Source organism: Nostoc sp., from assembly GCF_036917935.1.
In the GTDB taxonomy this organism is placed as follows: domain Bacteria; phylum Cyanobacteriota; class Cyanobacteriia; order Cyanobacteriales; family Nostocaceae; genus Nostoc.
The window spans coordinates 1-57,671 of record NZ_JBALEL010000059.1; the positions used below are offsets into that span (position 1 = coordinate 1).

The following is a 57,671-nucleotide window of genomic DNA, read 5'->3' on the forward strand; positions in this document are numbered from 1 at the left end:
GATATCGGGAAAACAGAAAATGTTAACACTATAATAATCTCTCAATCTCTTGTAAAAATTAATGCTAAAGCTATTTTAGATATTTAATTATTCGCTAAGATTAATACCGCTTGATGTTGGGTTACGGCGCAATATAAATTGTTCATTTTTTGCCAAGATACTAACTTGCGCCTCCACCCAACCTACAAATAGATCGCTCTCTCCTGTAGGTTGGGTGGAACGTAGTGGAACCCAACACACGATATCGGGAAAACAGAAAATGTTAACACTATAATAATCTCTCAATCTCTTGTAAAAATTAATGCTAAATCTATTTTAGATATTTAATTATTCGCTAAGATTAATACCGCTTGATGTTGGGTTACGGCGCAATATAAATTGTTCATTTGTCGCCAAGATACTAACTTGCGCCTCCACCCAACCTACAAATAGATTATTCATTTCCTACATCTTCGGGAAATTGTATCTCTATCCCTGAACCCCAATCTATATCGTAAATTCCTTTGTTTACATACAAAATGAAACTTGAATAATTCCAATCTTTAGGTGCTTTAACTTATCCATGCTTGACAGGATTATAATGAATATAATCAACATGACGAATGAAATCAATTTCGTCTTGAATTTGATGTTCCCAAAATCTGCGTTGCTAAACAGCTTTTTCACCTTTCTTTCGACGTGATACAGAGATTTTACCTTGATATTGAATATCGCAATGATGGGTAAAATAATTTTTTATTAATCGCCAACGATCCGAAAAATCACTGTCTCCTGGTGGTAACGTCCAAATACAGTGTATGTGGTTTGGTAATATGACAATGGCATCTACAATAAATAGAGATTTGCTCATTACTTCTCTGAATGCTTGTCTTAACAGCAGAATATTCTCTGCATTACAAAGAAATTCCCGGCGGTTATGAGTAACAACGGTAAAGAAAAATGTACCTCCTTCTATCTTGGCTCTGCGATATTCCATAATGCCTATAAACAACTTACAATCCTGAGATAATTCATGCAAGCTTACCCCATTTATTTTCCCGTTTAGCAGTTTCAATACAAAATTATGGAGTTATTTTATGGCTTTAATCAATCAAAGAATAGATGTTCCTGTGATCGTTGATGAATCAAAATGTTTAGAAAAATGCACAGCCTGTATTGAAGTTTGTCCTTTGGATGTATTGGCAAAAAATTCAGAAACAGGCAAAGCCTACATCAAATATGATGAGTGTTGGTTTTGCCTGCCTTGTGAAAAAGAATGTCCAACCAATGCAATTACAGTACAAATTCCATTTTTGTTACGTTAACTATCTGTGGTAAAAATTAATGAATGATGACCTCAAGCATTGGCTAGAAATGTTGCGATCGCCTGACGTGAATGATCGTATAGTAGCTGTCAAAACCTTGCAACATCTAGGCGATGACGAAACAATCGATGCTTTACCTGTCGTAGGGGCGCAGAGAGTAGGAGTTTGAGACAAGTTTTTGCTATTTATGCGGGGTAAAAGACCAATGTTCGTAGTTCGATGCTTTCTCGTGGGGGAGCGTTGGCTGGGCTACTTGGATCTTCAAAGGCTGTATGGGCTGCAAAACGTGCGTGTCCGTCTTCTGCGGAGTCGAAACACTTGATAAATAGTGCCTCGTCTCTGTGCATTTGCGGGAAGTAGAACCATTTATGTTTGGAGTTATATGTAACTCCGTATGTTTCACCAACGCGATCGCGGTACACTAAATCACCAGCTACAAGGTCTGTTATTGCAATGCTTTGTGCGTCACACACTGCTAATGGTGACTCTTGAATTGGTGTTGCCATCGCTCGCCAAACATTGATGATGGCAAATCGTTGTTTTAGTAGCGCATCAATATCATCTATCCCCCGCGCTGCTAGTTCCAAATGGGCGCGAGTATAGCCGGATTTGGCGGTAAAGTCGTTGTGTACACGCTTGGCGGGTTCTTTAATATTATTCTCACCTGGCTTTGACTGATCGGCGTTACGCAGGGTGTGATCGAATATCACTACCTTCGTTGCACCTGTTACTTCTTTTAACAATTGCTCCGCTTCTGGATAGTAGACGCGGTGTACTTCGTCTTCATCGTAAAAGTTGCGGACATTAGTATTATGTCCAGTAAAGGCGAATCCTTCTCGATCTAACGAGATGTTCTCTGAGATAGAACGAGCATTGTAAATTGGCAGTTTGTGCGTCTGATAAGTTGCATTCGTGCGAGGAATCCCGGCCGGTGGTTCGTAAATATAGTTAACAGGCTTTTCTGCCATTGGGATCAGGTAACTGAGGTTAGCCTCTACGTATGGCAGTTCTGCGGAAATCAGTTTGTCTAGAACTTGGTTATTTAAGCTCATAGGTTATCCTATTTTGAATTTTGGTTAATTTCTGTCAATTCATACGTCCTATTTTTGAACTGCACCAAGGGGAACAGGTTCACCAAGAACTTTGGCGAATCTTTCCAAATAGAAGTCTACAGGGTTTGCTACTGCTTGAATTGAGGAGCGATCTTGTACCAGATTCCACCATGTCTGCAAACGAGGTGTTTCTGCTGGTAATCTGAATTTGCGGAAGTGTTCTAAGAGTGGTAAACGCTCAAACCAAGGATAGAAGCTGATATCAACTAGGCTAAACTGATCTCCTAATAAGTAATCACCTTTGCCTAATCCTTCTTGTTCAATATATAGAAGTGCTTCTGTGAACTCTCTTCGTCCTTGTTCCTGTTCTTGGCCATCTTTACCGCGCAGCAATTTGTTAAAAGCTGGGACAAGGCGAGTATTGGCGTAGTCTATCCAAATCCGAGCGATCGCTTTAGCTGCGGGATCGCGGGGTAACAAAGGTGGTTCTGGAAAAACTTCATCTAGATATTCATTGATAATAGCGGATTCATAAATTTCAACATCCCCATGTTTGATAGCTGGAACTTTACCATAGCGCGAAATCTGCGTGTACCCATCGAGTTTGTTCTGTAAGTCAATTTCTATCGGGGTGAAGTCAATGCCTTTTTCCAGTAAGACTACACGAGTCCGTTGAGAGAAAGTAGAGGCTTTGGCGAAGTATAGTTGTATGTTGCTCATGAAATCTTTTCCTTATAATCATCGTGACATGCAGACTATTAGATTGCACAACTCAACCTAAAGCAATAAAACAGAAGCTGTTCATGAGCGATCGCCCACTATGGATGAAATAAACCATTCTGTTTTCTGATTAGTGCAGTTAAATAATTGACTGGCAGGTATCTACGTCAGTTATTATATGATATACTACAGATTGTCAATCGGTTTAATGTATTTTGAATATTATACAGTCTTTCTGAAAATATGCATACCTAATTATTAAGTAGGTAGGCACAAATAAACCTAACTATGTAACGAAAAGTAAAAGCGGTGAAAACCTTGCGATTGCTTGTCTACGACACGCTACGCGAACACTCCACTCCGTTGCGTACCCTGCGGGAACGCCAAGGGCGAACGCAATGACATAGTTATAAATTTTCCCGCCCACTTACTTAGTGCAACTAAATAAATAGCTAGACATACAGCAACTTTGTGAAGTACAGAGGTTGGGGCACAACATTTTGTGCCCCAACCTCTGTACTTCATTTACCTGAAATACGTTTTAATCAGGCGTTTGTGCTTTGGGATTCTTTTTGTTGGCTGTGGCGTTTATTGCTCATTTCAGTGTACGGAAGAGAAAATCTCAAGCAGAGAATACGACGCTGTGCCCCTGTTCCTCTAGGGCTTTCACGCTCTTGCTAAGTTTATTGTAAAGACCTCTTGATTTTTATCACCGATTGTGAGAAAGTCTGATTTAATATCTATAAAACACGGTAAACCGATAAATTTACAGTATATTATAGCTTGACTGGAAGCAAGCCGTGAGTCCCTTAACAGAAATAAAGATGTTTATTGTAAATTAGCCTAAGTTTAGAGTTAACAGTTTCTGATAGTATCAAAGATTGAAAAATTTCTGAAGATTTATTGTTAGGAAATACAGATTTTTCGACAATAAATAATGTAATGCGATAAATAGATTACCGAAAAATACAACGAAAATGGGGATTGTTTATCTCAAATTAAAAATGATATAAGTTTTAAAAAAAGTTGAGTTTTATTCATGGACTATATGCATTCAATTAGAAATAGCAAAAGTGAGAATATTAGGTATGGAAAAAAATATTGCTTTCTCACACTAATATTTATTCAAGGAATAGCGATCGCACTCTTATTGATCAATACAACCGCATTGGCAGCCACAGTCAATCCCTGTCCCCAAGGTATGGCGATGATTTCAGGAGGAACGTTCAAAATGGGGTCTGATAATTCCAGTTTTGTGGAGGAGCGATCGCCTAAAGATGTAACTGTGACTAACTTCTGTATTGATAAATATGAGGTAGTGAATTCACAGTTTGGTGAATTTGTCAAGGCAACAGGATATGTGACAGTTGCAGAGCGTCCCTTATCTCAAGAACAGTTTCCCGATTTACCCGATGAGCAGCGATTACCGGGTTCTTTAGTGTTTGAGATGGCAAAACCAGGTGTCAAGCAAGTTTCCTTTCTGAGTTGGTGGCATTGGACTACTGGTGCGAATTGGCAACATCCCTTTGGGACAGACAGTGCGATTGCTAGTAAATCCAACTATCCAGTTGTTCACATAGCTTACGAAGATGCCCTAGCCTACGCCAAATGGTCAGGAAAATCCCTACCTACCGAAGCTCAATGGGAATACGCCGCCCGTGGTGGCTTGGATGGTGCAACATACACTTGGGGAAATGAATATTCTGAACATAGAGCCAACACTTGGCAAGGAATTTTTCCCTTTTTCAACACCAAAGCCGATGGTCACTTGGGCATTGCTCCCGTCGGTTCTTTTGCACCCAATGGTTATGGACTCTATGATATGACCGGCAATGTGTGGGAATGGACTACTGATTTCTTTCAAGTCGGACACGATCGCAAATCCCATCAAATTAATCCTATTGCCTTAAATCAAAGCTTTGATCCCAAAAAGCCCGATGAATCAGAGTTACACGTAATCAAGGGGGGATCATATCTCTGCGCTCCCAATTACTGTAGCCGCTTCCGTCCGGCGGCGCGGGAGTCAGAATCACCGGATACGGGAACGACTCATATCGGGTTTCGGCTAGTTAAAAATTTGGCTTCCAGCACACTACCTTTGATGAGGAACAATAATGGCATCACTGACCAAATGGCACTAAGAAAAGCTATAAGCTTTGCCCTAACTGGTTAAGAGCCTGGAGGCTCTTAACCCATTCTCGGAGGCTCCGCCTCCAGTGGCTTGACCAGAGGCAGAGCCTCTTGGAATACATTCCCAGTCTTCAGACTGGGAACGAGGTGACACAAGCCTTTCGCCTTTTCTTAGTGCCATTCGTACAAGCCCCCAGATTTATCTGTGAAATAAATCCAAAATCCAAAATCTAAAATCCAAAATTGTATGACTGATCCTCACAAGAGAGATTCTTTGTATGTATCTCTCAAGTTAACTTCTGGCGCGATCGCCTTTTTGACAGCCCTGACGCTAATATTTTCTAGTCTCTTACCTCTACCTGCTTGGGCGGACTATGGCGACAAATTGCCATTACCCCAACCATCTTTTAAAGGCAAAATTGGCATTACTTACAAAGAATCCCAGCCAGACTTCCCCAAACCCATTAAGGCTCCAGAAAATGCACCAAACGTGTTGCTGGTGTTGCTTGATGATGTCGGTTTTGGACAAACCAGCACCTTTGGCGGTCTGATCGATACGCCTAATTTAGACCGTCTAGCAGAAAGGGGATTGCGCTATAACCAATTCCACACCACAGCACTCTGCTCTCCTACTAGAGCCGCATTGCTCACGGGACGCAACCATCATTCTGTGAGTACGGGCGTGATTACGGAATTAGCCACAGGCTATCCAGGTTATACGGCAATTCTGCCCAGAAGTGCGGCGACGATCGCCGAAGTATTGCGAAACTATGGATATAACACGGCGGCCTTTGGCAAATGGCACAATACCCCAGACTATGAAACCAGTGCCGCCGGCCCATTCGATCGCTGGCCGACAGGTTTAGGTTTTGAATACTTCTATGGATTTCTAGGTGGTGATACCAATCAATGGAGTCCAGCCTTGGTAGAAAATACCCAACATATTCAGAAACCAAATCGCCCTGATTATCACCTCACCCCCGATCTAGCAGATCATGCAATTAAGTGGATTCGCACCCAACAAGCGATCGCTCCAGATAAACCCTTCTTTACCTACTTTGCCACTGGCGCAACCCATGCGCCTCACCATGCGCCCAAAGAATGGATCGACAAGTACAAGGGTAAATTTGCTCAAGGTTGGGATAAATTACGCGAAGATATCTTTGCTCGTCAGCTAGCCTTGGGTGTGATTCCCGCCGATACTAAGCTCACTCCTCGACCGGTGGAACTCCCAGCTTGGGATTTCCTCACTCCCACCGAGCAGAAAGTTTATGCGCGTCAGGCGGAAGTATTTGCAGGTTTCCTCAGCCATACCGATGCACAAATTGGTAGAGTCATTGACGCGATTGATCAACTTGGTGAATTGGATAACACCTTAGTCTTTTTCATCGCCGGGGATAATGGTGCGAGTGCTGAAGGCGGCTTAACAGGTAGTGTTAATGAATTAAAAGTCTTTAATGACGTAGCAGAAAGTCCTCAAGAAGTCCTCGCAGCTTTAGATGATTTAGGTGGGCCAAAAACCTTCAATCATTTTCATGCAGCTTGGGCTTGGGCAGTGGATAGCCCCTTCCAATGGACAAAACAAATTGCTTCTCACTTCGGCGGAACTCGCAATGGTTTAGTTGTGGCTTGGGGCGATCGCATCAAAAATCGTGGTGGACTGCGGAGCCAATTCCATCATGTAATTGATATTGCGCCTACCATTCTGGAAGCTGTGGGGATTGAAGAACCAGAGGTAGTCAACGGTGTAAAACAACAACCCATCGAAGGTACTAGCCTTGTCTATAGCTTTGATGATCCTGCTGTACCATCCCATCATAAAACCCAGTATTTTGAGATGTTTGGCAATCGTGGCATTTACGATCAAGGTTGGGTAGCCGCCGCCCGTCATGGACGCTTACCTTGGGAGCGTGTCTCCAAAACCACCTTCGATGAAGATAATTGGGAACTATACGATATTACCAAAGACTTCAGTGAAGCCAACGATTTAGCCAAGCAGAACCCCGCCAAGTTAGGGCAACTACAAAATCTATTTCTGAAAGAAGCAAAGAAATACAAAGTTCTCCCCTTGGACGATCGCTTACTTCAACGATTTGATGTCAAAACTCGTTCCAATCTAAGTACAGAACGTAATAGCTTTACTTATTACACATCAGTTGCAGGGATTCCCGAAGGCAGCGCTCCCAATATTAAGAATCGCTCCTTTAGCATCACTGCCGATGTGGACGTTGCGAAAGATAGTACTGAAGGCGTTTTAGTCACCCAAGGCGGACGTTTTGCGGGTTGGAGTTTCTTCTTGGAAGAGGGTAAACCCACCTTTGCTTACAACTTCTTAAATAGCGATAGCACAATCATTCAATCTTCCCAACCAATTGCGATCGGCAAATCCCAAATCAAATTTGACTTTACTTATGATGGTGGCGCTCCGGGAGCAGGTGGTACTGGTAAGCTCTTGATTAATGAGCAGCAGGTTGCAGAAGGCCGCATTGATAAAACTGTAGGCTACCGATTTGGTTTAGATGAAACCTTTGATGTTGGTCAAGATACTGGCACACCTGTGGTAGATACTTACCAAACACCCTTTGCATTCACCGGCAACTTACAGCAAGTCACCCTGGAATTGAAGTAATAGGGACTGGGGATTGGGCATTGGGCATTGGTTATTCTCCTCTGCTCCTTTGCCCCTTTGCGCCTTTGCGTCTCTGCGTGAGAAAAAAATCATGAATGAAATCTTGTCACTAATCGATAAACTCGCACTTTTCACATTTATCGTGTTCACGATGCTGGGTGCAGGGTTAAGTCTCACCGTACAACAGATATGGGAACCACTCCGCAACCTTCGCTTAGTCATATCATCGCTGCTGACAAATTTTGTGCTGGTGCCGCTTTTTGTATATTTATTATTGCAAGTAGTACATTTAAGTGAACCACTCAGAGATGGCTTACTGATCATGGCAGTAGCATCAGGGCCTCCAGCACTACCTAAACTTGCCCACATAGTCAAAGGCAATATAGCTTTCTCGGTGGGATTAATGATGTTGCTAATGCTGGGCACAATTTTTTATATGCCGATTGTATTGCCCTTAGTGGTGGAAGGTGTGCAAATTAACTCCTGGGACATTGCCAAACCCTTATTGTTAATGATGGTCAGCCCATTGATCATTGGGTTATTCATCAAAGCAAAATTGAGTGCGATCGCCCCCATTATCCAACCGATTTTGTTCAAATTATCTAATGCTGGATTGCTTTTAGGTTTGGTTGTCAGGCTGATAGTTCACACTAACGATATCATTGGCTTATTACAAACAGGTGCAATTTTAGTTTGTGCTGTTTTCATAGTCTTCTCCTTTACCGTGGGTTATCTTTTGGGCGGCCCTGGTATCGATACTCAACGAGTGCTAGGAGTCGGAACAGCTCAACGTAATTTTGCCGCAGCATTATTAGTAGCTACAAGTAATTTTGAAGATCCCAGCGTAGTCAGCATCATCATGGTGACGAGTATTTTAATGATGATCGTAGTTCTGATCGCCGGGCCAAAGTTCATAGAACTAGACCAAGGAACGGGTGTAGAGATAGAGCAGGTAGAGGGTTGAAACTCTCCCTAAGAACTGTGCTTGGCAAATACGCTAAGTCAATAGTTTTACCGTATTATGTATTAGATACACAAATATTAGATCAGATAAACAACTATATGTGAGGTAGCAGATGGTTCAATCACAAGCAAGCTTTTTTGATGCAATTAGTCCAACAGCTTTGATGGTAGCTTATACTAGGCAGTTTACTGATATCCCTTATCCTCAGTCTGCACCGTTTGCAATGGGTAAATTTGCTTTACGGGGTTTAGCTCAAAGCATTGCCCGTGAATTGGCTCCTCAGAATATCCATGTGGCGCATTTTGTGATTGATGGAGGAATTCGTTCTGCTACCCGCATAGAACCAGATAATCAACCAGATAGTTTACTTGATCCAGATGCAATCGCTCAAACTTATCTCAACATTCTCCGCCAACCTCGCACTGCTTGGACTTGGGAAGTTGAATTGCGACCTTGGGTAGAAAAATTTTGATTTTCACTCTACTCTAAATATACATAGCAAAGTAATCATTGTAGATTTCTGTATTAGTCATGACTGTGAGTTCTATTTGTTTCTGTTCTTCATCTGTTGCCGAACTCGTAGCCTGGTCTAAGCTTTCTTGGGGGATAAAATCACCACAGTATTCATTCGCAGGTACAGCTGCATTCATCTTTTGGGGATAACTCAATTTGAGATTATTCATGATGGTAATGAATTGGCTGCGACTGCGATCGCTAAATCTGGGATTAAGCCGCTTTTCTTCGCCAATGGTGGAAACAGTACGCCCTTTATAGTCATGGGCAGGATACACCAAGGTATCATCTGGCAAGGTGAATAAGCGTTGTGTCACGACATCGTATAAAGTTCCAGGATCACCTCCCTGAAAATCTGTGCGTCCACAACCACGAATAAATAAGGCATCACCAGTTAATAGATGGGTTTTGTTCACCAAATATGCTATATGACTGGCGCTGTGACCTGGTGTGAAAATCGTTTCGATGATTACCGATCCCACCTCTAAGATTTCGCCACCGACAAGGGAGCGATCGGCTTTTGTCACAGCAGTATTCTGAGGAACGATCACCTGAGCGCCTGTTTGTTGCCTGAGTTTGCCTGCCCCTGTGATGTGATCGGCATGAAGGTGAGTTTCTAGACAGTAGCGTAGCTTTAATCCCAGTTCATCCAATGATTGCAAATCGCGGTCAACTTGCTCTAATACAGGATCAACTAGAACAGCATCTCCTGTCTGCTGATCGGCAATTAAATAAGTGTAACTACTAGTTTCAGGGTCAAAAAATTGCCGAAATAGGAAAGTTGACTGCGGTATCTCTGCACTGCGTAGGCCTAGCCCGTCGTAGACATCGCTTACGCTTAACAAAGGCATCGTCGCAATAGTCCGCATACGCACTGGTAGTGACTGCAACAACGCCTTAGATAATTCCTGCGCCTGTCCCCGTAATTCTGGTACAGCAATAGTTTCCCACAAGTCACCCTTGCGGGGAGTTCCCAAGGTATAAAGCAGCGTCGAAACGTTACCGTCTGCTGCATATAAAGCACCGTGGGTATCTGTATCTAATCCTAAACCGATGGCATTGGGGCGAATTAATTTCTGCGATCGCAAATTAGTAATCAGAGGATGAGGCGATCGCCGATAATCTGCTGCTACCCCTGTACAATTAACTACCCGACGAACGTGCAAGATATGATTAGTTTGGGTTTTGCGCTGGCATACGGTAACAGCTACACCGTCCGGCAAAGCTTGATATTCCCGAATCCGCCCGGCGGCAATGGTGAGTTGAGCAGAATCCAGCATTTGGGTGACAACATCCGCCACTCTTGGGGCAATGCGGTGACGATGCACGTCCCAATAGGGTGTCAAATGACGCAAAAAACGTTGCTGTTCCTCCGTCGGTAGTTTTTGCCAGATTTTCTGAATCATGGGACGCAGAGAATCAATTACTGCTCGCCAGTCGTAGCCTTGGGCAGCAGCAATTTCCACCTCGGCACGTAGCCGACGTAACCAGCCGCGCACACTTTTTGGTGAATTTTCTAGGGTCAAGAAGCAGGGATAAGGTTGAGCCGCTTGATGTTTTAGGGGAAATAATCCTCGTCGGGACACAGCATAAATTTTACCCCGATGTTGGCGATCGCTCAGAGATAAAACCATATCCACCATCGTCAGTCCCGTACCAATTAGCAACACAGGTGCATCAGCATCAAGGTCTGCTAAGGCATCGGCTGACCAAGCATTCCGCAGATAACTTTCATCATTACTGTTGGGGTTTTGAATGGTGGGGGGTGCAGAAGGTGAGTTCCCCAATGCCAACACAACTCTGTCTGCGGCAAAACAGCGACCACTACGCAGAGAAATCATTGCGCCTTTTTCTTCAGGCTGTACTCCTACCACTTCATCGATCAAGCGTTCTAGTCGCACATCACTAGGTGCTGTGGCTTCTGCTTCTGTCAAAACCGATTGAATGTATAAACCATAGACCTTACGAGGTATGAAGGTACTGGCATTGACTTCTTCTGAAAAAAATGCTGTTAACTCATCGCGGTTGTGCTGAAGCCAACGTAACAAATGCCCTGGATCGTGGGCAAATGCACTCATGTTGCCTGCCGATACATTCAGCAAATGACAGTTGGTATCTGTGCTGTAGGCAATTCCCTTGCCGATTTTATCGCTACGCTCAATTAGCTTAATGGTCAGAGGTTGGCTTGCAGTTTTCAATAGATGGGTAGCGACTAGAGAACCACTAAAACCTCCGCCAACAATAGCGATCGTGGTTGGAGTATGGGCAGTTAAAAAACTAGGGTTCATGGCAGTCTTAGTTATAGTCAATAGTTACGCCTATTTCATCAAGTCTATCTACCAGGATTAAACGCATTTCCAACCCAGCCAAAAGAATTAAGACTTTATTACCTCTAAAGTCTTATATTAGGGACTTCCAAAAAATAAATTATGCCATAAACAATAATGATAATCATTTTAGGGGGGTGGTGAAGGGGCAGCCCCTTCACCACCCCCTTTTCTCCCCCCGTAAAAATGATTATCATTCTGTAAAAATCCTGTGTCTTGTTTTTTTTGGAATGATTTATTATTTGGAAGTCCCTAAATAGGCTTACCACCACGACTGGTAAGGAATTCCACACCTTGTTTATCGATGTCCTTGGGAACAGTTAGGGGCATAATCCCGGCTACAGTATGGGTATCTAAAGTTATTCTGCGTTCGCTGAGATTGCCTCCATGCAGCAACCATTTGCAGGTAATCGGCAGGGTTTGCAGCCAAATTTCCCAAGCAATATTACGCTCTCGAATTACTTTGGCAGTCTCAAAACTGTTAGCCAACAAGTTGCAAGCGTGGGTTAACTCTTGGGCACTGTGACGGTAAACTAGAAATACAGGCGCACAGTGCAACGCTTTCGTGCCTTCGTAAAGTCGTCGCTGGGCTTCAAAGGATTCCTCCTGTTTGATTTCCGCTCCAACGTCCCGTCCCTGTCCTTTGGTGATGGCTAAAGTACGGGCTGTTTTGGATTGTTTTGCCTGACGCGCCAGGTTGTCTTGGATGAAGAAGTCATTGCTGCGGCTGATTTCAATCCAAGCTTCTGTATCGTGGACGTAGCTGGAAGCAAGGATTTTCCACACCCACTTTAGCTGGTCTTGGGCATTAGACCAACCAACGGGGGGATCTGCTACGACCATGACTCCACAAACCTTGCTTTTACCTGTCAGATAAACTCGGTCATTATCTCCCCGATGTTCGGGACAAGCAGAACGTCCCTGTTGTCCTTCAATCAGTAATGTACAGATGTGTTTGTTGGTGGTTAGGGTTTCTGTTAACTCCAGTCCCGTCTCAGTTTCCTTCAGTGTAATAACTTGGGGAATAGGAGGTGCTGTACCCTCATTAAATCGATTCCAAAGCCACTCCCACAAATCTGTAGCACTGCAAGGTGTTACTTCTAAGCCAATTTTGGTATTGAGCAGTAATTCCCACTGGATAAATCCTTGCTGAAACCCTTGCAGTAAGAGCTTTTTGAAAAACTCTTCTTGGTAAATGCGCTTATTTCCTGTAATTTGTTCAACTGCCCAAGAGCCGAATTTTCTACATTTTTCAATCAGTCCACCCACAAAATCCTTGTGCTGTGAACCAGCTTCATCATCGCTCGTCCAAGTACAGAAGGCGATTTGGTTCCAGATTTGGCGAGAACCTGCTTCCTTGAGTTGTTCCACCCGCAATTGCTCGTTACGCAACAGTACAGAAACTGGTTTTAGCTGGCAATCGTCTGCTAAGGCAGTAAGTGGGGTTTGGCGTTTGTGAGGTACTCCCTTTTCCTTGATATCTTCCAATCTTTCTGCACTTTTGGGCGAATCTACCTCAACCTGAAGTGCCTGAAATAGACGGTTTAGTAGCTTCCTTTGTCGTCTGCCAAATCGCTCCACATTCTCACCGTCTTTGGGCATTGATGACTGTACACGCCCAATGTTTGTTGCTACTAGCCCTACTTTATTTTGACTGCTGGCAGCAGCAATCTCTGCTAAATTTTTGTATTTGAAGTTGCCTTCCTCATCTGTAATTTCCGTATACGCCAGCTTAGGGCGTTGTTTAACTGGCTCAAATCGTCCCGGTTCACCTGCGCGGAGAGTTTCTTGAGCAATATTAGGCAGTTTACTGGTAGGGCTGACCATTAATTGGTCGCCGTCAAAATCGGCTTGGTGGTATTCCTCGGCATCCTTGGGCTGAATCCAAACTACGTTGCGAGTTTTCTTCAATTCTGGGTCGTGAATGTTACTGTAGAGGCGGATGTTGTCTGAGTTGACGATGGGGTAACGGGTGAGAATGACATCTCCTTCCGGTAGATGGGGTACACAGATTGTGCCACGAGTTAGGCGATCGCATGGCATTGCCATACCCGAATTATGGTTGTATCCTCCCTTAATTGCTAGGTCACGCCATTGATTGGCTATGTAATCGGTAGCAAACTTGCGAAATTTAGGGGTTTCAATCAATTGACCATATTTATCGCTGCGGAGTAGGGAAATCCAGCGAGATTCCTGTGCTTGATTATTAGCATTACCCTCAATTTCGTCAAAAGCTTCTTCTGACTGATCTTGCTGCGATGGCGGAACGCCCGTCACTGAAGCGAATGGCGTTACCAACTAAGTTAGTCAGTAGTCGGCGTAGTTCCAGGCGATCGCCTCTAACCCTAACTAAAGAAGCTTCAGTACCCTTTGTCAAGACAGCTTTGAGAATTAACTGTTTAACACTAGCCAAAGGCATTAGTTCTTGCACTACTTGCTGACATAATTCCCACAGGTCAACCACAAAGAAATCCAAAGTTTTTCCTCCAGCTTCATACTGCTAAACTTCTAATAAGGTATCGACCATTGACAACAAAGTTTGGTTACTCTGAGCCATTTGTTCTAAAGATTCATGCATTGCTGATAAGGTATTGCCAAAAACACCTTTTTGCAGCAACTTTAAGAATTGGTCAGCAGCTATCAACGGAGTTCGCAGGTCGTGAGTGAGGCGGGTCACAAAATCTTCCCGTCGCTGACTGAGGAATAGTTGTTCATCCATACTGTGTTTCAGTCTCAGCAAAGCCCCCACCCTGGCCAGTAATTCCTTCTTATCTACCGGCTTGCGAATAAATTCATCTGCACCTGCATCTAAACCTTTGACGACACTTGATTTTTCAGAACCTGTCACCAGCAAAATTGGGATAAAAGGTAAGTTTGAGTTGTGCTTAATTTGTCGGGTAACTTCATAGCCATCCATATCCGGCATCACTACATCAAGCAGTACCAAATCGGGAGGAGATTCGGCAACTTTTACCAATGCTTCAGCACCACTGTCGGCTATGATCACGTTGTATCCCTTCAGCTTTAAGGTGACTTGCAGCAAGCGGAGGCTGTCAGCTGAGTCATCCACCAGCAGAATTCTTTGGTTTCTTTGTTCTGAAATTATATTCCAAGATAAAGTGTTCATAAAACGCCTTTGATAAACCTAATTTCTTTTGAGCAGAGAAAAAAGTAATAAAGCTAAATTTCGTTGTCAAAAGTGTATTTTCAAGCGCCATGCTGACCACTACACCGCGATGAACATTCATCAGAATTTTCTAGAATTCAAGGCATTGGTCAATATAATTACTAATTCGTAATACTCGCCTCCAACGAGTAGCAAGCTACGTAATTGGTAATTAAGAAACTGGTTATAGTCTCCCATCTCTACAGGTCACAACCTTATGATTGAGGTCTAAATTTCCATGCATAACGTAATTACGAATTAGTAATTACGAATTGTTAATCTGGCTATGTTATGTGTAAGAGCCAAGGTTCTCGCTTAGAAATAAGCTACATCCTCCTCTAAGTGTGATGTGGACACAAGTCAGAATAAACTGTATTGGTTTCAGTTTAACTTCAGTGCTTTTATATTTTTTTATACTTTAGGAAGATTTTTTCAGAGAATTTTCAGATTAAACGATGTCCATTTTGAACACTGGAGTTTTTTCAACAGCTAGTTGAGATGTGTAGCCCTTGATATATGAACTTTTGAACCAATACTGTAAAAACTACTGGTTTCAACCTGGATGAGGTTTAATAACATTGAAATGCCGCTTTGCATCTCAATAGCCACATTTTGGCTGAATAGCTAAAATTTTTCGTCCAATGGAGTAATCCTTTCCTTGAAACCATATTCGACAGTTAAGAAAGTATAGTTACCAAGCTGCTGAGGTAAATGATGGTAGATATTCGAGTAGCAATTATTGAAGACCATAGCTTAACGCGGATTGGAATGCGTAGTTCTCTCAACGAGCAAGAAGGTATTCAAGTCGTGGGTGATGAAGCTACAGCCTCCAATGGGTTGAAACTGCTCCAAAGTACAAAACCAGACATAGCGATCGTTGATATTGGCTTGCCGGATAGAGACGGAATATGGCTGGTGCAGCAGTTTCGGGAATCTCTAGTGTCGGAAACTGCTGCACAGACTAAAGTAATAATGCTTACTTCATTTGCCAAAGAGCAGATGGTACGAACAAGCTTTGTGCAAGCGATGCCTACGGCGGGCTGCGCCTACGCACCCAAGCAGCTGTATTAGCGTTGCGGGCTGGTTTGCTCAATTGAAGTCACTGTACAGTGCTTGGTTGTTAACTTGAGAGGAGAGCAATGTCTACGACGGGGTACGCCTACGCACAGGAATTACCCAGGAGAATCGCCTGCATAACACTGACTTGTGTTGTATACAGGGATTTTCCGCTACCACTCTCTAAGTCGAAATAAGTAGCAAATCGTCGTAGTTTCCCCATCGCCAATTGCAACAAATATTCAAAAGCCTCAGCAGCAACTCGCTGGTTAATGCTCAAGGACTGGCTATTGAGCAAAGCCATTTGTTCACAGGACAAGTTGTTGTCTGCCAACTCTTCTGGTTGTGGAACCAGTAGGTCGGGTTGCTGTATGATTGGGGCCGGTAAGCGAAAGCAGCCTAAAGCCTCAAAATCATAGTCATTGGGGTTAGTAGACAGATGAGAACCTAATAGTACCTGACCACTACGCTTGGAGTTACCGCAATCTAAATGCCAAATGTGAGGGGCAGGGCGATGATTGTTATGCTGGAGTACTTGGGCAATTGACTCTCTGGCTTTGGCATTATCTACACAAGCAGTGACAACAATTAGGGTATTGTAACTGGGGACAAGCCATTCGGGATGGAAAGGTTGAGCGATCGCTGTAACTTCCATCTTCCAAGCCAGCGAGTAGCGCAGCGCCAGGATTTTGGCTTTGTTGAGTCCAATTTCTGCATCGCAGAAGCACTGGCGGAAAACGTTAGCTGACTCAACGCGATCGGCACAAGGTCAGATACAGGATAGGTTGAACGTCTGCATCTTTTGTGCAGTTTTAGAAGTTGCTGACGAACATCGTTAAAGACACGTCCAAGTGTTCCAGCACGGGATACAACACTTGTAAAAGTACAACATGATAACTTACTAAATGACCAAATTACTGAATTTAGTCATTTACCTGAAAAACCAAAACCAGATTTAGATAGTGAGGAAGTTATAAACGATAAGGTAAGCACTTCTAATCAAGAACAGCAGTTAGAGTTACCCCAGATTATCAGGCGAACAATCAGGTTAGAACAGGACATTGATACCAAGCTAGATACGTTTTGCAATGTAAATAAAATTACTAGAGATACTTTCCTTGAAGGTGCATTTATCGTCTGCTCAGAAAATGAGGAATTATTGCAAGAGGTACTAAACCAAGCTAGAAAACGTTATCAACAGCGTAAACAAGCCGGTGAACAACGCAAATTTCAGACATTGGCTAAGAAAATCAACGTTAACGATTAAGTTAACCCTAATCTATCCGTGAGAGGTTAAGGTAATCGCACTCAGCTACGCTATATCTGCCCCAATATCTGGGATATTTGCAACTTGGTGGATAATTCCTCTTAGTTAAATCCTATTGCAAACAGTGAGTTATAAAGCTTTAAGTAACTGCACTGGATCTGTAGCCTCACGGCTGTTATTCACAAAAATATCAGCAATTATTCGTAAAACTTCAGCTTGTTCTTCTGGAGGTGCTTCAGCAATCAGCGATCGCAGGCTAATTCCTGGCCTCTGACCAAATAACTCAGATAAATACCATACCCTAGCTTCTACCGGAATAGCCAAAAGTAGCGATATTAGTTTTGATGCTCCTAGATCCGCCTTCCCGCGACGAAAGCGCGATAACATTACTTCCGACACTTTAGCCTGTTCAGCAGTTTTCTTCGCTTCCAAATTGAAGCGATTCATCATCTCATCGAATAACTGCTGATAACGTCGCAAAGTCAAAATCTCGCTCTTGATACTGGCGGTGAAACGTGATTGATAAATTGCCACCCCAAAACATCGAGGCGGAAGAGGCGATTTTAGGCGGTATCATGCTTGATCCAGAAGCAATCGATAGGGTGAGCGATGCCTACGGCGGTAAACAACGCTTAATTCCCGAAGCCTTGTACATTAGCGCCCATAAAGATATCTATCAAGCCGCGCAGCGCCTTCATTGCTCTGGTAAACCCACTGATTTACTCACAGTTACAGCTTGGCTTACTGACCACGATTTACTAGTGCGTATCGGCGGGAGAAATAAATTAGCAACTCTGGTAGACCGCACAGTGTCAGCTGTCAATATTGACGCTTTAGCCGAGTTGGTAATGGACAAATTCGTGCGTAGACAGTTAATCAAGGCTGGAAATGAAATTGTATATCTGGGTTACGAGACAGAAACTGAGTTACCACAGATTCTTGACCAATCAGAACAGAAAGTTTTCCAATTATCTAATCAAACCCTATCTTCAAACACTGAACATAACAGCACGATTAACGTTGCTGCTTACGAGGATTTAAATTCAGGAAACCCCATTTACCATACACGGCTTCATGAACTCGATAATTTGATGGTGGGATTTGAAAGCGGCACACTCACCATAGTTGCGGGTAGGCCATCAATGGGGAAGTCCCAAATTGCTCTGTTTCTTGCCCTCCAAATGATACTACTCCACAATCTACCTGTGGTCATCTTCTCCTTGGAGATGACAAAGAAACAATTGGAGTACAGGCTGTGGAGCTTAATTAGTATTACCAACGCCTATAAGCATTTAGAGTTAACGCCACTAAAAAGCGATCGCATCCGCAGACATCGCTCAGGTAATAAACCCCTAGCAGACTGGGAATTTACAAGCATTGCCAAAATCGTCGGTGTTGCTTCAGAACTGCCGCTTTATATGAATGACTTAAGGGGTATTACCGTTTCACAAATTGCTTCCGAATGCCGTCAAATTAAGGCCAAAAAGTGCAAGTATATTCCAAAACGACTATTAGGGAGAATAGAGAAGCTAGAAGCGGATAAAGCGCCAGTTAGAGAGATTTTGTCAGTATTGCGAGTAAGACTATAGAAAAACCTCATCCTCAAAAAAGCCGCGCAAATCGTAAATATCGGGTAAGTTTATTACAGGCTTACAATAATGATTATGATTTTTGTTTAATAGGATGCTGTAGTTGCGTTTGTCTGTGATCCAGGATTGCAACCTATTAATAATGAAGCTGAACCTGCCCTAAGATATGCTGTCATTGCACGGCGTATTAGCTATGGTATATGGTACGCGTACCTCTGAAGGTAGTTTGGCTTACTGTTCTGTCTTGGGATTCCGTCTGAATGCAGAAATCGAACGTACACTGAGGTGTTATTGGTCGAATGTGCTCTCTAGCGATCGCCTAGCTTAAAGAAGCGCTCCAAACCTGGAAGGAAATTCAATATCCGGAGGCTGTATTCGTCGCTGCTTGTAAAGGAGGTACAAAGTCGGAGGCGGCACAAGTAAATTCTGATGTAAGCGCTTGGTTTAGCTGGGCACGGAAGCAGAGGATAGTGATTGCGATGACTAGAGAAGTAGTTTATACCTCTGAAGAGAAAGCTGTGACACTTTAGGAGATGATGCAGAAGTACCCTTTAAGGCAATGAAGTAGCAATCAGTACTGAAATTGCTGAATACGGGTTTTAATTTTGTGTTGGTAGATAAAGGAATACTAAATGCCTAAATGGAAACTAGTAACAGAATTTACATTTGATAGCGCCCATTACATTAAAGATTATGATGGACCATGTGGTAAGATGCACGGGCACAGTTACAAAGTGCGAATTGAAGCAACATCATCGAAGTTACACTCTTCACAATATTGTCCCCATCCAGTTATGGTTGCTGATTTCAAAACCTTACGCTGGGCTAAACAAGACGTTACAAAAGGCGGGCTAGATCATTGTGTTCTCAATGAGGTATTGCCTCCTGAGTATGAAACGACAGCGGAGATGATTGCCAAATACATCTATGACTTGACACTCCCCGCGATAAATCGACGGGGATTCTTAGTTCAACGAAACCACAAAACCAGTGATTCCTTGCGTCGTCTAAACCAGAGGTGGGATTCTCCCTAAGCGTTAATTCGGGTATGCCCTACCCTATTTGCATTAGTGCAAGTCCTGTTTCGTTTGAAACAAATTGTTTCAAAATGCTGATTCGTCTAGCCCCTATAAACCTTTTACCTACTGCTAGGAGGAAACTAGAATAATGCAGTAGAACCGCATAGATTCAATTATCAAGGTTCAGTGCTTTGTCTTTCGACGGCTAGGTTTTTTAAGTGGTTGATTACCTTTCCACTACAATTAGTATAGCAGCATCTTAGTACACTAATGAATTAAAAGCCGTCGTAGAACGACGGGGCTTTAAACCCAATTTTTCGGTAACTAAGAAGCAAGTGCCTTCTGATGTACAGCTATGCATGTTGCAGTATCAGAAACTCCCAATTCTTGGGTAGAGTATGAAGATGACTAAATCACCCTTAACAAAACCCTTGGTTTCAACTAGCACAATTTCACGCCTTCGCACACTAATTATTACTTCTTGTACTGGAAAAAAGCTTCATAACCCAACAAATCAGCTAACAATAGAAGATTTTAAAGACACAGAGAGATTAAGAGAACGCACACAATCACTTTCACAATTCTCTTGTCCGTCTGCCCAGATGTACACAGGGCTGCAACATCTACGGCTAATGGAGGGGGTGGATATCCTGCGTAGTTTACTGCCAAAGGCAGACGCTCTCTTACGAGACGCTAAAAGCGTAGCTTGCTTCTCTGAAAGAGTACGCGGACTCGCTCTTTGCGCGTCGCTATCGCATTTTGGAAAAGAAGCAGTAGATGTAAAAATCATTTCAGCAGGTTATGGTCTAATCTCGGAAGACAAAGCGATCGTTCCCTACTCTGTCACCTTTAATTCGATGAAGAATGATGAAGTCTATTCGTGGGGGAATTATCTCAGAATCCATGAAGATTTTCAACAAAAAATTGTCGGATATGATTTAATATTTGTCTTGCTTGGGGATAAATACCTGCGTACTTTAAAGCTACCAGTTGAGACTCATTCCCACCAAACTTTCATTTTTTTGGCTTCAAATAAAAGTATAAATTATATAGATTCAGGTAATGCCAAGCTATTAACTTTAACTCTTTCCAATAAGTCTGCATCGCGTTTTAGCTGTGCGTTAGTGGGTTTAAAGGGGCATCTGCTAAAGCTGATTGCGACTGAAGTCAGCAGAGATCCACATTTATTGGAAAGTATATATAACAATCCAGAAATATTAGAAGAACTTCTAAATAAACAACCAAATCCGTTAGAACTACCTCTTGGAATTTCATTTTCAACAGAAAAAAGCTCAAACTTCAAAAATAAAACCCATCGAAAAACTAAATATACAGAGGAAGATTTACGTTGTTTTCTAGAATTACCACCAGCAATTAATCAGCATTTACCAATGCAATACTTCATTCCCGAATGGGATGATAAAGTAGATGCTGGATATGACTTTGTACAAGATAAGTTTAGTCCTAATCGGAACGCTTATAAAGATGACATTTATGCTCATGACCAAAAAATATATGCACAACCCAACTATGACAGTATTTTAGTATCTAAGATAGTTGTTGATAAGAGAAAATCCAAAAGAAATGATATAGAAGCAGCAGGAGGTATCCAAAAATATTTAAAATTCTCAGGAGAAATTATGGGGGATTGTGGAGCTTTTGGATATATCAAGCAGCCAGAACCTCCATATAATACTATAGAAATTTTAGATTATTATCAGCGGCTAGGCTTCGATTATGGGGTAAGTATTGACCACTTAATTGTAGGGCCATTTGCACAGCCTGGAATTAGAGAAGAACGTTACGATCTTACTTTGCGAAACGCAGAGGAATTTATATCAAAACACCAAAAATTTGGATATACATTTACCCCTATTGGTGTTGCTCAAGGTTGGAGTCCTGAAACTTATGCTGAGGCAGTAAAAAAACTGGTTGAAATGGAATATGACTATATTGCTATAGGAGGAGTTGCCAGGACACCAACCATAGAAATTCTAGAAATATTGAAAGAAGTTTATCAACATTTAACACCCAAAACTAGATTACATTTATTTGGAGTAGGACGTATTGATGCTCTTCCTTATTTCCGCCATTTGGGAGTAACTAGTTTTGACTCAGCAAGTCCATTACGTAAAGCTTGGTTTGATGCAGTAGAGAATTATCATACTTTAAGTGGTAAAGCTTACGCTGCTGTGCGTATTCCTTTTGTAGATAAGCAGTCACAACGAATTAAACATTTATACGAAAGCGGTTTTACGAGTTATTGTTTTGACTACTTAAACCATGAGGGCGGTAATAAAAACACAGCACCATTAGGGTGAATTTTAATACTATTTGAGTAATTATTAAGCCACTCATTAAATATAACTGCTATCTCTGGAGATTGATTATATTTGCAATGAGTCATAGCTAAACTTTGAGTGAGATGATTGTGAGCGTTACGACCATCAAAACGACTATCTGTACCATCCAAAGTTACATAAAGCTCTACTGTCATTTCCACTCTGTTGATATAACCAACGTTAGTAATATTAGGGTTAAATACAGATGGAATAGCTATGTAAGCGCAGAATTTTGACGGTGCAAAACTTTTTGAGTATGGATCAAAAACAAAGTAAGTAATTGTGCGCTTGCCCCATAATGCCTGTCCTTGAAGAGTGTTTAAATCATTATTCCATTGTCGAAGGTTGAGCATGACATCCATCATGTCACCTGCAAAATGAATCCGACGAGATAAAGCAGTCAAAATAGTTGCTGAAATAGACATAGCACGTTCAATTTCAGGTTTGACTGCAAGACCAACGTTTATTAAGCTTTTCAAGCTCAAATGATTGAGATGCTGAATTTCTTCTCTAGCTATCTGTGGGAATAGTACCGTTTGAAAGGCATTCATACCTATATGCCGCATCAATAAAATAGTATTTGCTGCCAAATTCCGCCGCCCACGAGCCACATGAGAACTAACCATACTAATAAAGCTGTCAGTTTCTTGCTGTGGCTTGAATAAGTGAGCAGTAGCAAATTTTGCATGGTTAGCCACTGGATCTGCTCTGCTAATCTCGAACTCAATCCATAGCCGCCTTGAACCATCTTGACGTTCTAGTAGGATATCTACACGCGGAGCATAGCCTAAGAAATTTGTCAGTTCCTTGGGCAATATGGCGATCTCATGACGACATACCCATCCAGGGTAAGCTCGTCGTATAAACTCTTGCTGAAGGTAAGATGTTAGTACACCCATAATTCAAAAATTTCAACCTATTAAGAGTTATGAATGAATCGAAATCAATCGATTTTATAGAATTTCTGCTAAATGATGAAGTTGGAACATCAGTTTGGAACTGGGTAAGAAAAGACCAGCTTTCTGAGTATTATTTTATTCCAGTTGTTACAGAAAGTAACTGTCTTACTACTGATTATTCTCCAATGTTTCTATTTAAAATGAAACCTGGAGAGAGTTGGAGACTCGGTGAAAGAGTGCAAATCCAATTAAAGGCGGGAACTTTAAAATATCAGGGAGTAGTAGCAGTCTATTTGTTATTTTTATTTCCTGGTATTGACTTTATACATGAAGTTTGGATTAACCATTATACAAATTTAGAAAATACTCCATCACCTCTGTTTAAACTACAGCAAATGAAGCAGATTAGTCTTCTTTTATATGAGAGTTATGAGCAACCAGAGCGGGTTATAAAAATAGCGAATAATCTTGATTGGGCTAGATTAATTGCTGATATACAAAAGGCTTCTCCCTGGACAGATATTCAATTTGACGTGGCTAAAACAGCAGCACCTCCATCTAATTTTCTCTGGAATCTTAAAAGCTGATAAAGCATAACATTTTTAGGACTTAAACTAGATAGAAATAATAATATGCATTCATTAATGCTTGTATACAAGCTCACATATTTAATAAAATAATAACAGAGTAGTTTCACCAGAGTCAAAAGCCTTGCCACAACCAGTAAGAGTTCCAGATGAAATCTATGCAATTTTGCAGCAGATCAAGTTTTCTCTTGATCCTCAGTACATGAAAGCTGCGCCAAGCATACAAGATATGGTAAATGTTGCTTTGAAACGATTTATTGAAGACTGGGAACACCCTGATAGTCAAACTCAGCTACTAAACGAGCTTATAGAACAGCGTCAGATAGCACGATCGCGGATGGGAAACACTAAGTAAAAATTGTCCGGCGCTTACTGCTACCTGCTGGCGGATGAAGTTGGACTGGGAAAAACCATCGAAGCTGGTGCTATTCTTCGTCAATACTTATTGGATGAACCTTCTGGAGGTGCGGTAGTGCTAGTTCCGCAATATTTACTGGAACAATGGCAGCAGGAATTAGAAAATAAGTTTTACATCTCCCACTTTCCCAAACGGGTAGCAGTGCTTGCGGTTGAGGATATTCACAAAATCAACCAGAAAGCGAATATTGGCTTGCTAATTTTAGATGAAGCACACCACATTGCAGCAATGGCGACTTCTAATGATGCAGCAGTACGCCAGCGTTTTGAGACTTGCAAAAATATTGCTCATAAAAGCGATCGCCTGCTTCTATTATCGGCTACCCCAGTTCTCAACCACGAGCAAGATTTTTTAGCGATGCTGCATCTGCTCGATCCTGCAACCTATCAACTTGATGACTTAGCAGGTTTTGGCGATCGCGTAGTAAAACGCCAAGATATTGGCCGAATTCTGCTGTCATTTAAAGAAGGAGCAAACCCTTTCGTCCTGAAAACTAATCTCAAACAACTCCGCAACCTGTTTGCTCAAGATAAGTATTTACTTGAATTGGCAGACAAGCTAGAAAATAGTTTACAAGCAAATGCTGGCGATAGAGTTGAAATTGTCAGGGAAATTCGTACCCATATTAGCGATACCTACAGACTTCACCGCAGGATGCTTCGCAATCGTCGCGCTTCCGTAGAAGATGTGATATTTGACCGTAATATTACACCGAAAGCCGAGTACGATTTAGATGAGCGATCGCCTGACATCCACGAATTAATTGAAGAGTGGCGTGATGTAGCTCCCGATGACAAACCATATCACCACATTTTTTTATTGTTTTTCCGTGCTTCTGGTACTTGGCTGGGTATTTTAAAACAGGTAATTCAAGCACGTTTAAGTGGTGTGTCCACTGCGGAATTAATTCAGGAGTTTGGTGCTGATAGTGTTCGCATCCTGACTGAAACTCCTAAATTTGCTAACGGGGAAGCAAATATTTTGCAAAGCCTACTGCGAATTATAGAACAACCTTCAGAGGATGGCGATCGCCTGGAATTACTCAAGACAGTCATCCTCCATCAACTCTGCGAACCTTTAAAATTACAATCCTTACAATCTAACCTCCCTAATTTGCTTGCAGAGGTTCAACAACGTATAAAAAGACCGATACCGGGAGACAGTCTGCCCAAAATTGTTATATTTACGAGTTTTGTGCAAACTTGTGGCGAAATTGTATCTTACTTGAGCGATCGTTTTGGTGAGGGGACTGTTGTCAGTCATCAAGTTGGACAAACTCGCTCTCAAGTAGAGGAGAACTTAAATCGATTTAAAAAAGACCCCAAATGCTTTATTTTAGTTTGCGACTCCTCCGGCGAAGAAGGTCGTAACTTACAATTTACCAACTACATGATATGTTTTGACTTGCCTTGGTCGCCAAATCATCTAGAACAAAGAATTGGTAGGATAGACCGGATTGGTCGTCTATTGAAAGTTGAGTTTACAGTATTTGCTGGCGTAGACTTACCCGATAGTCTCCATGATGCATGGTATCGCTTATTGAAAGAAGGGTTTAATATCTTTGGGCAATCTATTGCCAGTCTCCAATTTTATGTTGATGAAAAGTTACCTATATTAGCAGAACTTCTCTTTAAAATTGGTGCAAATGGGTTATTAGAAAATATAGAAGTAATTCAAAAAGAAATTGAGCAAGAACAAGTAAAAATTAGCGAACAAAATGCCCTTGATGAAATTGATGCTCTAGATGATAACGCTACCCAATATTTTCAAGCTTTAGACGATTATGATGCTCGTCATCAGGAAATCCAGCAAGTAACTGAAGATTGGATTTGTGATGCGTTGAGATTTAAGCCAATTACTAATCCTAATTTTTCGGCACTAACGCGTTATAAACCTACCGAAAATACATTAATTCCAGCAAATGATTTGAACAGGAATTTTGCACGTGTTTTAGAAGAATTTGGGACTTTTAACCGTAGGGTAGCAAATCAACAGTCTGGTATGAAACTCTACCGCATTGGTGAAAAATTTGTAGAAGCACTATCATCTTATATCCATTGGGACGACCGGGGTCAAGCTTTTGCTATGTGGCGAGTTGCAGAAACTTGGGATTCTGGGGAAGGTGAAGAGTGGTATGGTTTCCGATTTAATTACGTTATTGAAACAAATTTAACGAATTACAAAAACACCACAAAAGATAAAACTTTGCAAAGACGCGTAGATGGATTATTCCCTCCAATTGTAGAAAGTGTATTTATTGATGCACGATATAAAGCAATGTGTGTTGTTGAAGATGAAACATTATTAAATATCTTGCAACGTCCTTATAAAGGCAAAGGGAGTAAATGCCCAGATTACAACTTAGCTAAAAGTCGTTTATCTATTCTTGATAACTTTATTGACTCTAGCAATTGGCAAGAATTTTGCTATCAGGCGCGTAGCACCTCTTTAGAATTGCTCAGTCAGCGTCCCGAATTTATTGCATTATGTGAAAATAGCGCCATCCGTGCTGAACAAAAGTTAGGTAAGAGACTAGACCAATTGCGCTTGCGTCTCAACCGACTTACTAACCAAGAGCGAATTTCTAATACGGTACTGGAGCAAGAACTAAATAACGAAACGGCATTAAGCCAAGTAATCATCGAAGGAATTCGTCATCCTACCATTCGTCTTGATTCTGTTGGTTTTATTATCGTTTCTGGACGACCTCCAGCTAAATCTGAGGAGGATGATTGATGATTGACTCATTTTCAGAACTTCGGGAAATTCTCAAAACAGGTAAAATCCCTGAAGATATTAGTCATTTTTTAGAACCTTGTCATCGGCGCTTGTTGGATGCGTTACAAAACTCGCCTGAGTCTGGGGATATTGCTAGTCTAGTGCGTCATGTGTTGCGGCGCGAGGATGCAAAACAAGGTGGAAGTTCTACAACAACTCTTTTAGTACCTTGCAAACCTCCTTTTCCTAATCGCAGTATTTGGGAGTCAGCTAGTACAACCGTGCTGCGCGAAGATAGAGAACACTATCTTATCAGCGCCCGTCCTTGGCAACCAGAATGGCTTGACTTTGCTGACAAATCTCCACCAGATGCACCCTTATTTAATGAAAAACCTCGACGGAATTATGAACCAGTTTCCGGCGACCCGTTTTTACAACTTGTAAAGTTAGACGCATATCGCAGTAGCGGACAGCGTGAAGCAATTCGTTCCGTTTTGACTGCTCCTGATAATTCAACTTTAATCATTAACTTACCTACAGGTGCGGGAAAAAGCCTTTGCGCTCAACTACCTGCATTGCTCAACTCCAGAAATAATAATGGTGTCAGCGTGGTAGTTGTCCCGACTACAGCATTGGCTATTGACCAAGAACGGGCATTAAAATCAAAATCTTCTGTACACCATGCCACAGCGTATTATAGCGATGATTCTGTGGATGGTAAAGAGAGAAGGGAAGGGATACGCGATCGCATTCGCGCCGGAACCCAAAGGATAATTTTTACCTCTCCTGAAAGTTTAATGGATTCTCTGGCATCTGCTCTGTATGAAGCAGCCAAGCGTGGAATATTAAGGTATTTTATTATCGATGAAGCCCACATGGTAGAGCAATGGGGTGATGATTTTCGTCCCGCATTTCAAGAAATTCCTGGTTTGCGAAGAGATTTATTGCGTCTTAGCTCTTTTAATACTTTATTATTAACAGCAACATTAACAGAATCTTGTTTAGACACACTGGAAACATTATTTGGGAAAGATTTACAAGTTATATCTGCTGTACAGTTGCGACCAGAACCTGCTTATTGGTTTAAACGATGTGAGACTGAAGAAATTAGAAAAGAAAGGCTAATTGAGGCAGTTTATCATCTTCCTCGTCCGTTAATTATTTACGGTACTAAAGTTAAAGATATCGAGGATTGGAAACGAGAATTAACCCACGCTGGTTTTAAAAGAACTGACATAATGACAGGTAAATCTACCTCTCAACAAAGGTTACAACTAATTGAAAAATTGCAGGCAGGAAAAATTGATATAGTTGTTGCTACTTCTGCTTTTGGATTAGGTATAGACCAATCAGATGTCAGAGCAGTAATTCACGTTTGTATACCCGAAACTATTGACCGTTTCTATCAAGAAGTTGGACGGGGAGGAAGGGATGGTAAAGCATGTATATCGCTAACATTATATACAACTGAAGATTTCAGTATTGCTCGTGGTTTAAACGAAAAATCGACAATTACCATTGAGAGAGGATTGCAGCGTTGGCAAAGTATGTTTGCGAAAAAAGAAGCTTTAAAAGACGGTAAATATCGCGTACCTATTGATAATCCTCCATCTTTGCTAGAAGGAGATATTGATATGCAGAGTGACCAAAACAGGGCTTGGAATATTCGTACTTTAACGTTGATGAATCGAGCCAATTTAATTGCAATTGATTCAGTCGAGCCTCCCCAGAAGAAAAACTTTGAATCAGAATCTGAAGAAGCTTATCAAGCAGCTTGGAAATATCATAGAAATTCTCGCAGTATTCGTATCCGCAATCAGCTTCATTTAGAAAAATTAACTTGGGAATCTGAAGTTGAACCGGTTCGCCATCAACGCCAAAGTTGGAGTCATAAAAACCTGCAATTGATGAAAGAAGCTTTAAAAGCTAAACGTTGTATTTCAGAAATATTTGCACAAGCGTATAGTATCCCCTCACGTCACACTCCAGAAACCAGAAGTCCGGTGATAGTTTCTCGTGCTTGTGGAGGTTGTCCTGTTTGTAGAAAAAATGGAGTTACGCCTTTTCCAGGAATTATGCCTACTTCCAGACCTGTATGGCAAGAATCCAATTTTCTTCCAGGTAAAGAAATGCAAAGAGTGCTAGGAGGTGAAAAAATCTTGCTTATTTTCTATGATTCGTTGGAACAAATAAATAACTTTCAAAGAGGTCAAAAATTGTTTAAGTGGTTAATAGAACAGGGAATAAAAAATATTGTAATTTCTCCAGAATATAGACAGTTTTTGAAAGAAAGTAGTAGAATACATAACTCATTTATTTTTTTGTTTGATAGTTATGAGCCTCTACTGATGCCACGCATACCCACTCTGATTTTTCATCCTCCAGGAATACATCTACCTCTAAAATATTTATCAAATTACAGTATATCAACCACAATACGCATCATTTTACTTCCTATAAATACACCAGACCCAGATAGAGAAGACAGACTATTAATTAATGTTTTTTCTGGCAGATATTTTAAATTTGATGTATTTTGTACGGAGATTAGTATATGAGTATTTTAAAAACGGGAAGAGCAAAATCCAGTCGTATTCAAGGAATCTTTAGGTATTTACTTAAAAACGAAGGACAAAGAGAGAAGAAAAGTATATTGGAAAATATAATTTCTCCTGATAAATTAGTTGAACATATTCCAGAAAACAAAGAGAGATTGAAAGGTAAAAAATTGTCACGTCCTATGTTTAATGATTCTCTTAGAGAAAGTATTAAGTGTGGTCTATTAGTGAAAGAAGAAGAAGAAATTGCTATTAACCCAGATTTACCAGAAGATGCTCGAAATACCCTATTAGGTAATAAGTTATTACCTGATACTCTCACTCACCTATTTTTTGCTTCTAATAACGAAGATGAAGAAGACTTCGGGCGGGTTTGCGCTTGGTATTTAGCGCAAGATATCTATGATGCACCTGGAAATGCGAAAGAAGTGGAAAATCAGGTTAGCGAACAAAAAGTAGGCGATTTTTTAAAAATGTCTAGTGACCCCTTCTTTAGCCAAATGGATGACTGGATGCGCTACCTGGGTTTTGCATGGGGTCATACTTTGGGAGAAAAATCAGTAAAGGTAACAGTTCCCGACCCAACTGCTTATATTAAACGAAATCTCAAGCTTTTGTTTAATGGACAACAAGAAATTACAATCCAATATTTTATTAATAGATTAGCAAAACAATGTCCTTTATTTGAAACTGGAAAGTTTCGAGAAGAGGTAGAATCACAAATTGGCAGACGCGAAAATAATTTTCTTTCTACCAGTACAGCTTTTGCCTTATTTCGACTTCACGACGAGGGTGAGATTCAGCTTGAGAGACAATCTGATTCAGCCTTTATGATTTTACCAAAAGCCAATAACCAAATTGATAATGATGGGCGGATTTCTCACATTATTTGGAAAGGAGAAAAATCATGACTTTTGAAAAGTTTGTCTGTTGGAATCTGGATATGATTCGTCAGGTGATGAATGTCGAAGCAACCCAAACTGCAAATCATTTGTTTCTAGCTACACATCATCCTATAGCAATGTATCGTCAGGATTCTATTAAGGCATTATCACAGAACGAATACGATGAAGCACAGTTTCTCCATGATTTTTTAGCTGAGAAAGATTTTGCCTTTGTACCTGTTTTAGGTGAAACGGGTACGGGAAAATCTCACCTGATTCGTTGGTTGCAAGCTAATATAAAATCAACGGATAGACGGAAGGTGTTACTCATTCCCAGAATTGGGACAAATTTAAAAGATATAATTGAAAAGATTTTAAATATTGCGGAATTTGAGGCAGATAAATTAGATGAGTACCGCAAACGTTTAAATCAATCGAGCCGCACTTTCACAGATAGGGCTGCAAGAGAACAATTATTAAACAATTTAGCTTTTCAAGTTGGTATTAACGGACAACATACACGCGCTAAACTTGCTGATGAAGAGACTCAGCAATATTTGATCGAAAATTTAGCTGCTTTGTTATATGATGATTTTTTTCGAGAACATTTATTAAGAGATGGAGAAATTATTCATCGCTTGGTGATTCATACACTTGGATATCAATATACTATTGAAGATATTAACGAACGTCGTGAGTTTTCTATTGAGGATTTGCCTCTTAATTTTCAAGATATCGGAAAAGCCGGATACAAGGCAAAAGAGTTTTATCGTTCATTAGTAGGTGATCCTGAGTATATACAAAAGCCAACTGTAACTTGGTTGAATGATCACTTAGATGAAGCTATCACCCAAGTTTTGAATTTTGGTCGAGAAGACTTGCAGCAATTAATGCGCGAAGTACGAGAAACATTAGCAGAAAAAAATATTGAATTAGTACTTTTAATTGAAGATTTTGCTAAATTGCAAGGTATTGATAGAGAAGTATTGGAAGCAGTTTTAGCAAGACCTCAGCAAGCTGAAAATAAGCCATTATGTGCTATGCGTACTGCCTTAGCTTGTACTACAGGTTATTTTAAAAATTTGATTGATACAGTGCAACAGCGTGTTACCTTCAGCGTCAATCTTAATATTGATACAGTTGGTGAGAAATCTTTAATTACTCAGGATGATATTCAAGTATTTGTTGCTAGATATCTGAATGCTGTTCGCTTAAAGGAACAAGACATTGAAAACTGGGCTAATTCTCAAAATAGAGATGAAATAGAAAGTGCTTGTAGCGAATGCGAACATTCCCACGCTTGTCATACAGGTTTTGGCCATGTTCAGGGAATGGGTCTTTATCCTTTCAATTCTAAAGCTTTAGAACAGATGTTTAGTAGAGTAAACCCAGATGAATTTAACCCCAGGATTTTGATTAGAGATGTATTAAAATACACTTTAGACAACTCTATTGATGATATTGAAAATGGGCGTTTCCCTTCAGTAACTTTAGGAAAACACTTTGGTAACATGAGATTGAGTGCTGAAGTTAGGTTAAATATCCAAGCTAAAGACGCGCAAAATATCAAGCGTCGTGAGGTATTTTTAGACTTGTGGGATGATAGTAATGAGCTTTGCAATTTGTCTCCAGAAGTTCATACTGCTTTTAATTTACCTCTGCTTGATGTCAAAACTAAACCGAGACAAATTCAGCAGGTTACACCCCAACCTCGTCAAGTAACACCAAGCGTTGTAGATCCTTCAGGGGAATATAAGATTGATACTTTAGTTCAAGAGATTCCAGAAACGCTGACAAAAAAGCTGGAAATCCTCGATAGTTGGAACAATCAAGAAATTTTACCAGATGCGATCGCTAAAGATATCCGTGAGTTTCTTTTCCCCGCAATCATCGAAAAAATAGAATGGGATACTGAAATGCTACTGAAAGGTAGTTTCGTTGGTAGTGGTAAGTTAATCCAGCAGCGAAATCTCATTTTCTACAACCCTAAAGTCAAGAGAGGTACTTATTCTGGGGTTGTTTTATCGCTTCCCCTTAACCCAGATGATGACAAGGAATTTACAGAAATTGCATACGTATTTCAAGGTATTTTAAAATACAACTACTATAAGAACTGGAAGTTTACCAATGGCGATCGCTATTTTCGCATATACGCAAAGTATTTGGAACGTTGGAGTCAGTATGTCGTCGAAAAAATTCGCCTTTATCCCCGCGAATCTGGTGAACCTTGGAACCCCGTACCTGCGGCGGTAGAATTGCTAGCGATTAGCGCCACAATGGCAGGGTATCCTACTAATACACTCGAAAATCTGATTAATTCTTTGTTTCTCGACTTAGATAAAAGCGATGATACAACTCGTGCATCTAGTTGGAAAAAGCTGTTTGATACCTTTAGTCTCAAAAGAAACCGAGAAGCATTATTAGATATTGTTAAAAGTCGAATTGCTTGTACAAAAGGCAGTAATTCAACGTTTCAAATTATTGATGCAATTCAAATTATTGAACCTCTAGAAAAAGTGCGTAAATCTTGGCAACCTCAACAGCAAATTCCTGAAGATGTCCGCGATAAGTTTCCAGAATTGCAAAAGGTACGTCAACAAGTCGATGAACTGCTAGAGAAAGCTATCCAAGAAGAGTACGAACGACAGTTAGATATCTATCAGCGTCTAATATCCGAATTAGGAGAAGACATTAAGAAAAAGGATATTGTTGATGCTCTCAAAGCTGCAATGGAAGCAGCACAAGATGCAGCTGTATTTCGTGGTAAAAAAGACTTTGATGGAATGACAACTGTGTTAGATCAATTCAGGCGTACACCAATTAACCCTTACAGAGATACAATGAAGCGCGTACAAACTGAAAAAGAAAACCCAGAAAACAACGTCGGTAAATTACTTCAAGACTTGAGCAAAGATTATCCAAAAGTTATTACTGATTCTTCAGAATTCCTCGATAACACTAATAATTTTCTGGATGCTTCGATTCTTGAAGCCAAAAGTCGTATTGCAGAGTTAGAGCAATCTGATGGTGCAACAGTAGAATCTAGTTACGAAGAAATTTGTGAGGGGTTAGCTAACTTACGGAATCTAATGAATGAAATTAAAGGTGACACAAAATGCTCTTAGAAAAATCACAAGAACTAATTGATTTATCTCAACGTAGAAAATCTCTGCAAAACTTTGTAGGTAATCTTAAAACTATTCAAACTAGGCAAAAGCAAATTGCTGATGCACTTGCAACTATTCAGCCACTTGTGGAAGCATTAAAAGCTTTTCGCCAAAGGGGTATTGACAATATTGATTTAACTCATAAGGCAGAGTCTATCTTAAGTTTCGTTATGAATGCTGAGGAAAATTTGCAAAATAATTCTGAGTGGATTCTTGACAATAAAAACTTTAAAGGTAATATTTTAAATTCCCATATTGAAAACCTAAAAGCTACGCTAGAACAGCAATTGAGCGAAGTATGGAAAAGCTACCGCGATCAACAAATGCCTAGCACTAACAATGAAATCCTTAATTTGCTGGCTAAAGTAGAAGCTTTTAAACAAACAGTTTTGCAAATTCAGATTATAGATAAGAAGATAAAAAACGTTATCTATCCTAAAAATAATGCTGATTTTACAATATGTGAGCGTGAAATTGAACAATTAAAATATTATTGGAATAGTCTTAGCTCTGATGAAGTTCCCCAAGCTGTATTGCATTTTCTTCGAGCAGCAGCAAATCAAGGAGCGCCTTTAAATCTTTTAACTGAAGAAGTTCAAGATTGGATTAATCAACATGGGATTTCTGATTCCTTAAAAATTCGCTTGATTTAAACTAAAGTAAGGGCAGAGCAAGGGTGACTACCAACTGGGATAAAATAATTAGAGAATTTTTAGATAAGTTGGAACGCCAGGAAGTCCAACTTTTGACGTGGGGAATTGTTGATGGTGGATTTTCTGAAGATGAAATAGAAGAACTTGCAGAAGATTTTCTGAATAATTGCGAGATTGATGAGGATGTTTCGGATTTTATAGCCCAAATCATCGATCGCAAATTGTTGTTTGAGTTCAACCTCAGAGGCGATCGCCTTTTCCGCACCCGGATGGCGGAAGCGGTGAGATTATTTGCCCGTCTTCGCCAACTGTTCCCGAATAATAATTGGCAAACATCTCCTACCCTAGTCGCTGATTATCGCTTACAAATCCGTCCGAGAATTTATCCCAAAAGGTATATTACGCCAGAAGCAGTAATTCAGCAGTTGAAAGCAGACAAACTGCTAACTCCCATACAGCAAAAAGCCGTTACAGCGATACTGCGATCGCCATTGCGCGGTGAGGTTCAACTTGCAGACTTCCAGCTACGCGCTACAAGCCGGATGCTGCGGGATTTAAACAGCACAAAAAGTCGCGGGATGATTGTCTGTGCTGGGACAGGAACAGGGAAAACTTTATCTTTTTACTTACCAGCACTAGCGCATATTGCAAGTTTGTTGAAAAAGGATGAGTATTGGTGTAAAGGACTGGCAATTTATCCCCGTAACGAACTTCTCAAAGACCAATTTTCTGAAACCTATCAAGAAGCACGTCGTCTCGATGCTGTCCTCAAGGCAGAAGGTAAACGTAAAATTCTCATTGGTGCATTTTTTGGCTTAACTCCCAGAAGCGCAATTTTGGATCGGGTGCAGGATAAATGGGAAGCTGAAAGTGGTGGGTTTACTTGTCCTTACCTGCGGTGTCCCAGATGCGAGGGTGCGCTATCTTGGCGACGGGCTGATGTGGAAGCTGGTAGAGAAAAACTTTCTTGTCTCAAAGCATCCTGCGGTGCTGTTATCCAAGAAGATGAGGTGATTCTGACACGCGATCGCATGGCGAAAACTCCCCCAGACCTAGTTTTTACCAGCACAGAAATGCTAAACCGGTCTATGGGAGACTCCCGTTATGGTCATGTATTTGGCATCGCGGCGGCGAAAAAGCCTCAGATAGTTTTGTTGGATGAGGTGCATACTTATACAGGTATCCACGGCGCACAAGTTGCTTACCTGCTGCGGCGTTGGCAGAAAATCATTAACAAGAAAGTCCAATTTACTGGACTTTCGGCAACTCTAGAAAGTGCGGCAGAATTTTTCAGTCAACTAACAGGTTTAAACCCTGGTTCAGTGGAGGAAATTTCTCCTGGTGAAGACCAAATTGCTGTTCGCGTAGCGTCTCGCAGAGAGGGAATGGAGTATCAATTGGTTCTCAGGGGCGACCCAGTATCAGGGACAAGTCTTTTATCTACCAGCATCCAAACGGCGATGCTGCTGCGGCGTGTACTCGACCCATCTGAAGACCCCCCTAGCAAAGGTTTCTATGGTTCCCGTGTTTTCGCCTTCACTGATGACTTAGATGTTACCAATCGCTTATTCCACAACCTTTTGGATGCCGAAGGTCGAGATAGTTGGGGTCATCCCTTGCGCGGAAGACAGCCATTAGCTGCATTGCGATCGCATGGTGCAACTGATGGTAGAGAAAGGCTGATTGCCGCACAATCCTGGCTGTTATGTGAAGAAATCGGCCACGGTTTGCAACTGCCTTTGAATATTGGGCGCACCAGTTCCCAAGATACTGGAGTTACGCCAAATGCAGACGTGATTGTTGCTACTGCATCCCTAGAAGTGGGATTTAACGACCCAGAAGTGGGAGGTGTCATCCAGCACAAAGCACCGCGAGATATGGCATCTTTTCTGCAAAGGAAAGGACGGGCGGGACGACGCAGAACTATGCGACCTTGGACGGTGGTGGTGCTTTCTGACTACGGACGCGATCGCATTGCCTATCAAGGCTACGATCTGCTGTTTAACCCAGTTTTAGAAAAGCGATCGCTTCCCATTGCCAACCGCTATATTATTCGCATTCAAGCAGTTTTCGCCTTTATGGATTGGGTTGGACAGCAATTAGCTGCAACTAAGGGAAGTGTCTGGAGAGACTTTGCTACTACTGATTTATACTTAATTAACCGTCAGCGACTAGAAATAAAACTGATCAAAAACATTTTGGAAACTGAAGCAGGACAACGCAACTTAGAAATATATCTACAATCAGCACTACACCTTACCAAAGATGAAGTCGAAGCAGTTCTTTGGGAATCGCCCAGGTCATTGATGATGGCGGTGCTTCCCACTTTGCTACGGCGTTTAGAGTCTGGTTGGAAGCGCCTTCCTATTCAGCAAGATGAATCAGACAAAGACTATCAAACCCGTGACCCATTACCTGATTTTGTTCCCCCGAACTTATTTAGTGACCTGCTGTTGCCAGAAGTAACGATTACTACACCAGCACAGACGCGCCACGGTCATCCAGATATTAACCCCATGCCCATTGTCCAAGCCCTAAAAACCTTTACCCCAGGTAGGGCGACGCGCCGTTTCGGGGTGCAGCATATCTATGCAACCCACTGGATTGCACCGCCAGATTTACAACAAAGAGAACAAATTTTACCCGTAGAAGACTATTGTGCCGAATTTGAAGAAGCAGGGTATTTTCAATTATGGGAAGATGGGCAAGTTGTAGATATTCGCTGCATTCGCCCTTGGGCAATAAATCCTACCCAAGTTCCGCCTAATATTTCAATTACCTCTAACGCCCAATTGGAATGGCGCAGTCAAATTATACCACCCGACTTGGGAATAAAACTCGAACTGGCTCAAGGTTCCCCGTGGTGCAAACTTATTACAGAAGTTTGTTGCTTTACTCACACTCAACAATCGCCCCTTGAAGTGCGGCGGTTTGCGATCGCATCTCATGCTAACATCCGCTTCCAAAATGGCCAGGAACTTGATACGACAATTCGCTTCACTCAGAGACAAGATGGTAGTCCTGCGGCTGTGGGATTTGCCCAATCTGTTGACGGTCTAGTATTTCGCTTTTGTATTCCGCCTAATTTCAACATCAGTCCCAGCGATGCCAATCAAGAGAAGATTCGGGCGTTTCGCACGGCATATTTCCGATATCGAGTATTGACAGATGCGAGATTGTGTGAATTAACAAATGTCTTTCAACGCGAATGGCTTTATCAAATATATATATCAATGCTTACCGCCCGCGCTTTGGCAGACCAAATCTCCTTACCTGAAGCTTTTGAGACGCTTTTAGGTGGAAATATGGGTCAAGAAATGGCAAGGGTTCTAGACAATATCTTCCAAACCTTGAACGTCGAAGAAACCCTACTGGAAGAAGGGGAATCTGCACCGGAACAAATTCAGGGACGGCAGAGGGTACATGATAGGTTGCTGGCACTTGGCAACGCAGACATAATCCAAACTATATTAAATGACCTGGCACCGATTCTCTGGTCAGAACCTGATGAGGAGTGGCATTCTTGGGCAGCTTTACGTTTTAAAGCGACCTTGGGAGGGGCGCTGCTGGATGCTTGTGGGCAATTGTGTCCCCACTTTGACTTGGGCGATCTGATTTTAGATATCGATCCTGGCCCGCGTCCACCAGATGCACCTGCTATTTCAGAGGGAGTAGAAGAAATTTGGATAACTGAATCTACCATTGGTGGTGGCGGGGTGATTGAGGAAATCTTGCGACGCTATGCTGCTGATCCGGCGAATTTTTTCCGCTTGGCGGGGAGTGCGTTGTCACCTGCGGATTTTGAGATTGTGGACTCGGAACTGACGCGGTTACTGGAGTTAACCCAAACCAGTGCAGATGTTGCCGATGCAATAGCAGATGTGCGGTTAGCCGAAAGACATAGTGAATTAAAACAAGCTAGCGATCGCCTCCGCAAAGTCCTGTCCTCAGAGGGGATTTTGGTAACGCATCCGGTGATGACTGCAATTAACGCACGGGTTTTGCGTCCTGGAAGTACCCCGGAAACTGATAAACTACTGCTGGATTTGATTCGTTTATGGCATCAAGAAGAAGCGCGTTTAGGTATTGAAATTGATGCGCGGGTGTTTGCCTATATCGGCAGCAACGATGACCAGTTAGATCAGGCGTTGTTGCATCTTGGTTTAGTGCAGCCTAATCCCTATTGGCGGTTTCAAGTGATTTATGGGCTGTTGTGGGCGAGGGGAAATATTATTCGTTCTCGCGCCTTATCTTCCTATAATCCCTTTGCTGTGGTTGCCGATGCTGATAGAGAAATTTTACTGGATGTTTTGCAAGTGGGCGATTTTACAGTTTGGCTGAATGAACCCGACTGGCGGGAACAAGTGGAGGAAGCGTTTAAGCAAGGTGCATCAGTTTCGCTGATAGCACCTCCTGATGCGAGAGGAGATTTAAAGTCAGCGATTTTAAGTTTAGCAGTGGAACCGATGGAACTTGGGTTTTTGCAGGTTTATCCAGTGGTGGAGGGGGTGCAAAGACATTACCTTGGTTTTGCAGTGCAGTTGCGAGTAATAGAAGCTATGCAGTGATATTAAAGTGAATAGCTGAGGAGCAAGTATTTATCAGGATAAATCAATAATTTTGTCTTTATCTTTTTTAGCAGTATTAATATTACCTTGCAAGTCAGCTTCTCCAATATGAAATCCTCTTTTATCAAAAACTTCTAAATGAGCAGCTTCACCCCTATGCAAACTGTCTACATACCAATATCGTCCTGTAGTCAATTCACAATAAACAAATCTTCCACCATACCTAAATGATGTTTTTTTAAATCTTATCGTATCTCGTAAAAGTGTTTGTTCATCTCTTGGACGTTCAGTAAAATCTAAAGAATATTCTAGTGAGCTTAGATTTAATTTATTTTCTAACCAATATTCCAGTGCTGGTTTACTATCAACACCATCTATACATATCTGATTGTCTTCCACATTATTTTTAATCACTGTAATTAAACAACAGCTAATAATATGTGGGTGAGTGATTTTAAAACTAGAATTAATAAAATTAACTAACAGATATTCTTTATTACCATTTTGACTTTTTCGTTCAGCTACTTCTGCCAAAGAAGTCTCACTAACATTTTTATAATCATTGTCAATAGTTAAGCAATCAAATAAGTCTTCTGAAGAATGCAACTTCTCTCTACGCCATTCTTTAGGATTTGACTTATTGAATACGACATTAATAAAAGCAGTTTTCAAGGATCTATCTTTCAGTTGGTTAAGACTAGCATTGAAACTAGATCCTTTGATTGCTTCATAGTTAGCATATATATTGCTATCTTCTTTATAAAGTTCTTTATCTTTAATTTTTTGATTGATTAATTCAAAAATCAAATTAAACATTTTTATAGCATCCCGGAATTCTGCCTCTGTTATAAACTGTCCTTCTAGGGATACTTCGTTAATAAATATTTCCATTACTTACATTCCAAAAAGCCTAGAGAAATCTTTATCCATTTGGTCAAAAAATCCTTCTGGCCATTCTTCAATTCCTCCGTTTGGCTGGACGGGGATTTGCACTACTGGCTGTTCTGGATTTTGCTGGAAATATAATATACTTAAATCGTCTGGAGTGACAATTTTATCAAGAACGGCTATCCGCAGAGCATTCAAGATGTGATCACTGTGTGATTCAATAAAAACTTGTACACCACAACTGCTAACTCTAGCTAAAAATTGAGCTAATCGGGATTGCGCTCTTGGATGCAAATGTGCTTCTGGATTTTCTACGATTAATATTTCACCTGGTTGAGCAATCAATCCTGAAACAACAATTGGCAAAATACAATGGTATCCAAACCCAACATTAGCTGGTTTAAAACGATCTTTTGAGTTACTCGTATTAAATAAAAGTTCGAGTATATTACTGTCAGAACTAGGAATTTCGACTTTTGCCCCATTAAAAATTTCGTTAAGCCATTCTTCTGTTTGAGTATATAAAGTCTTGGCATCTTGACCTAGACATAACTTTTCATTGATTAAATCATCTCTCTTTTTATAGAGTAAGTTAACTGTAAATTCTCCTTTGGCTCCTACATTTGGAAATTTGTTCAAAGTAGCTTTAGGATAAAATTCTTGTGGGCCTAAACGGTCTGCTGAAATGTAATGTATCTTGTAAAAGTACAGAGATTTATGCAACGAATATACATCCAATCTGAGGCTGTATTTTTCTGGGGTTTTAAAATCATATCCCTCACCATAGAAAGGTAATAAATTAAGAAGACGACAAGAGCCTGTTCGTTCTGGTACTAGCCCTGGTAATTCACCTCGCTTTCCTTCATCAAAATCAAATCTATTTATATTCAAAATATTTGAATCTTTAATCTTTTTGTATACTCCTTCAAATCCATAATCAGATTTTTTCCTATTAAAATTTATGATCCCTTGATCGGAAAAAGTAATATTGCTTATCTGAGCTACCATATCATCTTCAAAATTTTCCTCAAATTCATATTCTGCGTGGCCGTGAAGCTTGAAATTATCTTCTTGATTAGGATTCAGAATATGTTTATCTTCATAATGGTATATAAATTTGATTGATTCATTTCTGGAAATACTACTATTTTTAATATCTGTAAAGCTACTTAAGTTGACACAACTACCATTTAATACAACTTGAGACGCACTATCATTATGCTCAATAGATTGCCTCATTAATAGCAAAGACTGAAGAAGCGTAGACTTACCACATCCATTTATTCCTGTTAACAGAGTTATTTGAGCTAATAGGAAAGATGTTCTTTCTTTAAAAACTTTAAAATTTTCTAATTCTATTTTTGTAAGCATTATACATTTCCTAAAACTTCTTGTGCAAGCTTAAATCTAGTAATTACTTTAGCTTTACTACTCGTAGCATATCTTATAGCATCAATATATTCGGGATTTTGTAGTAACTTGTCAAAGTTTTGCTGAATATTCATTTTATGGTCTTGTAAAAAATCATCACTGTTAATTGAGAAAAAATAAGAAACCGATTCAAAAATAGCAATATTTATTCTTCCTCTCCTTTCTGCTGCTGGTAAACGGAAGTTTTTTTTACCAAAAAATTCATAACTTAAATTCATAACTCTGATAAAATCTTTTTTTAAAATTTCTATTTCCTCATCTGTCATAAGATTAATTTTTTTCATTGCATTGTCCAAGAAATCGCTTAACTTTCCCTGATATTCTCTTTCATAATCAAAAATTTTAAATGCTAAGTAGCGCAAAATGGCTTCTCTATCTTTCATTCTTTTAGGAGATATTCCATAATCAATAGCTCTTTTAAAATAATCTTTTTCTGATAACTGTTTTAGGAGTTGAGTAGATTTTCCTGAAAAAATCCCGTTTCGGACTTCTTGACGCTCAAGATATGTCCCACTCGTATTAATTCTATTAAAAATATCGTAAACAACTTTGGCTGGTACAGAAGGTTTAATAATGTATATATAAAGTTGTTTATCTTCTATTCTCGTTTGATAGTCACCCGGTAATTCTTTGAGATTTGAAAAATTATAATCATTCAAATCTGTTAAAGCTTCTAAGCCTGTTAAGTTAAATTCATCATTAACAAATTCGTGTAATGTGGTTATTCTTTGTAAACCGTCTACAATAATATACTTACCTTCTACAGTTTGATTAACACACAAAGGAGGTAATGGAAAGTTAAGTATTAGTGATTCAATAAATTTACTTTTTTTTTCTTGTGTCCAAACTAAATTACGTTGGAAATCAGGATCAATAATCAGTTTGTTATTATCATATCTTCTCATTAAATCGAAAACTGTTTGAAGGTCTACTCTAATGTCAATATCTGCTTGAGTAGGGTCATAAGGATACAACCCCCCATTATCACTTCTATCTTCTTCAGCAGTATCTTCATCTTTTTCAATTACATCGCTATCTTGTTCTTCAATATCCATTTATTTTTACTCCTTTTGTTAGTTTATATACTCAATATTCTAGTGACTTGCAATGGATTTTAAAGCACCTAATAATTTAATTATGACATCTCTTAGCCACTCAGAATGTCCTCCTGCTATCAACTACAGTCTAAGCTAAACTTTTGCCAAATCTCCAACTTCCTCTAAACAATCTTCGCCGCTTAACTCAGCAACCGTAGTCAGTGCGTGTGGCTCGTTTTTCCCTGAATATCTAGTATGCTCGTTATCGATAACATCCGCAAAAGTTCCTATACGTAGAATTATCTGAAAATTACTCGATCGCACCCACCCACACCGTTATAATCATTGATTAATTGAGGCACAATAGAACCAAAGGCACTGTGAACACACAATGACTACTCAATTGATGGTTCAACCCTCATCCTTAATGTCTTCTGGTATCAGGATGAGCGAATTCGGTGATATTTATCTTTTTAAATTTACCGATGAGCTACAGTCTCGCTTTGAAGAACTGTTGCAGAAGAAAAAAGCTGATGCGCTCACTCCTGAAGAAGAAGCTGAATATGTAGGCATTTCCGAACTTGAGCGAATATTTACCTTGATTAACGCTCAACTAGCAGCCAAAAGTAAATGGTGTCCGAACAAACTCGAAGACTTGTAAGAAAACGATCTGAATATCTCTGCGAATACTGTCACTCTCCAGAATACTTGAGTCCAGACCGTTTTACCATTGACCATATTATGCCGCAGTCTTTGGGTGGTTCTGATGAACTGGATAATTTGGCGTTAGCTTGCCATCGCTGTAATGAACGTCACTATAATTTTATTGTAGGTACTGATCCTAAAACCCAAGAACAAGTTCCTCTATTCCATCCCCGTCAGCAACAATGGTCTGAGCATTTCATCTGGACAAAAGATGGAATAAAAATTATAGGTACAACTGCTACAGGGAGAGCTACTAGGGATCGCTTTGACTTCAATGATGAACGTCGCGATGAGCCTTCCATTCAAGTTGCTCGTCGTTTTTGGGTAGAAGCGGGTTGGCATCCACCCCAGTCAGATCCACGTCAAGAATAAGAAAAAATGCCTTCCCGCTATATTCACTCCCGCTTAAGTTCCCGCCAAATCCCTGACTTACTCCAAACAATCTTCGTCGCCGAACTTATCACCCCCAGCCAATGCGTGTGGCTTGTTTCCCCGTGGATATCTGACATCCCCGTTATCGATAACACCGCCAACACCTTCCTTTGCTTAGAACCCTCATGGAGTCGTTCCCGCATTCCCCTCTCCCAAGTCCTCGCCACCCTAGCCGAACGGGGAACGACTGTACACATTGCTACCCGTCCCGACTCTCACAACCACAGATTTCTTGAACAAATCAAAGGCAAAACTGACTATCAGGACATTCCCGTGCGATTCCACATTACCGAAGAACTCCACGCAAAAGGTATCCTGGGAGATGGGTATTATCTTGCAGGTTCGATGAACTTCACCTACAACGGCATTACAATCAATGAGGAAGTTGTAACTTATGAAACATCCCCAGAAGCGATCGCCGAACAACAGTTGATTTTTACTAACCGATGGGGAGGGGCGTAATACTATTTTGGATTTTAGATTATTTAATTTTTATCCTGTAACAATTTGAGTATTTTTTATTACACACCCTAATATATTAACTATGTGATATTCAAAAGCGATGACTAATGCTAGCAATGCAGATATCCGCCACTTCCTAGAGCAGTTTTTTGGCACTGACAACAAATTTGACCTTGGCAAGATTGAAGGTGGCGAAGGAAAACAAGCCAAAATCCGTCCTTGGGTCGAGTTGTTGACCAAAGGCGAACCTCAGCCAACAATTCTTCCTTGCTGGCGGGAAGATAGTGTAGATTGGTACGCCATCGCCCTTTCAGAACGCCAATTACGCCGTTTGAGTGAAGAATTAATGGCGTTTGTTGGCCCCACATATTCGACATTTCGTGGACAAAGAGCGCAACTAAACCCCCAAGACCCTATAGAATTAGCAGTATACGAATTTACTGGCGGTGCTGCGGTTAAACTGTGCGGACAGGCGACGGATGTTTGGGAAGCACTAGAACGGATGCGCCGAGTTAGTGAGAGACGAGTGAAACGGGTCGCAGATATTCCCCGTCCCACAGGTCGCGTACTGCGGGACTTTTATATGGCATTGCAAGCAGGCGATCGCATTTCTGCGGAAAACTCACTACAATACCTGGTAGACCAGCACCGCCTGGATGCGCTGAATCTGCTGTTTCTGCGGGTGCAACTCTTGGCGGAACTAGAGCAATGGAATGAGTTGCTTACCCTCCCGGAACTGGGCAATCTTTTACAGGTTCGCCGACCCTTCGCCGTTACCCAAGCCTTACTTAGAGCAGTATACCGGACTGAACTGCAACATTTTGAGGACAATAACGCCCCCGGCAGTGCTGTAGCCTATTTCCAAGAAGTAGTTTTCCCCCGTTACAACAATCTTTTTGCTGTCCGTGCAGGCAGTAAAATCCCAGAAGTACTGAAATTATTTATGCTGCTGGCGGTGGGTGGAGAACCAACGAAACCTGCACTTCGAGACGAACTGCTAGCAATTGGGGAAGTTGAAGAAACTCACCGCAGCTATTTGCAAAGGTTAGCTGCACTGCTAAAGGATGCTACCCCGAACAGCGAAGGCGACCCCCTGCAACAAGCCGAACAGCTATCCAAAAACGGAGACTTTGATCAAGCATTTTCATTGCTTTGTAATGCTCCGTCGTCGAAAGAGAAAGTTCGCTTGCTCCTTCAATGCGCCTACGAGTTGCAAACTTTGGCAGTGGAAAAAGCTGTATTGCAAGCCTTTGACGAGTTGACTGCTGACGAGCAAACAGCCTTACTAAAGGTACGTTGGAACCAAGATTTTCTTACCCAACTGCGGGGAAGCCAGGAAGGTACAACAAAAGACACCCCAACAGCTTTATCTGTCCCAACGAATTGGCTGGAGTGGTTATCGCAACTGGACAAAAAGCCAACCTGGGAACGAGCGTTATACACTGCACGCCAGGGTTCTGCCGAGTGGGATGTGACTAGCTTGCTGATGCAACCACAGGCGGTGGCAGAATTTGACGAATTGTTAAGTAAAGTAGGCTCAACAGCTGAGTCTATCCTGCACGATGCGCTTCCTTACTTGCTGGGATTTTTTCAGAAAGATGAGCAATTTCCCCGTGGCGAGTTCGAGAGCCTTTATTACTCATTGCTAGAACTACTAGTCCTGAGTACAGAGGGTGGGGATGTTGATTTGGTTTTGTTCAATGATTTAGCGATCGCTATTTTAACTTTGGGAGTTAATACAGCAAAATATACTGAGATTGTAGACTATGCTTTGGAGCTTTGGTACAGGTTTGCCTCACCCAAAAAACTTGATTGGATGCTTGACTTAATAGATGTACTAATATCATACCCCTGCCCAGTCCTAGAAAAGCGCGAACAACTATTATTTGCTACGGCTGAAACTCTACGCCGTTTTACAGAACGTATTGATGAAGTGCAAAGGGGAATCTTTCGCGCTTTGGTAAAAGATTTACACTTAGGAGAATCGTTTCCAGATTTGCTTGACGAACCAGCGAGTTTAGTCGAGCAAAATCTGGAAGTTGAGGTGAATATTTTCCAAAAACTCAAGAGTAAATCTGTTCTTATTTACACTCTCACAGAAACCGCAGCAATCAGAGTAAAAAGTATTTTAGAAGCAGCTTGTAAAGAAGTGACAGTTTATCTCAGCCATGACAAAGGAGGTAATGATAGGCTGCGTCAGTGGGTGAGAAATTCTGACATTGTTGTGATGGTGACGGCTAGTGCTAAACACGCAGCCACAGGTTTTATTGAAGCGAATCGTCCATCACATCTTGCGCCGATTATTTTAGTTAATAGTAAAGGTAGTGCAAGTATGCTGCGTGCAATACAGGAGTATTTAGCTGGGTGAAGAATCAAGGGGTAAGAATAGGTTGTCTTCGAGAAGTGCGCGGACTTCGAGAGATACTTGACTTTGATTCAGACAATCTATTAGCAATTTATTGGTTTGATAATAGCGCAGTATAACTTCTAATTCCTTGTCCATAATCCACTCCTGATTACCTATATTGCGATGCTCAACTATCCAATCTCTGAAGTCTTCTAATACCAAATCTCCATTCTCGCACCAGTGTATAATCTTTTCTGAATTCGTATCTAACTGTAGTAGCTTCTTTTTGAGTTGTATAAGTGACTCTAACAAGTTAGATTGGTAAATTTCACTAAATGTAATTATGGATTCAAATAACTTAGTTATTTTATAAATAAGCTTATATTCTTCAATGTTCTCACAATAAAATAATTCAATAGCCATCTTCTTGTGAATTTTGAGGTCTTTGTCGAAATTTGGCTTGAATTACAATATATCCATTCCAAGGATTATCCTCAGATGGGTAACGAGTCAGACCATTGAAGGTAGCTTCACGTCCTCCGTCCGCGCCATCACCAAATACCGCAACTCCAGGACTAACTACCTTGAGTGCGATCGCTTGGATTAATTGTTCAAAGCAGCGTGTAGATAATCCAGCGAGATTGTAGTCCGCCATGCTGCTTATGTATTATCCAACATTATAGTTATCAATAATACCGCATACTCCTTTCCTGTCTTTTGACACCCTCACGATACATTGATCATCGAAATAATACCGACAAACTCACGCAAAACCCGATGACAAGCATCAACAGTTGTCTTTGTATTGGAAATGATTGGTTCTCCACTTGCACCAACTTGGGTTACTCCTCGTTCTCGCCACAACTGGGAGTCCCTCTGCCAATCTATTTCTTCCAGTCTACTCAACCACTTAACCAAATCTTCTGCCGGAACTCTTTCTACTAACAAATCATGAGCCAACATACCCAACGCCTGAAAAACAACAGCGCTGACTGCTAGTAACTCTTGTCTTTGGGTAGCACGTTCCTGTTTATTCATAATCCTCCAAGGATCGTTAGGGATAATGCTTGCGGTTGCTGCCCAGAATGTTGTTGCCCAATCAATCAGAGGTTCCAAATCGGTTTGAGATTTTAAATTGGGGAACATGCGTTGAGTCGCGGTGACTAAGGTTGATAAAGTCAGTAACTTGGGATTGTGTTTACCCAAGCCGTTTTCTACTGTTTCCACATTCTCACGAAACTGAGGAACTCGGCAGATCAAGTCTTTGGCAATTAAAACCGTGGGCGATCGCTTGTCAAAAGCATGGGATAGCGACACACTTGGTCTTTGCACTAATAGGTTTTGGTCGCGGAAAGCTTGGCGTTCCTCTTCTAATGACAGTCCTGCATATATCAACACGCCAATTTCTAATTGTGACAGGATAATGGCATATTCCGATTCTTGTGTCTGGATATCTTGCAATGCTTGGCGAATGCCATAGCATCGATGCTGACCGTCGGTTAAACGCAAACTAACCGAATGGTAAGGAAGGTAGATATTGCCATCTCTGTAAGTTGGCGACGGTTGGACATTAACGCAAATCGGTGGGAAAAAGGTAGTTCCATCCTGATAAGTCTCTAGGATATATCGAGCGATCGCCTTAACTCGCGTCTGGTTAAGTTTGCGTTGGGCAAAGTCTGGCAACTCCGCAATGTTGGGGATATAAAGATGACCGTCATTTAACAGTCGGACAACATCAGCAAAAGTAATACTGGCAACATAACTTATTTGTTCACCTAGAGAACCGCGCTGTACGGGAACGCCTTTTATAACGAGTTCAAACATTGTTTTTCTAGTTAAATTTCATTGTCTGCCAAACTTGCATACAAGCATACATGGTACTATTAGCTGTATGTAGTATGTATGCTAGGGTCAGTTACATAGCGGTATTGAAACCATTGCCTTAGCCTGTTCAAAAAATATGGGCAGAAAAAATTTGACGCTTAGTGCTGAGAGTGTCAATAGGTTCATCTACCGTACAGTCCAAAAACCATGAGCTTACACCCTGACACGATTAAACGACTGGCTGATGAAGTTCTGACGTTTATTGAACAACGCGAAGCAGAACAAGTTGCCTACGGCATTTACGATGTAACAATGGCAGGAGTTGAAGTAATTGATAACTTCAAACCCTCCGAAGACATCGTATTAACTGCTCAAGAAAAAACACAAGCACTCAGAAATGCTTTAGCGCAACTTGCAAATGAATTGCAAATTATCCGGTTTAACCAAGTAGAGTCTCCTGATGACTGGATTTTCCGCAGTCGAATAGCAGAAACTGTAAGGTTGCTATCAAAACTCCGTCAAAGAATTGTTCGAGAAAACAACCTCAAAGTAGCCCACCGCATCAGCAATAGCAAGCGTTTAGTGGCAGATATTAAGTTTAGTGTCGCTTCTCGTCGCGTACCTCGAAGGAACATTGCAGTGCAAACCTGCATGACAGCTTTACTTAGTGGTGATACAGAGCAACAGCGAACAGCAAAGCTACTTTTAGAAGTAATTGACATCTATCTACCGAAGCTACGTCAGATGAGTGGCTTCCAAAAACGAACTTTAGAAAGAATCCTTGAAGCAATCGAGTTAAAAGCAGAAGAAGGTATTGAACAAGGTGTTGTAGTTACTGCTAGCACAGGAGCGGGTAAAACCTACGCTTTCTTTTTACCCGTACTCGCCAAGATGGTGCTGGAACGTTGCTTGCGAGGTCGAGAAGGGGTTAAAGCCATTTGCATTTACCCACGGGTTGCGCTGTCTGAAAATCAACTAACTGATTTTATTGAAGTATTATTTTACCTCAACCAAGTACTAGCAAAGTACAATTTTCCACAACTGACAATTGGGCTAGAAAGTGGGGCAGCAGTTTACCAACTACGAGATTTCCAAGACACAACTGACGAACGTAAACAGAAAAACAAGGATCGGGGCTGGACTTTTAACGACGAGTATACAGGTTATCTGTCCCCTTTTGCTTACTGCGTTGGAACAGACGACAAAGCTTGCAAAAAAGATAAACAACGACTGCTTGTCCGTCCTACGGATACCAAAACTTTAATTTGCCCTATCTGCAATAAGCAGTATCCCTTTATAAAATTTTCTAGGGATGTCATGGCAGAACATCCACCCGATTTGCTCATCGCCACGACAGAATCACTTCATCGGCGGCTATTATCAACAAAATATCAATACCTGTTTGGTAATGATAAGTTTTGTGCGCCTTCAGTTGTGATGTTAGATGAAATTCACCTACAAACTTCAACTGCTGGGACTCAAGTAGCACTTTTGCTGCGACGATTGATGGCAAGGATTCGTTTGGGTAAGCAGCATCGCAACGAACAAAGCAATTTAGCATTTGTAGGATTAAGTGCCACTATTTCAGAGCCAATTGAATTTCTGTCGGAGTTATCTGGTATACCTGCTCCTCGCATTAAACGGGTATACCCTCAAGATAATGAAATGCAGACGATTGGTGCCGAACGCTATATATTTGTCCGGGCTGAGGATAACGAAGATACTGCTGTAATTTCAACTTTAATTCAAACGGCGATGTGCGTCTTACACACTATGCCGCAACCATCCGCAGATTCAGACCTAAAGCGCTACCGCACATTTGGCTTTGTCCAGTCTTTAGATATAGCAGGTCGCTGGTTATACCAGATGGAAGATGCAGAGAAAATAAAACCAGAACAACGCAGAGAAAGAGAAAGATATAAATCGCAAAAAACGCCTCTTGACCAAAGGCAAATTAGGTACATTCCATTATATGCCTATCGATATCCACCATTTAATCGGCAACTTTTTCCTAACTTCTTTGGTGCAAATTTTAGTTGTAACTGTAATTGTCATAACAGTGGTAGCCCAGATTTGAATTGTCCATACTTCCAAGCAGGAGAGTGCTGGTGGGTACTCAGCCAGAAAGATAAGGCACGTCAAGAATCTCTAAATATTAAACGGAAAACGGGGAGCGATCGCTCAATTACTATCGAGCCTAATGATGACTTAATAATTACAACAACTGCATTAGAAGTCGGTTACGACGACGAAGCATTGATGTGTGTTTTACAATACACAGCACCTGCAAATGTTGCTAGTTTTGTACAGCGTAAAGGTCGGGGAGGGCGGAAAGTTGGCACACGACCGATTGTAGTTACAGTACTCAGCCCCTATAAATCTACTGACTTATTTTTGTTTCGCAACGAACACATACTTACAGACCCTACTTTCCAAAAACTTCCTCTCAATTCCCAAAACCGATACCTGCAAAGAATTCATGGGTTTTACGCTTTCTTTGACTGGTTAACTTATCGGGCAAGTTGTGCAGGAATCGACCTCGAACTCGATAATTTATCTCGGCAGGGGTACGAGTATTTAATGGAGCAAAGTGTCGATTTCGGAGTGTTGTTGGAATTTAAAGATTATCTCAAACAAACTTTTGCGATACCAGATGATGCTATCAAACAAGTATTTGACGATGAGTCAGAAGGATTTTTGTGTCAAATTTTCTACGAAGGCTTAATGAAAGGAGTAAACCCGCAGTTTGAGCGCGAAAACAAGCAGCGCATTAATTCCAAAGAGTTGAGAAATTTGTTACGCAAACACTTACCAGAGAATTTATTTTCTGACATTAATTTGCCAGAGGTGCAAGTTGACTACCGTCCCGATAATAACAACCCGAATAAGAAGCCTAACTCTGAAAGTATCAGTTTGGCGGTGAGTGAAACAATCCCAGGGAATGTAACATTTCGTGGTGGTGAAGGTTCAACTTGGATACCACCAATAATTTCCGATGGAGAACCTGCCAGAATAGCCATTAATCAGTACTATACATTTGACCGGATTCGCTCTTTTCCCTACACAGTTAACCTGCCGACGCGGGCGCTAAAGAAAGTTGACATTACTAAAAAAAGTACCAACTCTTTAGATTTATATCGTCCTACTGCAATTAAGCCCAAGCAGTTTAGTCGAGACTATAACTCATCATTTTGGTGGCATAACCCAGACACAGGAGAGTTATCTGAAAGCCGTACATCTGAAAATGCAGGACAAGATACACAATCATTAGCTCACTCCTGTTCGGCTAACGCTATCAGTGCGGTAGCAATTCGCCCTGTCCGAGGTGACACTCCCACGCCTGCATATACCCTTAAGCCTGGTCATTCTTCGCTTAAGAGCGATCCATTAGGGCAAGAATTAATACAACGAATTGTTTTTCACAGTGACGAAACTGCAAATCTTAATTTGTTAGATGTGCAGCGAATTATTTTAGGAAGTGAATACACGATTAAATTCCACAATTCACCAGCTGAAGAAATTCGTGGAGTTGTCGGTTTTACAGCAGAAGAGGAAAGCCTGAGCAACTGTGCTTTAGGATACCAGATATTGACGGAGGGAGTTTGTTTTGACCTCAATTCCGATTTGCTAACAAAACTCCAATTATCTACTTCGACACAGAAAAATCTGTGTTACCATGCCATCCACCATGCCTTTGTTAGTGTTCTCACGGTTGAATATCAGGCAAACTACTTTGCTGCTGAATATCTTGTTAATGTGCTGCTGACTATAGCAGATACATGGTGTGGTGGAGAGGGAGGAACACCTGAAGGGCTACGTGATTGGTTTACCCGTGATCACAGTCAGTTTGACACCTGCCTAGCAGATGCAATTAACGAGATACAGCAATTGTCCCGTAAAAATCAACAAGCTGTTTACCAATTAGTAAATAGTAACAATGATTACTTATCAATATTTTTGAACCTATATGCTGAAATTCATAGTGGTGGATTGCACTATCAGCAATACTTACGGGACAGCTTTCAGTATAGTCTGACTCTAGCTTTAAAGTCTCTAGCACAAGAAGTTGCAGGTGTTGAGGCACTAAATTACGTTGCAGCCTGGACTGAGTTACACGCTGACTTTGACGAAAAGGCTGCCCCTCGTATTTGGTTGTACGAAATTGGGATGGGGGGTATTGGTGTAATGCGGGCAACCCATGACTTGCTACGCAACCATGCTGATAAATTTTGGACAACCCTCGCCAACAAAATGACTCGCTGTACCACTGCCCAAGAGGAAGCTTTTTTGCGTCATTTATTAGCACAACCTGAGTCTTGGTTAGAAGAGTGTGTAACTAGAGCAAATCAAATTATAGCAGCAGGTAAATCTAGCGATCGCCAAAAGAAAATTGAAGAGTTAATGGCACAGGTACGGCAACAACTAGGTGTACCTATGCGCCAAACTCAACTCAAAGCTTTACTACGGGTTTTTATTCCCGACTACATTCAGCAACTAGGCGATACACCTCTGGTTAACTGGCGTATTTTTCGGGAAATTAACCACGAGTTTCTTCCTTGGTGTTCTGAACAGCTAAAACGTGACCCTACATTTACCGAAGCAACGGCACTACTTTACCGCAAAGTAGTTAAAGCCAGACGTGACAAACAACCACCGCCCTATCCAGAGTTAACACGTTTACTTGAAATTTACGAAGCCGAATATGGTGCTTCGTTACCTGAAGCACGTAAAGCATTTGAAGCAGGGATAGAACGCCGGATGCTTTTAAATTGTCGCTGCAACTGCTCTAGTTGCTTAGACGACCGCAGTGGCGACATCGAATCACCAGGTTTAAGCCGTAACCTTCTTAATCGTCCCCTACTGACAGAATGGTTAAATCAGGTTCGCGCCGCTCAAACCGTAGAATTAGATGGCACTGTAAGCGGTGCTAGCATCTGTGAAAGAATGAGAACCTTGCTGGAAAATGGCTGTCAAACGATTTATTTACGGGTAAGAAGCGATAATCTTGCGTCCCTCTGTAACACAATTAGCTACTTGACAGACGCTGGCATCGACAGAGATATCGGTATGGTTTACCCAATGATTACTGATATTCAAACCATATATCCTAACGACTTAAGACCAAGTGAAGCACCTGTAATTCAAGTAACAGTTCGTCCTATAGAGTGAGGTTCCCCCAGTGGCAAAGCAATCAACTCAATTGCAACTCAGTGGTCAGGCAATGATTTACAACTTTCTGCTCAATGAGATTTTAGCATCACAACTAGAGGGCAGTTACGAGTTTTGGATTGTCTCACCTTGGGTAACAAATTTCCGTTTAGAAAAACCCTACTATGTCTCTTTTGGGGAAATTGTAGAGACAAAGCAAGAAGCACTACACCTGTTTGACATTCTGCATCAAATGGCCGCCAATGGCGGTAAAGTGTACATCACAGTAGGTAGCGATAAAGAATATTATCCAATATTAAGACAACTGAGCAATAAAAGCGATCGCCTGAAGGTACGGGTACTTTCCAAACTCCATGCCAAGGCATACGTTGGTCGTTACGGTGCTATTAACGGTTCACTAAATTTAACTGATGGGGGAGTTAATCAAAATTTTGAACTCTTCACGTACAATCATGACGAACGGAGTATTGCTGAATTACGGAACATATGCGTACAGCATTTTGAACAAGGGTTGCCACTATAATGTCGTTTCAATATGAAATTAATCCAAAACTGGGAAGTGTTGACCAAGTGGGACTACGTTTGCGGTGTAATGGTCAAACTCAAGCAGATGAAATTTATCGAGGACTTAGACAAGCTGGTTTCAACGTCACTCGCTTGATGCCTTCAAGTCATGAAGATTATACTCATTTTGTTTACGTGACTGCTACAGAAGATAACGTCAGTAATGCTATGCCACAAATTAAAGCTAATACCATAGCTTTAAATGATGCTAATAGCGTCAAAAAAGAACCAAATGTTAAAGACTTTAAATCATGGCAAAGTCTATTTCGTAAGGCTATCAAACAATTAAATAATGACTATCAAAATCCGATAAGTTCCGTCCAAGAAATTAATCAAAATATCCTAGAACAAAAAATTACTGCTGGACGTATTACTGAAGTTGAAGACCATCTGCTGCGGCAAGTTGATGTTAATGATAGCAATGCTCTGCGAACATTAATTGCACTTTATGCCAAGACAGAACAGCATGAGCAATTAGTACAACTTTGTAAAGCTAAACATAAAAGTATTCTGGCTTTACCTGTTTCGGGAAGGTTGGTAGAGCAATTAGTAACTGCTCATCTCCAGTATTACCAACAAACAAAAGAACAAGAGTTATTAGCTTCTGTGCAAGCATTAGCACAAGAATTTTTACCCGAATTAGAGAGGTTACGCCAAGCCAACGGAGTACGAAAACTGTTACATTTGTCCTTGGTTCCTCAAGAACCCTTACCAACAACAGAAGGAGCTACACTCAACGAACAATTGACGCAGTTATTAGAAATTGAACCAGGTGAACGTATCTCCCAACTTGATAAACTTAAAGATAAATATCCTAAAGCTATTAATGTACTACTCGCTTTAGCTGATGCTTACATATCAATTGATCTTACTGAATATGCTTTACAAATATATCAATCAATTACCGAAAATACAGAAGAGTTGCAACAACGTCATGCAGAACTACTTTTAAATATTCAATGTTTCCAAGAAGTAATTGAATTATTACCAAGTGTAATTTCTGAACTTTCACCAGCATTGGCGGGATTGCGTGGTGCTGCACTTTATAACTTAGTCCAAAAAACACAAGCTAGGGAGTTTTTAGAAAAGGCGTGGCAAGGAGGTGAACGTAGAGTTAAAATTCTGCTACCTTTAGCAAAATTATGGGCTACAGTTGGCGATCCAGTTAAAGCAGGGGAGGTATATCAAATACTCCTAGAAACAGCTGATGAACAATTAACATTGTCAGACCGCGCTTTAATGGCTAGAGTTGCTAATCTTGATGGTTTTGGTGATATTTCTGATGATGATAAAGTTAGTTATTATGAGTTATGTGTAAATTTGGCTGGAGTACGCCTGCGGGATTTACCAGAGGCAGAAGAAATATTAAAAGACAGATTAGATTTGTGGAAGCAGTTACAAAACACGTCAGGAATGATCAACGCTTATGCTGACTGGCTAGATTGGCTTGCTAACGTGGGAAAGTGGGAAGACTTAAACAAAGAACTAGATATTTTAAGAAATCTTGAAATCCAACAAAAAATCAGTTCGCTACAGTATTTTGAATTACTTGAAGGACTGGAAGCATACATCAATTTTCAACCCACTTTACGTCAAAGTTTAGCAAATGACTACTTTGGTTTAGCTATTGCTGAAGTAGATAACGCATTACGTCAAGAAGAAATCGAAGCGCCTTTTTTTCAAGATTTAAAACGCGCTTTATTCTACCTTAACTCGGATTCAGCGAATGAGCTTGTTGAGTATCGCCAACAACGTCGTGCTGAGGCTACTAAGCTGGAGGTACAAGTAGCTTCAGATGAAAAAATAGTATCAAAAACTCAAAACTTGGCATCCATACATCTTGCGTTAGTTGGTGGCCACCAAGCAACTCGACGAGAAGTCATCCGTGAATTGTGCGAAAATTACGGGTTACAAAATTTTGTTGAGGTTGCGCCCTCAAGTGAGGCATATATAAGTCGTAGTAATGTACAGGCACAAATAAGCAACTGTAATTTAATTGCAGTAATTACTGGATATATGGGTCATGATTTAAGTCAAATTGTCTCTGATTTAAAAAAAGATGGTGCTTTAACAGGTGATGTATTGTTTCTAGCTTGTCGAGGTAAAAGTGGTGTAGTTCGCGCAATTCTTAATAAGGTGCAGTAAGAAAATGGCTGAAAATTTTCCTAAGCTCTCATTTTAGCTATTCAGAAAGCGTTAATGCGGACGATTTATAGTCATACATGAGACAGCACAGTGGAAAACCACTAAAATAATCTCAATTGCGACCAAGTAACCCACCCTTTAGCGACTATGACGCAGCGATCGCTCAAAATTAGCCAAGAATTTATTGAACGAGGTTTGGCGCTGTTTAAATTAGGGCGATTTGAGGAAGCGATCGCATCATACGATAAAGCTATAGAAATTAAACCAGACTTTTATGAAGCTTGGCTTTATCGAGGCGAGGCACTAGCTAACTTAGGGAGAATTGAGGAAGCAATTCATGATTATGGGCAAGCATTGGTAATTACACAAGAAATAGACGCTCGCTCCAAGCAAGCTTCTTGTCTCAACAATTTGGGCAATGCGATTCTCAGGCTTTAATTTTAAACACCTCAGACCACTGTTGGTTATTGTCCGCGATATTTGCTTGCAGAAGTTTTTGAGTTGCTTCGACAAAATTCTAACTTAGAGGTGCGGGTAGAGCGTGTCAATAAACCTCCAACTCCGCTTCAATTTCGCCTGTTGTGTAAAATGAGTGTTGTTTGCAGAGATGATTTTAGCCCCTTTTCAAGTTCTCAATATCAGCCGCTTATTGCAGAGATGATGGCTGTGATAAAATCTACTTGAAAGGTAGCAAAGCTATAATTAGGATAAAAGACAAGCCAGATAGCGCCGATGAAGAATCACATATGGCAGAATTAACGATTCAAATTTCAGATGAACTAGCTCAACGTTTAGAGCCTCTGCAAAATCGCTTACCCGAATTGCTTTGGCGATTGTTAGACGTTGCAAATTTACCATCCATATCTCAGCCAAAAGTTAAAACAGAGACTACAGATATTCCCGCAGTTTATCAAGAAGTTTTGGATTTTTTAATCAAGCGTCCAACACCAGAAGAAATTATTGCTTTTAAAGTTTCATCAATAGCTCAAACGCGGTTGGGAGAGTTATTAGAAAAAAACCGCTCTGCAACACTTAATTCAATGGAATTAGCCGAGTTAGATGTTTATGAGCAATTAGAACATATGATGATTTTATTAAAGGCACGAGCTTTCAAACGCGATTAGGAAACATGACTTCTGATTATATTTCTGCGGAGCTGCGTAAGCTAATAATAAAAAGAGCTTCAAAGCGCTGTGAATATTGTCTTATTCATCAGCATCTTTCTATTTATACCCACCAAGTAGACCATATTATTGCAGTAAAACATAGTGGTGAAACCACAGAGGATAATTTGGCACTTTCATGTTTATCCTGTAACCGTCATAAAGTGTCGTAATTCTTGTATTGCACGCTCAACTCTTTTCCTAGCGACCGCCACACTAATTTCTTTTCCCTCTTGATTTGATAGTACCTCAGCAATTTGAGTCCAAGATAGTTCTTGAAAAAATCGCATTTCAATAATTTTTCTACTACTGGGTTTGAGTTGTAAGATAATATGATGTAATTGTTCTGTATTATTCTCAAAATTTACTTGCGATTGCAAGTTTTTTAGATGTTCAATTTGGCTTGATTCTTGAGCCTGAGTATTTTTATTTTCATTATACTGCTTATTTATATATCGTTGACAAACAACCTTTGCCCAAGCTAGTGGGTTTTTGATATCTTTCCCAGAATGAAGTTCTTGAAGTAGACACAAGATAGCATATTGGATTACATCTTCTCCTGATACATAGCTAGAAAGTCTTAAAACGTGAATACGGTAATTTATATGGTTTATCAACGGTTTAGACTGTCTTACCTGCGTAACAATATCTGAAAGTTTTTTATCAAGTTCTACCAAGGCATCTGTTTTAGTCGATTCCAGAGATTCTATAGTTTCCCTAGAATCTAAAGGATTTTCATATTCCTCGTATGAATCTTCAAGTAATTCAGGTTTTTTTATGGAAATTTCAACAGTACCGCCTTCAATATCACTTTCAGGTAATTCATATTCTCCAGTGCTTAAGATAGCCAGCACCATTTCTATGTCTTGTTCATTTTCTAAGATGACACCTAAACTATCGCTGTGACTCTCAGTTATAAATTCAGGAACTTTACTCAGGTGCATTTGGTCAGCTTGTTGACCTAAAGAACCAAG

46 protein-coding genes and 2 pseudogenes (1 of these 48 running past the window's edge) are annotated in these 57,671 nt (G+C 40.9%); 30 read left to right on the top strand and 18 right to left on the bottom strand.

Annotation, left to right across the window (positions count from 1 at the left end):
- Nucleotides 1-433 precede the first annotated feature (433 nt).
- Nucleotides 434-976: pseudogene (locus tag V7K62_RS24840) on the bottom strand (REP-associated tyrosine transposase).
- A 100-nt stretch (nucleotides 977-1,076) separates the two neighbouring features.
- Here V7K62_RS24840 and V7K62_RS24845 point away from each other — a divergent pair.
- Both V7K62_RS24845 and V7K62_RS24850 read left to right on the top strand, forming a co-directional pair.
- Nucleotides 1,077-1,304 carry a 4Fe-4S dicluster domain-containing protein gene (locus tag V7K62_RS24845; protein WP_334868783.1) on the top strand — a complete coding sequence of 76 codons (228 nt, stop codon included), beginning with the start codon at nucleotides 1,077-1,079 and terminating at the stop codon, nucleotides 1,302-1,304.
- A 19-nt stretch (nucleotides 1,305-1,323) separates the two neighbouring features.
- On the top strand, nucleotides 1,324-1,473 hold the full coding sequence (locus tag V7K62_RS24850) for a hypothetical protein (RefSeq protein ID WP_334868784.1): 150 nt from the start codon (nucleotides 1,324-1,326) through the stop codon (nucleotides 1,471-1,473).
- Nucleotides 1,474-1,489: 16 nt separating this feature from the next.
- On the opposite strand, the gene V7K62_RS24855 is transcribed toward V7K62_RS24850, so the two are convergent.
- On the bottom strand, nucleotides 1,490-2,356 hold the full coding sequence (locus V7K62_RS24855) for a CmcJ/NvfI family oxidoreductase (protein WP_334868786.1): 867 nt from the start codon (nucleotides 2,354-2,356) through the stop codon (nucleotides 1,490-1,492).
- Nucleotides 2,357-2,404: 48 nt separating this feature from the next.
- Nucleotides 2,405-3,076 (bottom strand): glutathione S-transferase family protein, encoded by a 672-nt coding sequence (locus V7K62_RS24860; RefSeq protein ID WP_334868788.1) that lies wholly within the window; start codon nucleotides 3,074-3,076, stop codon nucleotides 2,405-2,407.
- Between the two features lie 1,039 nt (nucleotides 3,077-4,115).
- Between V7K62_RS24860 and V7K62_RS24865 the strand changes: the two genes are divergently transcribed.
- The gene (locus tag V7K62_RS24865; protein WP_334868789.1) at nucleotides 4,116-5,249 is read left to right on the top strand and encodes a formylglycine-generating enzyme family protein; all 1,134 of its coding nucleotides are present in this window, start codon (nucleotides 4,116-4,118) and stop codon (nucleotides 5,247-5,249) included.
- On the opposite strand, the gene V7K62_RS24870 is transcribed toward V7K62_RS24865, so the two are convergent.
- Complete coding sequence (locus tag V7K62_RS24870) at nucleotides 5,238-5,387, bottom strand: hypothetical protein (RefSeq protein WP_334868790.1); 150 nt, start codon at nucleotides 5,385-5,387, stop codon at nucleotides 5,238-5,240. The two genes, V7K62_RS24865 and V7K62_RS24870, sit on opposite strands and share 12 nt — an antisense overlap.
- Before the next feature lie 66 nt (nucleotides 5,388-5,453).
- Between V7K62_RS24870 and V7K62_RS24875 the strand changes: the two genes are divergently transcribed.
- From V7K62_RS24875 to V7K62_RS24885, 3 genes are all read left to right on the top strand, one after another.
- Nucleotides 5,454-7,835 (top strand): arylsulfatase, encoded by a 2,382-nt coding sequence (locus tag V7K62_RS24875; RefSeq protein ID WP_334868791.1) that lies wholly within the window; start codon nucleotides 5,454-5,456, stop codon nucleotides 7,833-7,835.
- A 91-nt stretch (nucleotides 7,836-7,926) separates the two neighbouring features.
- Complete coding sequence (locus V7K62_RS24880; RefSeq protein WP_298905466.1) at nucleotides 7,927-8,799, top strand: bile acid:sodium symporter family protein; 873 nt, start codon at nucleotides 7,927-7,929, stop codon at nucleotides 8,797-8,799.
- A gap of 112 nt (nucleotides 8,800-8,911) precedes the next feature.
- Nucleotides 8,912-9,271, top strand: coding sequence for a hypothetical protein (locus V7K62_RS24885; protein ID WP_334868793.1), 360 nt, complete (start codon nucleotides 8,912-8,914; stop codon nucleotides 9,269-9,271).
- Between the two features lie 13 nt (nucleotides 9,272-9,284).
- Here V7K62_RS24885 and V7K62_RS24890 read toward each other — a convergent pair whose 3' ends face one another.
- From V7K62_RS24890 to V7K62_RS24905, 4 genes are all read right to left on the bottom strand, one after another.
- On the bottom strand, nucleotides 9,285-11,600 hold the full coding sequence (locus tag V7K62_RS24890; RefSeq protein WP_334868795.1) for an FAD/NAD(P)-binding protein: 2,316 nt from the start codon (nucleotides 11,598-11,600) through the stop codon (nucleotides 9,285-9,287).
- A 291-nt stretch (nucleotides 11,601-11,891) separates the two neighbouring features.
- Entirely contained in the window at nucleotides 11,892-13,937 is a 2,046-nt protein-coding gene (locus V7K62_RS24895) for a hypothetical protein (RefSeq protein ID WP_442937333.1), read from the bottom strand.
- The gene (locus tag V7K62_RS24900) at nucleotides 13,867-14,103 is read right to left on the bottom strand and encodes a hypothetical protein (RefSeq protein WP_334868797.1); all 237 of its coding nucleotides are present in this window, start codon (nucleotides 14,101-14,103) and stop codon (nucleotides 13,867-13,869) included. The genes V7K62_RS24895 and V7K62_RS24900 overlap by 71 nt, the downstream gene beginning before the upstream one ends.
- 36 nt (nucleotides 14,104-14,139) lie before the next feature.
- Entirely contained in the window at nucleotides 14,140-14,766 is a 627-nt protein-coding gene (locus V7K62_RS24905) for an ATP-binding response regulator (protein ID WP_334868798.1), read from the bottom strand.
- A gap of 750 nt (nucleotides 14,767-15,516) precedes the next feature.
- Here V7K62_RS24905 and V7K62_RS24910 point away from each other — a divergent pair.
- Nucleotides 15,517-15,876 carry a response regulator gene (locus tag V7K62_RS24910; protein WP_334868800.1) on the top strand — a complete coding sequence of 120 codons (360 nt, stop codon included), beginning with the start codon at nucleotides 15,517-15,519 and terminating at the stop codon, nucleotides 15,874-15,876.
- An 88-nt stretch (nucleotides 15,877-15,964) separates the two neighbouring features.
- Here the strand turns inward: V7K62_RS24910 and V7K62_RS24915 are convergent, their stop codons facing one another.
- The gene (locus V7K62_RS24915) at nucleotides 15,965-16,516 is read right to left on the bottom strand and encodes a hypothetical protein (RefSeq protein ID WP_334868802.1); all 552 of its coding nucleotides are present in this window, start codon (nucleotides 16,514-16,516) and stop codon (nucleotides 15,965-15,967) included.
- Between the two features lie 43 nt (nucleotides 16,517-16,559).
- Between V7K62_RS24915 and V7K62_RS24920 the strand changes: the two genes are divergently transcribed.
- Nucleotides 16,560-16,700 carry a hypothetical protein gene (locus tag V7K62_RS24920; protein ID WP_334868804.1) on the top strand — a complete coding sequence of 47 codons (141 nt, stop codon included), beginning with the start codon at nucleotides 16,560-16,562 and terminating at the stop codon, nucleotides 16,698-16,700.
- A gap of 557 nt (nucleotides 16,701-17,257) precedes the next feature.
- Here V7K62_RS24920 and V7K62_RS24925 read toward each other — a convergent pair.
- The gene (locus V7K62_RS24925) at nucleotides 17,258-17,662 is read right to left on the bottom strand and encodes an XRE family transcriptional regulator (RefSeq protein WP_334868806.1); all 405 of its coding nucleotides are present in this window, start codon (nucleotides 17,660-17,662) and stop codon (nucleotides 17,258-17,260) included.
- Between V7K62_RS24925 and V7K62_RS24930 the strand changes: the two are divergent.
- The 4 genes and pseudogenes from V7K62_RS24930 to dpdA form a co-directional block, all read left to right on the top strand.
- Nucleotides 17,644-18,621 (top strand): annotated as a pseudogene (locus V7K62_RS24930) (DnaB-like helicase N-terminal domain-containing protein); the annotation flags it as partial. The gene V7K62_RS24925 and the pseudogene V7K62_RS24930 sit on opposite strands and share 19 nt — an antisense overlap.
- Before the next feature lie 289 nt (nucleotides 18,622-18,910).
- Nucleotides 18,911-19,045, top strand: coding sequence for a hypothetical protein (locus V7K62_RS24935; RefSeq protein ID WP_334868808.1), 135 nt, complete (start codon nucleotides 18,911-18,913; stop codon nucleotides 19,043-19,045).
- Between the two features lie 304 nt (nucleotides 19,046-19,349).
- A complete protein-coding gene (locus V7K62_RS24940; RefSeq protein ID WP_334868810.1) occupies nucleotides 19,350-19,751 on the top strand; it encodes a 6-pyruvoyl trahydropterin synthase family protein in 402 nt (133 codons plus the stop codon).
- A gap of 389 nt (nucleotides 19,752-20,140) precedes the next feature.
- A complete protein-coding gene (gene dpdA / locus V7K62_RS24945; RefSeq protein WP_334868812.1) occupies nucleotides 20,141-22,057 on the top strand; it encodes a tRNA-guanine transglycosylase DpdA in 1,917 nt (638 codons plus the stop codon).
- On the opposite strand, the gene V7K62_RS24950 is transcribed toward dpdA, so the two are convergent.
- Nucleotides 22,009-22,977, bottom strand: a complete 969-nt coding sequence (locus V7K62_RS24950) for a hypothetical protein (protein ID WP_334868814.1) — start codon at nucleotides 22,975-22,977, stop codon at nucleotides 22,009-22,011. The two genes, dpdA and V7K62_RS24950, sit on opposite strands and share 49 nt — an antisense overlap.
- Nucleotides 22,978-23,006: 29 nt before the next feature.
- Between V7K62_RS24950 and V7K62_RS24955 the strand changes: the two genes are divergently transcribed.
- The 8 genes from V7K62_RS24955 (at nucleotide 23,007) to dpdJ (ending at nucleotide 38,530) form a co-directional block, all read left to right on the top strand.
- Entirely contained in the window at nucleotides 23,007-23,564 is a 558-nt protein-coding gene (locus V7K62_RS24955; RefSeq protein ID WP_334868816.1) for a hypothetical protein, read from the top strand.
- A 124-nt stretch (nucleotides 23,565-23,688) separates the two neighbouring features.
- Entirely contained in the window at nucleotides 23,689-23,919 is a 231-nt protein-coding gene (locus V7K62_RS24960; RefSeq protein WP_334868818.1) for a hypothetical protein, read from the top strand.
- Nucleotides 23,920-23,922: 3 nt separating this feature from the next.
- Entirely contained in the window at nucleotides 23,923-26,718 is a 2,796-nt protein-coding gene (gene dpdE, locus V7K62_RS24965) for a protein DpdE (RefSeq protein ID WP_334868819.1), read from the top strand.
- Nucleotides 26,718-29,258, top strand: a complete 2,541-nt coding sequence (gene dpdF / locus V7K62_RS24970) for a protein DpdF (protein WP_334868821.1) — start codon at nucleotides 26,718-26,720, stop codon at nucleotides 29,256-29,258. Before dpdE ends, dpdF begins: the two co-directional genes overlap by 1 nt.
- Nucleotides 29,255-30,169, top strand: coding sequence for a protein DpdG (gene dpdG, locus V7K62_RS24975; protein WP_334868823.1), 915 nt, complete (start codon nucleotides 29,255-29,257; stop codon nucleotides 30,167-30,169). The genes dpdF and dpdG overlap by 4 nt, the downstream gene beginning before the upstream one ends.
- Nucleotides 30,166-33,267: a protein DpdH gene (gene dpdH, locus V7K62_RS24980; protein WP_334868825.1), complete on the top strand. Its 3,102-nt coding sequence runs from the start codon at nucleotides 30,166-30,168 to the stop codon at nucleotides 33,265-33,267. Before dpdG ends, dpdH begins: the two co-directional genes overlap by 4 nt.
- Nucleotides 33,258-33,962 (top strand): hypothetical protein, encoded by a 705-nt coding sequence (locus V7K62_RS24985; RefSeq protein ID WP_334868827.1) that lies wholly within the window; start codon nucleotides 33,258-33,260, stop codon nucleotides 33,960-33,962. The genes dpdH and V7K62_RS24985 overlap by 10 nt, the downstream gene beginning before the upstream one ends.
- Nucleotides 33,963-33,985: 23 nt before the next feature.
- Nucleotides 33,986-38,530: a protein DpdJ gene (gene dpdJ, locus V7K62_RS24990; protein WP_334868829.1), complete on the top strand. Its 4,545-nt coding sequence runs from the start codon at nucleotides 33,986-33,988 to the stop codon at nucleotides 38,528-38,530.
- Between the two features lie 33 nt (nucleotides 38,531-38,563).
- On the opposite strand, the gene V7K62_RS24995 is transcribed toward dpdJ, so the two are convergent.
- The 3 genes from V7K62_RS24995 to V7K62_RS25005 are packed head-to-tail and all read right to left on the bottom strand — an operon-like array spanning nucleotide 38,564 to nucleotide 41,904.
- Nucleotides 38,564-39,421, bottom strand: a complete 858-nt coding sequence (locus tag V7K62_RS24995) for a hypothetical protein (protein ID WP_334868831.1) — start codon at nucleotides 39,419-39,421, stop codon at nucleotides 38,564-38,566.
- Between the two features lie 3 nt (nucleotides 39,422-39,424).
- Nucleotides 39,425-40,789, bottom strand: coding sequence for a DUF3696 domain-containing protein (locus tag V7K62_RS25000; protein WP_334868833.1), 1,365 nt, complete (start codon nucleotides 40,787-40,789; stop codon nucleotides 39,425-39,427).
- Nucleotides 40,789-41,904, bottom strand: a complete 1,116-nt coding sequence (locus V7K62_RS25005; protein ID WP_334868835.1) for a DUF262 domain-containing protein — start codon at nucleotides 41,902-41,904, stop codon at nucleotides 40,789-40,791. The genes V7K62_RS25000 and V7K62_RS25005 overlap by 1 nt, the downstream gene beginning before the upstream one ends.
- A 373-nt stretch (nucleotides 41,905-42,277) precedes the next feature.
- Between V7K62_RS25005 and V7K62_RS25010 the strand changes: the two genes are divergently transcribed.
- The 4 genes from V7K62_RS25010 to dpdD all read left to right on the top strand — a co-directional run bounded on the left by V7K62_RS25010 (nucleotide 42,278) and on the right by dpdD (nucleotide 45,853).
- Entirely contained in the window at nucleotides 42,278-42,547 is a 270-nt protein-coding gene (locus tag V7K62_RS25010) for a hypothetical protein (protein WP_104900801.1), read from the top strand.
- The gene (locus V7K62_RS25015; RefSeq protein WP_334868837.1) at nucleotides 42,517-42,963 is read left to right on the top strand and encodes an HNH endonuclease; all 447 of its coding nucleotides are present in this window, start codon (nucleotides 42,517-42,519) and stop codon (nucleotides 42,961-42,963) included. The genes V7K62_RS25010 and V7K62_RS25015 overlap by 31 nt, the downstream gene beginning before the upstream one ends.
- A 6-nt stretch (nucleotides 42,964-42,969) precedes the next feature.
- On the top strand, nucleotides 42,970-43,485 hold the full coding sequence (gene dpdK / locus V7K62_RS25020; RefSeq protein ID WP_334868839.1) for a phospholipase D-like domain-containing protein DpdK: 516 nt from the start codon (nucleotides 42,970-42,972) through the stop codon (nucleotides 43,483-43,485).
- Between the two features lie 100 nt (nucleotides 43,486-43,585).
- On the top strand, nucleotides 43,586-45,853 hold the full coding sequence (gene dpdD / locus V7K62_RS25025; RefSeq protein WP_334868841.1) for a protein DpdD: 2,268 nt from the start codon (nucleotides 43,586-43,588) through the stop codon (nucleotides 45,851-45,853).
- Here dpdD and V7K62_RS25030 read toward each other — a convergent pair.
- The 3 genes from V7K62_RS25030 to V7K62_RS25040 form a co-directional block, all read right to left on the bottom strand.
- The gene (locus V7K62_RS25030) at nucleotides 45,842-46,255 is read right to left on the bottom strand and encodes an NACHT C-terminal helical domain 2-containing protein (RefSeq protein ID WP_334868843.1); all 414 of its coding nucleotides are present in this window, start codon (nucleotides 46,253-46,255) and stop codon (nucleotides 45,842-45,844) included. The genes dpdD and V7K62_RS25030 overlap by 12 nt on opposite strands.
- Nucleotides 46,245-46,487: a hypothetical protein gene (locus V7K62_RS25035; RefSeq protein ID WP_334868845.1), complete on the bottom strand. Its 243-nt coding sequence runs from the start codon at nucleotides 46,485-46,487 to the stop codon at nucleotides 46,245-46,247. The genes V7K62_RS25030 and V7K62_RS25035 overlap by 11 nt, the downstream gene beginning before the upstream one ends.
- Before the next feature lie 71 nt (nucleotides 46,488-46,558).
- A complete protein-coding gene (locus V7K62_RS25040) occupies nucleotides 46,559-47,656 on the bottom strand; it encodes a DNA sulfur modification protein DndB (RefSeq protein WP_334868847.1) in 1,098 nt (365 codons plus the stop codon).
- Between the two features lie 207 nt (nucleotides 47,657-47,863).
- Between V7K62_RS25040 and V7K62_RS25045 the strand changes: the two genes are divergently transcribed.
- From V7K62_RS25045 to V7K62_RS25070, 6 genes are all read left to right on the top strand, one after another.
- Entirely contained in the window at nucleotides 47,864-52,825 is a 4,962-nt protein-coding gene (locus V7K62_RS25045) for a DEAD/DEAH box helicase (protein WP_334868849.1), read from the top strand.
- 10 nt (nucleotides 52,826-52,835) lie between these two features.
- Nucleotides 52,836-53,348: a phospholipase D-like domain-containing protein gene (locus V7K62_RS25050; protein WP_334868851.1), complete on the top strand. Its 513-nt coding sequence runs from the start codon at nucleotides 52,836-52,838 to the stop codon at nucleotides 53,346-53,348.
- Entirely contained in the window at nucleotides 53,348-55,534 is a 2,187-nt protein-coding gene (locus V7K62_RS25055; protein WP_334868853.1) for a hypothetical protein, read from the top strand. The genes V7K62_RS25050 and V7K62_RS25055 overlap by 1 nt, the downstream gene beginning before the upstream one ends.
- 147 nt (nucleotides 55,535-55,681) lie before the next feature.
- A complete protein-coding gene (locus V7K62_RS25060) occupies nucleotides 55,682-55,972 on the top strand; it encodes a tetratricopeptide repeat protein (RefSeq protein WP_334868856.1) in 291 nt (96 codons plus the stop codon).
- A 308-nt stretch (nucleotides 55,973-56,280) separates the two neighbouring features.
- Nucleotides 56,281-56,658: a hypothetical protein gene (locus tag V7K62_RS25065; protein ID WP_334868858.1), complete on the top strand. Its 378-nt coding sequence runs from the start codon at nucleotides 56,281-56,283 to the stop codon at nucleotides 56,656-56,658.
- A gap of 5 nt (nucleotides 56,659-56,663) precedes the next feature.
- On the top strand, nucleotides 56,664-56,870 hold the full coding sequence (locus V7K62_RS25070; protein ID WP_334868859.1) for an HNH endonuclease: 207 nt from the start codon (nucleotides 56,664-56,666) through the stop codon (nucleotides 56,868-56,870).
- On the opposite strand, the gene V7K62_RS25075 is transcribed toward V7K62_RS25070, so the two are convergent.
- Nucleotides 56,841-57,671 carry the end of a sigma-70 family RNA polymerase sigma factor gene (locus tag V7K62_RS25075; RefSeq protein ID WP_334868861.1) on the bottom strand. 900 nt of this gene lie beyond the right edge of the window, so only the last 831 of its 1,731 coding nucleotides appear in the window; its start codon lies off the right edge, out of view; it ends in the stop codon at nucleotides 56,841-56,843. The two genes, V7K62_RS25070 and V7K62_RS25075, sit on opposite strands and share 30 nt — an antisense overlap.

Coding starts and splice junctions, on each gene's coding strand:
- V7K62_RS24845 (WP_334868783.1), top strand. CDS start 1,077: ATGGCTTTAATCAATCAAAGAATAGATGTTCCTGTGATCGTTGATGAA.
- V7K62_RS24850 (WP_334868784.1), top strand. CDS start 1,324: ATGAATGATGACCTCAAGCATTGGCTAGAAATGTTGCGATCGCCTGAC.
- V7K62_RS24855 (WP_334868786.1), bottom strand. CDS start 2,356: ATGAGCTTAAATAACCAAGTTCTAGACAAACTGATTTCCGCAGAACTG.
- V7K62_RS24860 (WP_334868788.1), bottom strand. CDS start 3,076: ATGAGCAACATACAACTATACTTCGCCAAAGCCTCTACTTTCTCTCAA.
- V7K62_RS24865 (WP_334868789.1), top strand. CDS start 4,116: ATGGACTATATGCATTCAATTAGAAATAGCAAAAGTGAGAATATTAGG.
- V7K62_RS24870 (WP_334868790.1), bottom strand. CDS start 5,387: ATGGCACTAAGAAAAGGCGAAAGGCTTGTGTCACCTCGTTCCCAGTCT.
- V7K62_RS24875 (WP_334868791.1), top strand. CDS start 5,454: ATGACTGATCCTCACAAGAGAGATTCTTTGTATGTATCTCTCAAGTTA.
- V7K62_RS24880 (WP_298905466.1), top strand. CDS start 7,927: ATGAATGAAATCTTGTCACTAATCGATAAACTCGCACTTTTCACATTT.
- V7K62_RS24885 (WP_334868793.1), top strand. CDS start 8,912: ATGGTTCAATCACAAGCAAGCTTTTTTGATGCAATTAGTCCAACAGCT.
- V7K62_RS24890 (WP_334868795.1), bottom strand. CDS start 11,600: ATGAACCCTAGTTTTTTAACTGCCCATACTCCAACCACGATCGCTATT.
- V7K62_RS24905 (WP_334868798.1), bottom strand. CDS start 14,766: ATGAACACTTTATCTTGGAATATAATTTCAGAACAAAGAAACCAAAGA.
- V7K62_RS24910 (WP_334868800.1), top strand. CDS start 15,517: ATGATGGTAGATATTCGAGTAGCAATTATTGAAGACCATAGCTTAACG.
- V7K62_RS24915 (WP_334868802.1), bottom strand. CDS start 16,516: ATGGAAGTTACAGCGATCGCTCAACCTTTCCATCCCGAATGGCTTGTC.
- V7K62_RS24935 (WP_334868808.1), top strand. CDS start 18,911: ATGGTATATGGTACGCGTACCTCTGAAGGTAGTTTGGCTTACTGTTCT.
- V7K62_RS24940 (WP_334868810.1), top strand. CDS start 19,350: ATGCCTAAATGGAAACTAGTAACAGAATTTACATTTGATAGCGCCCAT.
- dpdA (WP_334868812.1), top strand. CDS start 20,141: ATGACTAAATCACCCTTAACAAAACCCTTGGTTTCAACTAGCACAATT.
- V7K62_RS24950 (WP_334868814.1), bottom strand. CDS start 22,977: ATGGGTGTACTAACATCTTACCTTCAGCAAGAGTTTATACGACGAGCT.
- V7K62_RS24955 (WP_334868816.1), top strand. CDS start 23,007: ATGAATGAATCGAAATCAATCGATTTTATAGAATTTCTGCTAAATGAT.
- dpdF (WP_334868821.1), top strand. CDS start 26,718: ATGATTGACTCATTTTCAGAACTTCGGGAAATTCTCAAAACAGGTAAA.
- dpdG (WP_334868823.1), top strand. CDS start 29,255: ATGAGTATTTTAAAAACGGGAAGAGCAAAATCCAGTCGTATTCAAGGA.
- dpdH (WP_334868825.1), top strand. CDS start 30,166: ATGACTTTTGAAAAGTTTGTCTGTTGGAATCTGGATATGATTCGTCAG.
- V7K62_RS24985 (WP_334868827.1), top strand. CDS start 33,258: ATGCTCTTAGAAAAATCACAAGAACTAATTGATTTATCTCAACGTAGA.
- V7K62_RS24995 (WP_334868831.1), bottom strand. CDS start 39,421: ATGGAAATATTTATTAACGAAGTATCCCTAGAAGGACAGTTTATAACA.
- V7K62_RS25000 (WP_334868833.1), bottom strand. CDS start 40,789: ATGCTTACAAAAATAGAATTAGAAAATTTTAAAGTTTTTAAAGAAAGA.
- V7K62_RS25005 (WP_334868835.1), bottom strand. CDS start 41,904: ATGGATATTGAAGAACAAGATAGCGATGTAATTGAAAAAGATGAAGAT.
- V7K62_RS25010 (WP_104900801.1), top strand. CDS start 42,278: ATGACTACTCAATTGATGGTTCAACCCTCATCCTTAATGTCTTCTGGT.
- V7K62_RS25015 (WP_334868837.1), top strand. CDS start 42,517: ATGGTGTCCGAACAAACTCGAAGACTTGTAAGAAAACGATCTGAATAT.
- dpdK (WP_334868839.1), top strand. CDS start 42,970: ATGCCTTCCCGCTATATTCACTCCCGCTTAAGTTCCCGCCAAATCCCT.
- dpdD (WP_334868841.1), top strand. CDS start 43,586: ATGACTAATGCTAGCAATGCAGATATCCGCCACTTCCTAGAGCAGTTT.
- V7K62_RS25030 (WP_334868843.1), bottom strand. CDS start 46,255: ATGGCTATTGAATTATTTTATTGTGAGAACATTGAAGAATATAAGCTT.
- V7K62_RS25035 (WP_334868845.1), bottom strand. CDS start 46,487: ATGGCGGACTACAATCTCGCTGGATTATCTACACGCTGCTTTGAACAA.
- V7K62_RS25040 (WP_334868847.1), bottom strand. CDS start 47,656: ATGTTTGAACTCGTTATAAAAGGCGTTCCCGTACAGCGCGGTTCTCTA.
- V7K62_RS25045 (WP_334868849.1), top strand. CDS start 47,864: ATGAGCTTACACCCTGACACGATTAAACGACTGGCTGATGAAGTTCTG.
- V7K62_RS25055 (WP_334868853.1), top strand. CDS start 53,348: ATGTCGTTTCAATATGAAATTAATCCAAAACTGGGAAGTGTTGACCAA.
- V7K62_RS25060 (WP_334868856.1), top strand. CDS start 55,682: ATGACGCAGCGATCGCTCAAAATTAGCCAAGAATTTATTGAACGAGGT.
- V7K62_RS25065 (WP_334868858.1), top strand. CDS start 56,281: ATGGCAGAATTAACGATTCAAATTTCAGATGAACTAGCTCAACGTTTA.
- V7K62_RS25070 (WP_334868859.1), top strand. CDS start 56,664: ATGACTTCTGATTATATTTCTGCGGAGCTGCGTAAGCTAATAATAAAA.